Origin of the sequence: Methylobacterium soli (genome assembly GCF_008806385.1) — a bacterium.
Taxonomy (GTDB): Bacteria; Pseudomonadota; Alphaproteobacteria; order Rhizobiales; family Beijerinckiaceae; genus Methylobacterium; species Methylobacterium soli.
This window is the reverse complement of the sequence record NZ_VZZK01000002.1, coordinates 276,476-333,133: the sequence shown is the minus strand read 5'-3', so window position 1 is coordinate 333,133 and position 56,658 is coordinate 276,476. Positions and strand designations below refer to the sequence as shown.

The following is a 56,658-nucleotide window of genomic DNA, read 5'->3' as shown; positions in this document are numbered from 1 at the left end:
GGCCGCGTCCCTGGCCGCCGCGGGGGCGGTTCTGGCGCGCGTGGGGCTGGCGCTGATGGCGGTGGAGATGCCAGACCTCCACGGTCTCGACCGCGCCCGGCTCCGCCTCGGCGGCCTCGACCGCGCTGCCTTCCGCGGATGCGGTCTCCGGGCTGGCCTCGGCAGCGGCGTCGGAAGGCGCCTCCGACGATTCGTCCGGCGGCGTCTCGGCAGGCGTCTCGGCAGGCGTCTCGGCAGGCGTCTCGGCAAGCGTTTCGGGCTCGGCCGCGGCGTCGACGGTCTCGGGCGCGCGGAGCTCCGGTGCTTCGGGGGCAGGCTCGGCCGCGAGGACCGGCGCCTCAGAGGCGGCCGCGACGGGCTCGGCGGCAGGCTCCTCCGGCTCGGCGGCGCGGTCGCGCGTCTCGGTGCCCTCCGGTGCCGGTGGCTCGGCGGCCTCGGTCTGTGTCGAGGCCAACTCGTCCTCGGCGGCCGATGCCGCCATCGCCGGACCCTCGTCGGTCTGGGCGTCGGTCGCCTCGGCTTCGGGCGAGGCCGCCTCGTCGATCTCGGGCTTCGGCGCGCGCACCGGCTCGGTCGAGGCGGCGGGCAGCAGCGGCACCGTGATGGCGGGGCCCGGGCGGTTCTCGGAGACGTAGCCGAGGGATCTCAGGATCGAGGCGAAATCCTCGCCCGAGCAGCCGACCAGGGAGGTCATCCCCACCGTGGCGACGAAGCCGTCGGCATCCGCGCTGCCGACCGGCGGCTCGCCCGGCGTGGTGCCCGGGCGATACGCGATGGCGGGGCGGATCAGATCGGCCAGGCGCTCGAGGATGTCGACGCGCACGGCCCGCTCGCCGCAGACGCGGAAGCCCGCCGCGCGGTAGAGGCCCTTGGCGATCTCCGGATCGACCTTGATCGAGGTGCGGCCGGAGCCGGCCAGATGCGCGATCTCGTCGAGGCCGCGCTGGTCGAGGCCGCCGTTGCGCAGGGCCCAGAGCTGGGCCGCCAGGGTGCGGGGCGCGGGCTTCAGGAGAGCGGGCAGGAAGATGTGATAGGCGCCGAACCGGACCCCGTGGCGGCGCAGCGCCCCGCGGCCCTCCTGGTCGAGGCTGCGCATCTCGTGCGTCACCTTGGAGCGCTCGAGGACGCCGAGCGCCTCGACGACTTGGTAGCCGATGCCCTTGGCGAGCCCGGTGAGGTCGGCGGCGGTCTCGATCTCCATCAGCGGCCCGAGGAGGCGCACCACGTAGGCCTTGAGCCAGGCGTTGAGGCGCCCCTCGACCTTCTCGCGGGCCGGGCCGGTCAGGCCCTCGTCGGCGATCAGGCGCAGGCGCGGCTCGAACAGCTTGTCGCCGGATACGAGCTTGGCCACCGGATCACCCGTCCAGCGGATGATGCCCTCGTGGCTGAGGACGAGCGAGGCATCGGCGGCGGCGGCGAACCGGTCGGCGCGCGCCTCGATCTCCCCGGCCAGCGCCTTCTCGGCGGCACTGCGCAGCGTCTTGGCCTCGTGCCCCTCCGCGCCCGGGTCGGGCACGAACTGGAAACCGTGGAGGTGGCCGACATGCTGCCCCTCGACGGTCACGTCCCCGCCGGTGGTGATTTGGGCTTCCAACATCGTATTCTCTCTCAGGCGCCGCATCAGGACGCTGGTGCGCCTGTCGACGAAACGGCTCGCGAGGCGTTCGTGCAGGGCGTCGGACAGCCTGTCCTCTACCCGACGAGTCTCGCCCTGCCAATGTTCCGGGTCGAGAAGCCAGTCCGGACGATTCGCCACGAAGGTCCAGGTCCGTCCCTGCGCAATGCGCTGGGAAAGCGCGTCGATGTCACCATCCGTGCGGTCGATCATCGCCACGTGCTTGGCAAACCAGTCGTTCGGGATCCGCCCCGCCATGCCCCGCATCAGGAATCGATAGAGCTGCGCCACGAGGTCCGCGTGGGTCTGCGGGTGGACCTTGCGGTAATCCGGCACGCCGCAGACGTCCCAGAGGCGCTGCACCGCCTTCGGGTTCGTCGCCATGTCGCGGATGTCCTCCTCGCGCATCAGGATCTCGAGGGCCTGCTGGTCCTCGCCCATCGGCGCCCGGATGAGGCCGCTCTCGCGCGGGTGCTCGTCGAGGCTCTGCTGCAGGCGCGCCAGGTTGTGGAAGTCGAGATCGGGGTTGCGCCATTGCAGGACGCGCAAGGGTTCGAAGCTGTGGGTCTCCAGCGCCTCGACCATCTCGGGCTCGAAGGGCGGGCAGCGCCCGGTGGAGCCGAAGGTGCCGTCCGAGAGGTGGCGCCCGGCCCGGCCCGCGATCTGGCCCATCTCGGGCGGCGTCAGCTTGCGGAAGCGGGTGCCGTCGTATTTCCAGTTGGCCGCGAAGGCCACGTGGTCGACGTCGAGGTTCAGGCCCATGCCGACCGCGTCGGTGGCCACAAGGTAATCCACGTCCCCCGATTGGTAGAGCTCGACCTGGGCGTTTCGGGTGCGGGGCGAGAGCGCGCCCAGCACCACCGCGGCGCCCCCGCGCTGGCGCCGGATCAGTTCCGCGATGGCGTAGACCTCCTCGGCCGAGAACGCCACGATGGCGGTGCGGCGCGGCAGGCGCGAGAGCTTCTTCTCGCCCGCGAAGCTGAGCTGGGACAGGCGCGGCCGGGTCGTGGTGTGAACCCCCGGGATCAGCGACTGCACCAGCGGCAGCACCGTCGAGGAGCCGATCAGCAGGGTCTCCTCGCGGCCGCGCTGATAGAGCAGGCGGTCGGTGAAGACGTGGCCGCGGTCCATGTCGGCGGCGAGCTGGATCTCGTCGATGGCCACGAAGGCGACGTCGAGGTCGCGCGGCATCGCCTCGATCGTGGCGATCCAATAGCGCGGCCGGTCCGGCTTGATCTTCTCCTCGCCGGTGATCAGCGCCACCTTGTCGGCGCCGACCCGGGCGACGACGCGCAGGTAGACCTCCCGCGCGAGCAGCCGCAACGGCAGCCCGATCATCCCGGTCGGGTGGGCGAGCATGCGCTCGATGGCCAGGTGGGTCTTGCCGGTATTGGTCGGCCCGAGCACCGCCGTGACGCCGCGTGCGCGGGCCTGCGGTTGGAGGGAGCGGCGGGTCATCAGGTCGGGGCGATCCCTTCGGCGGGGCGGCCGGTGGTGCGCCGTGCGCGTCGGAGGCGGGTGATCGGGTCTCGCGCGGGGTGACGGACGGCCCCGGCTCCCTCAGTCGCGGGGGCGGTGCGTCGGCGCCCCGCGCCGGGGCAGACCCCCATATGGGGTGGGCTGGCCCACGCCGCCACTCCCATCGGCACCGATCCCGTCGCTCTCCTGCGTCCCGCCCGACAGGCCGGGCACGCCGTAGATCTCGATCCGCACCGGAGGGCGCGGGCTGTCGAGGTCGGCGCAGAGGGTATCGGGCACGCTGGTGATGGGGCCGCGCCGGGGCGGCCGGCCCTCGATCACCTGACCCGACGAGTAGGCGTTTCCGCCGCAGGCGCTGCCCGCTTTCAGAGGCTCCGCCTCCGGTCCCGCCGCCGGGGCGAGGCCGGCGACGAGGAGCAGGGCGAGGCCGGCCGGGCGCAGCATCCGGGCCTCAGTTCTGGCCGAGGCTCGCGACGGCGCCGGAGGCGCCGCCCGGGCCGGGTTGGGCGGCCGCACCGGTCGTGGCCGCCTCGGCGGTGGCGCCCGAGCGCGTCCAGCGCGTCGCCTCGATGATGTTGGTGCCGAGCGTGGTGCGCACCGCGATGCGCATCGGCAGCAGGACCCGCGTGCCGTCGACGGGCGCGAGCCAGACCGACATGTCGCGGTTCTCCTCCATGAAGCGCACGCCCGGACGGTCCGGCCGGTGGCCGGCCACAGCCTGGTAGCGGGCGTTGCAGACGAGGACGGGGCCGGAATAGCCGGGCTTCTCCACCGCCCGGGTCTCGGCGTAGCTGAGCACCACGTTGAAGCGCGTCGCGCCGTCGAAGACCGGCAGGGTCCGGTTGCAATTCTCGGGGTCGGTGAGCTCGCCGCGCGCCTGGGCGGGCATCAGCAGCGCGCTCGCAGGGTCCATCACCCCGCGCTTGTTGGCGGCAGTGACGGGCACCCGGTCGCCCATGTCGATCAGCGGCGGCGTCACCTCGGATTGCACCACGTTGCCGCGCGCCAGCGCCATCCGCACGGCGATGCCGGAACTGGCGGTGCGGGTCGCGATCGCGAAGGCGCTCGGCTGGGGGCCGGCCGCGAGGGTGCCGCTTGATCGCGCCGAGCCCATGCCGCCCGTGATCGCGCCGACGAGGCCGGTGAGCTGGGCCGAGACGTCCATGCGGTAGCGCGAACCCTCGAAGGCGCCGGCCAGATGCGCGGTGCCGATCGGGATCCCCGCGAGATTCACCCCGTAATCGACGCTGACGGCGGCCGGGGCAGCCCGGGGGGCATGGCGCGGCCGGGCCTCGGCGGAGGTCGCCCCGGCCAGGGTGAGGGCGGCCAAGCCCAAGGTGGCCGAGCCCAGGGTAGCTAGGCCCAGGCCGGCAGGGCCGGCCCGCAGGCCAAATTCGGTGCGCAGACGTTTGACGCCCATGATCCGGGATCGAATCCTCAACGCTCGCGCGGGGCTCGGGCGAGATCCGCGGGACTGCTGGAAGTTATCAGCCCGCATGGTTAACAGAGTGTTCGGGCGCTGCCAGTCCCGCCAAGGCACAGTCCGGGGCCGGTCGCGATGCGAGTTCCGCCTTGACGGAGCCGGGCCCCGTCCTCTATAGGCTCGCGCCTTCAACAGGACTCCGCTGGACCTGGAATCACGCTTGGGCAAGGCCCGCGGCGCTCGCCGTGCCGGCCGTGAGGGTCCAGGTTTTGACCGCCCACGGAACGATACGGGATTTTTTGCTATGTCGCGCCGCTGCGAACTCACGGGTAAGGCCGTGCAGGTCGGACACCTCGTGAGCCACTCGAACCGCAAGACCAAGTGCCGGTTCCTGCCCAACCTCTGCAACGTCACGCTGCAATCCGATGCGCTGAACCGCCGCGTTCGCCTGCGGGTCACCGCGCATGCGCTCCGCTCGGTCGAGCATCGCGGCGGCCTCGACGCCTTCCTGGTCAAGGCGCGCGAGATCGAGCTGTCCCAGACGGCGCGCCTGCTGAAGCGCGAGATCCAGAAGAAGCTCACCGAGGCCGAGACCCCGGTCGCCGCCTGAGGCCGGGTTCCCCGCCGCGCGCGGGGACCGGCCCATCGCGCCCCATGCAAAGACCGCCGCCCGGCCTGCCGGAGCGGCGGTCTTTGCATGGGCTCGGCCCCTCGGCGCCGCCTTCTGAACGCGGGCGGCGCCCCGGCCACTCGCGGACCGGGGCGCCGCGCCAGGAATCCTAGCGCCGTCCGCCGGCCGCCCGCAGGGGGGCGCGGGTCGTGACCGGGCCGCCATCCTCCTCGAACAATTCGGCGAGCTTCTCCGTCATGACGCCGCCGAGCTCCTCGGCGTCGATGATCGTGACGGCGCGCTTGTAGTAGCGCGTGACGTCGTGGCCGATGCCGATGGCGAGGAGCTCCACGGGCGAGCGCGTCTCGATATCCTCGATCATCCAGCGCAGGTGCCGTTCGAGGTAATTGCCGGCATTGACCGAGAGGGTCGAATCGTCGACCGGCGCGCCGTCGGAGATCACCATCAGGATCTTGCGCTGCTCGGGCCGGCCGAGGAGGCGCTTGTGCGCCCAGTCCAGGGCCTCGCCGTCGATATTCTCCTTGAGCAGACCCTCGCGCATCATCAGGCCGAGATTCTTGCGCGCCCGCCGCCAGGGCGCGTCGGCGCTCTTGTAGACGATGTGGCGCAGATCGTTCAGGCGGCCGGGGGAGGGGGGCTTGCCGGCGTTGAGCCAGGCCTCTCGCGATTGCCCGCCCTTCCAGGCGCGCGTGGTGAAGCCCAGGATCTCGACCTTGACGCCGCAGCGCTCCAGCGTGCGGGCGAGGATGTCGGCGCAGGTCGCCGCCACCGTGATCGGGCGCCCGCGCATGGAGCCCGAATTGTCGAGCAGCAAAGTCACGACCGTATCGCGGAAATTCGTGTCCTTCTCCTGCTTGAAGGAGAGGGGCTGGAACGGGTCGATCACGACGCGCACGAGGCGGGCCGGATCGAGCTGGCCTTCCTCGAGGTCGAAGTCCCAGGCCCGGTTCTGCTGCGCCAGGAGGCGCCGCTGCAGGCGATTGGCGAGGCGCCCGACGACCCCCTGAAGGTGGGCGAGCTGCTTGTCGAGATAGGTGCGCAGGCGCGCGAGCTCGTCCGCCTCGCAGAGCTCCTCGGCGTGGATCACCTCGTCGAAGCGCGGATTGAAGACCTTGTAATCGGGGCCGCGCAGCTCGTTGGCGCGCGGGCTCGGCGGCCGCGAGGCTTCCGAGGCCTCCTCGGATTCCGCGTCCTCGGATTCCTCCGGCATCTCTCCCGAGGGGGCGTCGGCCGCCTCGGTGGCGCCCTCCTCGATGTCGTCGGAGGCCTCCTCCGAGGCGTCGATCTCGGCGCGGTCGCCCTGAGACTGCTCCTCGGCCTCGCCCTCGCTCGGGGTCTGCTCGTCGTCCTGCGCCTCGTTCTCGTCCTCGCTGTCCTCGTCCTCCGGGTCGAAGGGCGTCTCGTCGGCCATGTCGAGGGAGGAGAGGAGGTCGCGCACGGAGCGGGCGAAGGCGCGCTGGTTCTCCAGGGAGCCGAGGAGCCCGTCGAGGTTCTGGCCGGCCCGCGCCTCGATATCTTCGCGCCAGAGCTCGACGATCTTGCGGGCGGCCGGCGGCGGGGCCTGCCCGGTCAGGCGCTCGCGCACCATCAGGGCGACGGCGTCCTCCATCGGGGCGTCGGCGCGGTCGGTGATGGATTCGTACTTGCCGCCGCGATGGTAGCGGTCCTCCAGCATCGCCGAGATGTTGCTCGCCACGCCCGCCATCCGGCGCGAGCCGATCGCCTCGACGCGCGCCTGCTCGACCGCGTCGTAGACGGCCCGGCCGGCCGCGTTCTCGGGGGCGAGCCGCCGATGGATCGCGGCGTCGTGGCAGCCGAGGCGAAGCGCCATCGAATCGGCGTTGCCGCGCAGGACCGCGACATCGGCCGCCGAGAGCTTGCGCGGGGGCTCGGGCAGGCGCGCCTTGTCGCCCGTCAGGGCCGGCCGGTCGCTCGCGTAGGTGACCTCCACCTCCTGGCGCCGCGCGATGGCGCGCAGGCACCCGGCGACGGAGCGCTTGAGGGGTTCGGCGACGGGCTCGCGGCGGTCGCCGGGCTTGCGGTTCGAGATGGACACGCGGCTACTGCCTCACCGAATCGAGGTCGAAGGGGCGGTCGAGTATGTCGTCCCAGGCATAGGGGCACTGAGCCGGAAACTCGTCGGGCGTGAGATGGCACTCGTCGGCCGCCCAGTCGCGGGCGACCGGGTAGATGTCATCGCGCATGGCATCCACTTGCGGCTTCAGGCCCGGGTTCTTGCCGAGGATCCGCGCGTAGCGGCGCCGTTGCTCGCGGATCGAGTAGATCCAGCTCGGCGTGCGCTTCTCCGGCTGTTGGTCCCATTTGAGCATGTGCATCAGGAGGACGCGCAGCGCGCTCTCGAGCTGGCTGTACTGCGCGTTGCCCACGTCGCTCAGCTCCTCGGCGATGTTGTCGAGGTCGAGCGCCTCCACGCGGCCGGCGCGGAGCAGGGCGACCTGCTCCTGCACCCAGGTGTAGAGGTCGTCCGCGTGGCGCGTGCGGATCTCGGCGGGCGGGGCCGCCGGGGCTTCCTCGCGCGTCGGGGCCGGATGCACCACGGGCTCCTCCCTACGGCCTCAGCTCAGGGCGACGTTGACGGCGCTCTCCGGCAATTCCTTGCCGAAGGCCCGCTGGTAGAACTCGGCCACGAGGGCGCGCTCCAGCTCGTCGCACTTGTTGAGGAAGGTCACCCGGAAGGCGAAGCCGATATCGTGGAAGATGTCGGCGTTCTCCGCCCAGGTGATCACCGTGCGCGGGCTCATGACGGTGGAGAGGTCGCCGTTCATGAAGGCGTTGCGGGTGAGATCGGCCACCCGCACCATCCGGTTGACGATGTCGCGGCCGGCATCGCCCCGGTAATGGGTCGCCTTCGACAGGATGATGTCGACCTCGCGGTCATGCGGCAGGTAGTTCAGGGTCGTGACGATCGACCAGCGGTCCATCTGGCCCTGGTTGATCTGCTGGGTGCCGTGATAGAGGCCCGAAGTGTCGCCGAGACCCACCGTGTTGGCGGTGGCGAACAGCCGGAAGGCCGGATGGGGGCGGATCACCCGCTTCTGGTCGAGGAGCGTCAGCCGGCCCGAGAGCTCGAGCACGCGCTGGATCACGAACATCACGTCGGGGCGGCCCGCATCGTACTCGTCGAACACGAGGGCGACGTTGTTTTGCAGCGCCCAGGGCAGGATGCCGTCCTGGAAGGCCGTGACCTGCTTGCCGTCCTGCAGCACGATCGCGTCCTTGCCGACGAGATCGATGCGCGAGACGTGGCTGTCGAGGTTGATCCGGACGCAGGGCCAGTTCAGCCGGGCGGCGACCTGCTCGATATGGGTCGACTTTCCGGTGCCGTGATAGCCGGTGATCATCACGCGGCGGTTGCGCGCGAAGCCGGCCAGGATCGCGAGGGTGGTCTCGCGGTCGAAGATGTAATCCTTGTCGAGATCCGGCACGTGCTCGTCGGTCTCGGAGAAGGCCGGCACCTTGAGGTCGAGATCGATACCGAAGACCTCGCGCACGGAAACGGTCCGGTCGGGCAGCGAGGCGGGCGTGTCGTCAGAAAGCATACGGGACCTCGTCGGGGCGGGCACCGCCGCGGGAGCGCGGGCCTCGCGGATGTCTCAAGGCTCTTGTCCGCGGGGCGTGCGGCCGCGGACATCGGCCTTCCTTAATCGTCGGCGCCGTCCGGCGCCACTGGGGAGCGAAACCCGGATATAGGGTGTCTCGCGGCGATTTCCGACCCTCAAGCCGGCGGAAGGCGAGAATCCTGCATCGATCGTGCCGCGTGCCCCGCGCGGCCCTCCCGGAGGCGCGCCCTCAGCACAGGCCCGCCGCCCGGAGCGCGTCATGCGCCCGGATGATGTCGCGCAGGCGCTCCTCGAAGGAGCGGTCGCCGCCATTGGCGTCCGGATGGAAGCGCTTCACCAGGGTCTTGTACTGGGCCTTGATGGCGGCCGTATCCGCGGTCTCGTCGAGGCCCAGCACGTCGAGCGCCCGGCGCACGACCGCGGAGTGGCGCGGGCGCTGCGGCTCGGGCTTGGTCCGGGCGCGGGTCTCGCCGACGCCCTCGGCGCGCAGGACGCCCAGCGGATCGACATAGGCCCAGTCCCGCGTCGGCTCGGGCTTGGCCTTGTCGGCGCCGGCCGGGCGGTTCACGCCCATCGCCCAGGTCGGCCGGTGCCCGATGATGGCGTCCTTCTGGTAGGCCTGCACGGCGGCGTCGTTCATGCCGTCGAAGTAATTGTAGGTCGCGTTGTAGGCCCGCACGTGGTCCATGCAGAAGCGCCAGTACTGCCCCTCCGCCTTGCGCCCCTTGGGTGCGCGGTAGAGGCCCGGGTTCTGGCAGCCCGGCGTCTCGCAGAGGCCGGATTCGGCCTTCTTCGGCTCGTCGCAGGACGGCTTGATACGGATGCTGTCGAACAGGCGCGAGTTGAGATCCATGATGGGGCGATTATGAGGGGGTGAACCGGAGACACAAGGCCGTTGGGCCTGATGACGCATGCGGAGAACGGGGCTTGACGCGAAGCGCTGAGCCCCCGCCTCCCGGAGGAACGCGGATGACCGAGCAGACGACCGAGCGGGGAACCGGAGACGGCCCCCTGAAGACCTGGATCGCCGAGACCCTCGGCGCCGCGCTCGCGCCGACCCGCCTCGACGTGATCGACGAATCCCATCTCCATGCCGGCCATATGGGCTGGCGCGAGTCGGGCGAGACGCATTTCCGCCTCGACGTGGTCTCGCCGGCCTTCGAGGGGAAGAGCCGCGTCGAGCGCCACAGGCTCGTCAACACCGTGCTGGACGAGGCGTTCAAGCGCGGCCTGCACGCGCTCGCCGTGCGGGCCCGCACCCCGTCCGAGGCGGCCTGACGACCCCTTCCTGAGATCCTTTCCTGAGATCCATTCCTGAGATCTTCGGCGGCCTTCCCGGAGATGGCGATCGTGGCCCTGCAATGCACCCCCCACATCGCCATCGACGAGGCGGAGCTGGCGGAAACCTTCATCCGCGCGTCCGGCCCCGGCGGGCAGAACGTCAACAAGCTCTCGACCGCGGTGCAGCTGCGCTTCGACGTGCGCCGCTCCGCTGCGCTGCCGGATGCGGTCGCGGTCCGGCTGATGCGCCTCGCCGGTCGGCGGCTCACGGCGGACGGCATCCTGGTCATCACGGCGCAGCGCTTCCGCACCCAGGAGCGCAACCGCGCCGATGCCCGCGAGCGCCTGGCCGAGCTGGTGGCCGAGGCGGCCGTGCCGCCGACGCCGCGGCGCGCCACCCGCCCGACCCTCGCCTCCAAGAAGCGGCGGCTCGAGTCCAAGGCGAAGCGCGGTGCCACGAAGCGCCTGCGCGGCGCCGGCCTCACCGATTGAGGGCCCGCCGCGGCAACCCTCAATGGATCGCATCGACCGGCATGGCGTGCGGCGCCGCGTCCGGGGCCGGCGAGGAGCCGGCGACGAGGGGGCTGCCGGGCCTGGCCAGCGTCATCACCACCGCCACGACGGCGAGCAAGGCCGCCAGGGCGGCCGGGAACAGGAAGGCGCTCTCGCCGTAGCGGATCTGCAGGAGGCCCCCGATCACGGCGCCGGAACTGAGGGCCGCCCAGAGCGGGGCCTGGAGCCAGAACGACGACGAGACCGTGCCGAGCAGGAGGTTCGCGACGCCGGTGCCGAAGCGCACCACGGCGCCCGTGACGTAGGTCAGCGCGAGGCTGCGCCCATCCTCGTCCTGCAGCGTGGCGTTCTGCAGGCCGAGCGCCAGCACGATCGGGTAGGCGTGGAGCGGAAACGAGAAGCTGCCCCAGGGCATGACCAGGCCGATGGCCATCAGGGCGGCCTGGATGGTCAGCAGGACCGCGAGCCGCCAGCGGCCGACCCAGGCCGCGATCAGGGTGCCCAGGAAGGCGCCGAAGCAGAACACCATGATGGTGGTGGTGACGCGCAGGGTGTTCTCCCAGTCGGCGCCCGCCACCGCGACGCCGAAGCGGGTGGTGTTGCCGGACATGAAGGACATGAAGAGCTGCGAATATTCGAGGAAGCCGATCGAATCCGCGCAGCCCGCCAGGGCCGACAGGGCGAGGGCGAAGGGAATGCGCGTGCCGGCGCTCGCCGGAAAGGATTTGTCCTGCTTCACCGCATCCGCCATGTCGTTCCCCGAGCGCCGATCCGTCCTGGCCGGCCAAGCGGAGTAAGTGCTCAGGCGCCCAGAGGTTCACCGAAAAAGCGCCTCGATCCCGGGCAGGTCTCGAAACCGTGATCGGTCTCGCGCGGGCTCAGGTTTCGCAGGCTCCGGGCTCGGGCCTGGCCAGGATTAAAAGGCGTCCGGGCACGTCGCGGCCGCGCTCGCGCCGGATCGCGGCCGGCGCCCGCATCGCCGTCCGCAGGCCCGCCGCCGCGCAGGCCGCGTCGAGATAGGCGTCCGCATGGGCGAAGCGGGCATCGGCCCCGAGGATGATGCCGGCGCCTTCATGCGACTGCACCGTGAAGGCTGCGAGGCCCCCGGGGCGCAGAACCCGCGCGATCGCGGCGAGCGCCGGCCCCAGCTCTCCCACGTAGATGAAGACGTCGGCCGCGACGCAGAGATCGGCCGAGGCCTCGGGCTCCGCTTCGAGGAAGGCCGTCAGGTCGCCGAGATGCAGGCGCTCATAGAGGCGCCGCCGCTCGGCCTGCGCCAGCATGGCGGGGGAGAGGTCGACGCCCGCGAGCCGGCCGAACCGCCCTGCGAGGGCGGCCCCCATCAGGCCGGTGCCGCAGCCGAGATCGAGCACGGTCTCGAACCGGGACGGCGCGCCCGGCAGCGCGTCGAGGGCGGCGCGGAGCATCTCGGGCCCGCGATAGGCCAGGCTGCCGACGAGATGGCGCTCGAACCGCGCCGCGTAGCCGTCGAACAGGGCGCGCAGGTAGGCCCGCGACATGGCCGCCGCCGGATCGCCGCCGCCGAGCTGGATCAGGCGCACCCGGCTCCCCAGTGTATCCTCAGGGTCGAGGTCGAGGGCCGCCGCGTAGGCCCGCAACGCCGCCTGGAAATCGCCCTCGGACCCGGACGCGGCGTGCAGCGCCTCGCGCGCCCGGCCGAGGAGGAGCCAGGCCGCGGCGTAGCGGGGGGCGAGTTCGAGGGCCTGCTCGGCCATCTCGGCGGCGGCCGCGGCATCCCCATCCCCGAGGCAGCCCTCCGCATAGGCGTAGCGACGATCGGCGCGGACGTCGCCGGAGGTGAACTGGAGGCTCATGCAGGTGCGGGTTCGTGCGGGTGCGGGTTCATGCAGGTGCGGGTGATGCCGCGCGGATCGGCGCCCTATATGCCCGGCCGATGCCGTTACGCGCCAGCGATCTCCTCACCCTGACCCGCGAAGGTCTGTACTGCCCCCTCGGGGGCTTCCACGTCGATCCGACCTGGCCGGTGGCGCGGGCGCTGATCACGCATGGGCATGCCGACCATGCCCGCGCCGGGCACGGCAGCGTCCTCGCCACGGGCGAGACCCTGCGGATCATGGCGGTGCGCTACGGCGAGGATTTCTGCCGCACGCGCCAGGAGGCCAAGCTCGGCGAGCCGATCCGCATCGGCGACGTCACGGTGCGCTTCGCCCCCGCCGGCCACGTGCTGGGCTCGGCCCAGATCGCCATCGAGGCCGAGGGCGTGCGCGTCGTGGTCTCGGGCGATTACAAGCGGGCGCGCGATCCCACCTGCCTGCCCTTCGAGGTCGTGCCCTGCGACGTCTTCATCACCGAGGCGACCTTCGGGCTGCCGGTGTTCCGGATGCCCGATACCAGCGAGGAGGTCGCCAAGCTCCTGGCCTCCGTGGCCCTGTTTCCCGAGCGCGCCCACATCGTCGGCGCCTACGCGCTCGGCAAGGCGCAGCGCGTCATGGCGCTGCTGCGGGAGGCCGGCTACGACCGGCCGATCTACCTGCACGGCGCCATGGAGAAGCTGACCGAGCTCTACAAGCGCGAGGGCATCCGGCTCGGCGAGACCCCGAAGGTGGTGGCGGCCGAGCGCGCCAAGCTCCACGGCGCCATCGTGCTGTGCCCGCCCTCCTCGATCCAGGACGTCTGGTCGCGCAAGTTCCCCGACCCCGTCACCGCCTTCGCGTCGGGGTGGATGCGGGTGCGGGCGCGGGCGCGCCAGAAGGGCGTCGAGCTGCCCCTTGTCATCTCGGACCATTCGGACTGGCCGGACCTCTGCCGCACCATACGGGAGACCGGCGCCGAGGAGGTCTGGGTGACGCATGGGCAGGAGGACGCCCTGGTGCATTGGTGCGGCACGCAAGGCATCCGGGCCAAGCCCCTGCACCTGCTCGGCTACGGCGACGAGGAGGTCGAGGGCGCCTCCGAATCCGCCTCCGAATCCACCGCCGGGCCCGCTCCCGGACCTGCGGGCGCGGCGGTGGATTTGGAGGCGAGCCCGTGAACGACTTCGCTCACCTCCTCGACCGTCTCGCCTACGAGCCCCGCCGCAACGCCAAGCTCCGGCTCCTGCAGGATTACTTCGCGCATGCGGGGGACCCTGAGCGCGGCTACGCGCTCGCCGCCATGACGGGCGGCCTGAGCTTCCGGGAGGCCAAGCCCGCCCTGATCCGCGGTCTCGTCGAGGCCCGGATCGACCCCGTCCTGTTCCGGCTCTCGCACAATTATGTCGGCGACCTCGCCGAGACGACGGCGCTGATCTGGCCTGCCCCCGGCGGCGAACCGGGCGCGGGTCCCCTCTCCCGTGCGGGAGAGGGACAGGGCGCGGGTCCCCTCTCCCGTGCGGGAGAGGGACAGGGTGAGGGGCTCGCCGAGTCCGGAGAAGGCGCAGCCCCCACCCGGTCCGCGTCCCGCGGACGCGACCTCTCCCGAACGGGAGAGGTGGAGCGGCCCGGCCTGAACGGTCCGGCGAGCCCGGGACCCGGGCACAACAACCCGCCGCCGCAGGTGCCGAGCCTCGCGGAGGTCGTCGAGACGCTGTCGACGACCCGCAAGGCCGACCTGCCGCGCCACCTCGCGGATTGGCTCGACGCGCTCGACGAGACCGGGCGCTGGGCGCTCCTGAAGCTCGTCACCGGCAATCTCCGCGTCGGCGTCTCGGCGCGGCTCGCCAAGACCGCGGTCGCGGCGCTCGGCGGCCACGAAGCGGATGCGGTGGAGGAGGTCTGGCACGGGCTCGCGCCGCCCTACGAGACGCTGTTCGCCTGGGTCTCGGGCGGGGGCGAGCGCCCCGAGACCCTGAACCCGGCCCCGTTCCGGCCCTCGATGCTGTCGCATCCGATCGAGGAGGACAGCGATTTCGCGAAGCTCGACCCGCAGGCCTTCTCGGGCGAGTGGAAATGGGACGGCATCCGGGTGCAGCTCGTCGGCGGGCGGGACCGGGAGGGCCAACAGGTCGCCCGGATCTACTCGCGCACCGGCGAGGACATCTCGGGCGCCTTCCCGGACCTCGCCGAGGCGATCACCTTCACGGGCGCGCTGGACGGCGAATTGTTGATCCTGCGCGAGGGCCGGGTGCAGAGCTTCAACGTCCTGCAGCAGCGCCTCAACCGCAAGGCCGTCACGGCCAAGCTCCTGGAGGAATTCCCGGCCCATATGCGGGCCTACGACATCCTGACGGCGGAGGGCGAGGACCTGCGCCCGCTGCCGTTCGGCGAGCGCCGCGCCCGGCTCGAAGCCTTCGTGGCCGGGCTCGACCACGCCCGCATCGACCTCTCGCCGCTCGTGCCCTTCGCGACCTGGGAGGAGCTGGCCGCGGCCCGGGCCGATCCGGCCTCGGTCGGGGCGGGCGAGGATGCCGACGCCATCGAGGGCGTGATGCTGAAGCGGGTCAACAGCGCCTACCTGCCGGGCCGCCCCAAGGGGCCCTGGTGGAAGTGGAAGCGCGAGCCCCACCTCGTCGACGCCGTGATGATGTATGCCCAGCGCGGCCACGGGAAGCGCTCGTCGTTCTATTCCGACTACACGTTCGGGGTCTGGCGCGAGGCCCCAGAGGGCGGCGCCGAGCTCGTGCCGGTGGGCAAGGCCTATCACGGCTTCACGGATGCGGAGCTGCAGAAGCTCGACCGCTACGTCCGCAACCACACCACCAAACGCTTCGGTCCGGTGCGCGAGGTCGCCTACGGCCCGGACACGGGGCTGGTGCTGGAGATCGCCTTCGAGGGGGTGCAGCGCTCGACGCGGCACAAATCCGGCGTCGCCATGCGGTTCCCCCGGGTGAGCCGCATCCGCTGGGACAAGCCCGCCGCCGAGGCGGACCGGATCGAGCTGCTGGAGCGCATCCTCGAACGCGGCGAGCGCGAGATCGCCCCGGGGGCCCGTCTGGCCGAGGAAGAGGCGTGAGACGGGACATGCGGCAGGGACGGATCGGCACGGTCGAGGACTTCGCCGAGGGCGAGATCCGGCGTCAGGCCAGCGCCACGCTCACCATCGCGACGCCCGGGCAGGGCTTCACGGATTTCACCGCGCCCGTCGCCGCCTTCGTGGCCCGGAGCGGCCTGCGGGACGGGCTCGTGAGCGTGTTCTGCCGCCACACCTCGGCCTCCCTGACGATCCAGGAGAACGCGGACCCGGACGTGCAGACCGACCTGATGACAGCGCTCGACGGCCTCGCCCCGCGTCACGCGGGCTATGTCCACGGCGCGGAGGGGCCCGACGACATGCCGGCGCATATCCGCACGATGCTGACCGCCGTGAGCCTGTCGATCCCGCTGGCCGGCGGGCGGCTCGCGCTCGGCACGTGGCAGGGGATCTACCTCATCGAGCACCGGGACCGTCCGCATCGCCGGGAGATCGTGCTGCACGTCATCGGGGCGTGAGCGCTCAGGCCTGGCCCCTGTCCGGTGGGGCGATCCGGGGCCCGGCATCGCCGGTGGAGGCCCTTGCCGCCTGAATGCCCCGGTGCCGGACCAGTCACGTCCTGGCCGAAGGACGCCCCGGGTTCGGCGGGATCCCGCGCCGAGATCTCAGGCCGCCGCGGCCGAGAAGGTGAGGCGCGTGCCCGTATAGGCGCGCACCAGCTTGGCCGGCATCTCCGCCTTGGCCATCTCGTAGAAGATTTCGCCCGAGCAATGCAGCGGCACGACGTGGTCGGGGCTGATCGCCTGCAACGCCGCGAGGGTCTCGCGCAGGTAATCCGGCTGATACGGCGCGAGGTGGAAGCCGCCGATCACCGCGTGCACCTTGTTGATGCCGGAGACGGCTTGCGCCTGCCGGATCGCGTTCACGACGCCCCGGTGGCTGCACGAGGTCAGGATGACGAGTCCGCGTCCCCTCACGTTGAAGGCCGTCGCGATCTCGTGCTGGAACTGGTCCGGGATTGGGCCCTGCTGGGGATCGGCCGTGGCCAAACTCTCGGGATTGCAGCCGACCCCGTCCCGTATCCCGAGCCGCATGGCGCTCGGCGACAGGATCTTCTCGAAGCTGCGCTGCCCAATCTGGCCCGAGGTGAAGCCGTGATCCGCCACGAGGGCAGGCCGCTCGGTCGAGGTCACCGCGAGATCGGCCTCCCCCAGGCCCTTGCGGTCGATGACCCCGAAATCACCCTTCACGGGCGGCGCGGTCCAGTCCCGGGCGCAGAAGCAATCCTCGCCGCCGACATGGAGGGGGAGCTTGGATTTCAGCCTGCCCTTGCTCGCCGCCAGGAAGCCGGCGAGCCCGCCGAAATGGTCGTAATGGCCGTGGCTGAGCACGAGCGCATCGAGATCGCCCGCCTGCATTCCCAGCAATCCGAGATTGTTGGTGAGCGCCTGCGGGGTGAAGCCGAAATCCACCAGCGTCCGCCGGGTTTCCTCGCCGCGCCGGGTCGTGGCGTGCAGGGACAGGCCGAACTCGCTGACCAGGGTCGGGCCGGGCGGATGATCCGGGCTGATCCCCCAGCCGAAATGCTCGATCAAGAGGTTGTCCGCCTTGCGGGTCTTCGGCCCGACGGCGAACTGGTAGCTGTCCGTGACGATCCGAACCGTGACCTCGTCGAGGTCCGGCACTGGGCCGGCGAGCGCCTGGGCGCGGGCTGGCCGCGAAGTGCCGAGAAGTCCCGCCAGAAGCAGGTTCATCGCCAGGGCGCCCCCGCCGCAGAGCAGGTCCCGGCGGTCCGGGTCGTCGCAGGTGATCGACCGGCGGCCGGCGTACCTCGATGACATCGCGGAGGGGGTGAGCGTGACAGCCATGGCAACCTCCTGCCGATGGCCCGAATGGCCATGGGAAACAGAGGCGCGAGACGGGGCGGCCGACGAGATCGCCGCATCGGGCGTCTTCACGGATCGAAGGTGTCACGGATCGATCAGGCCGGCAAGTTTCTGCGCTTTGGCCGTCGATGATCCCGGGTCCGATCGATTAGCCGGCCAGCACGTCACGTTCGGGGATGGTGGAGCGCACGGCGCAGATCGTCCAGGCGGCATCGCGAAAGCGGGAATTCTGTCGCGTCCACGCGGCGATCGGGCCGGACGACGGACCCGCCCGGATTCGCATCATGGCGGCGGCCACATTCCCGCGCGGAAGACTTCGCCCCGGCTTTCGCGCGGGCCTGAGCAGCGAAATAGAGCGGGTTCGGGATATTCTGTCATTCTCCCCACTATATTGGAATTTTTCTGAGATGTGCTCTATTGAGTTGACAATTTTAGGTTGAATTATCGCATAGGTTCGGTGTTTTAACCCACATTTAATCATCCGAGGCTGAATGATTTTCGGGAGATGACAAAAATTGCGAGAGGGCCACGATGCGAACCCTGAACAACACCCCGTTCATCATCAAGATCGCCTTGCCCTTCCTCCTGACCCTCGCGATGGGCGCGGGACTGATCGTCTATGCCCGCTCGGTGATGCACGGCCTCGCGCAGCGGACGGGCGCCATCGTGGATGTGCAGGCGGCACGGCAAACCTTCCTGGCGCGGGTCCAGGATGGGCTGACCGAGGCCACGTTGATGGATCGCAACCTCCTCCTCGAGACCCGACCGGAGATGCTGAGCGGCTACAAGACTCGCCAATTGGCCGCGATGACGGAGGCGCGCGAGAATGTCGACCGGCTCATCGCCATCTCGGATTCGCCGGAGCGGCGCGCGTTGAACGAGGACATGCGTCGAAACCTCGATGCCTTCTTCGCGCTCCTCAACCGGAGCGGTGCCTTCACGGCGGATCAGAAGGCCCAGGAGGCCTATCGCGCCGTGCGCGAGGAGACGGCGAGCGCCCGCGCCAAGCTCAACGCATGGCTGCGGGCCCGCAGCACCAACCTGGCTGGGGAGCTCGAGGCCGCGAAGGTGCACGCCACCGAGGAAGCCGAGATGGGCACCCGGATGCTGATCGGCCTCGGCTCCGCCGGCCTCCTCGTCGCCGCTTCCCTCGCGGGCGCGATCGTGATCCTCAGCATCACCCGGCCGCTCGCCGGCCTGGTTCACGTGCTGCAGCGGATGGAGGCGGGCGAGATCGAGGCCGAGATCCGCCAGGCCGAGCGCGGCGACGAGATCGGGGCGGTGGGGCGCGCGGTGGCGGGCATCAAGGCCATGGTCGCCCGCAAGGCGCTGACGGATGCGGAGGTCAAGCGGCAGGCCGAGATGGCCGCCTCTGCCGCACGCCGCCGCGCCATGATGGAGCTCGCCGACGGGTTCGAGCGCGCCGTCGGGGGCATCGTCGGCCAGGTCTCGTCCTCCGCCACCGAACTCCAGGCCACCGCCCAGCAGATGACCGCGACCGCCGCCGAGACCGCGAGCCAGTCCACCACCGTGGCGGCGGCCGCCGAGGAAGCCGGGGCCAATGTCCAGACCGTGGCGGCGGCGGCCGAGGAACTCGGCTCGTCGGTGGGGGAGATCGGGCGCCAGGTGACGGGCTCGGCGAGCCTCGCGCAGCGCGCCGTCTCGGAGGCCGACCAGACCGCCGGCCTCGTCAACGCCCTCAGCCAGACCTCCGCCCGGATCGGCGACATGGTGGGGCTGATCTCGAACATCGCGAACCAGACGAACCTGCTGGCGCTCAACGCCACCATCGAGGCGGCGCGCGCCGGCGAGGCGGGACGGGGCTTTGCCGTGGTGGCGGCCGAGGTCAAGGAACTGGCGAGCCAGACGGCGCGGGCGACCGACGAGATCTCCGGCCAGATCACCCAGATCCAGGGTGCGACCGGTCAGGCGGTCACGGCGATCGGGACGATCTCGGGCCGGATCCGCGAGATCAACGCGGTGGCGACCACGATCGCGGCGGCGGTGGAGGAGCAGGGTGCGGCGACCCAGGAGATCGTCCGCAACGTCTCCCAGGCCTCGGCCGGCACCAGCGAGGTCACCCGCAACATCGCGGGCGTCGCGCGCGCCTCCGAGGAGACGGGGGCTGCCGCCGCCCAGGTCCTGGCCTCGGCCTCCGAATTGTCGCGCCAGTCCGAGCATCTCGGCGCCGAGGTGCAGCGCTTCCTCGCCACGGTCCGGGCGGCCTGAGCGCCGCGACGCCCCCGAGGCCGGCTTCGGGGGCAGGAACCTGTTGTGCCAAAATTTGGCCTGCGGGACCTCGGCCTTACAGGAATTTGGCCGGGTCCGTCTCCGGCGGGTTGGGGGCGACGTCCATGCGGTTCCACCAGCCGCCGCCCAGCGCCTGGAACAGGGCCGCGGTGTCAGAATATTGGTTGGCCCGGGCCTGGGCCTGGGTCACGAGGGCCTGCAGGTAGCCCTGCTGGGCGAGCAGCACCACCGCGCCGTTGACCGAGCCGGCGGTGTATTGCTTGCGGATCAGCTCGACGCTTTGCGCCGTCGCCTTCTCGGCGGCCGAGGCGGCCGCCACCGCCCGCGCGTCGGATTGGAGGGCGCGCAGCGCGTCGGCGACGTTCTGGAAGGCGCCGATGACGGTGGCGCGGTACTGCGCCTGGACGCCCACGAGGTTCTCCTCGCTGGCGCGCTGGCGGCGATAGAGCGTGCCGGCGTCGAAGAGGGGCTGCGTCGCCTGGCCGATGATCGAGAAGAAGGCGGCGCCCGGATTGGCGAGCTGCGCCAGCCGCACGGCGCTCGCGCCCCCGGTGGCCGTGATGTTGAACTGCGGCAGGCGGTTCGCCACCGCGACCCCCACATCCGCGCTCGCCTGATGCACCTGGGCCTCGGCGGCCTTCACGTCCGGGCGCTGCTGCACGAGGCGCGAGGGCAGGCTCACGGGCAGCTTCGTCGGCAGGTGGAGCTGCGCCAGCGTGAAGGTCTCGGCGACCTCCTCGCTCGGCAGGCGCCCGGCCAGAGCCGTCAGGAGGTTGCGCTGCTGCGCGAGCTGGCGCTCCAGCGGCGGCAGCAATTGCTGCGACAGCGACAGGGCCGCCTGCTGCTGCACCACGTCGGCGCCCGCGATCTGACCCAGCGAGAGCTGCTTGTTGTAGAGCTGCAGCACCTCGGTCTGGGCCTGGATCACCCGCTTCGTGGCGTCGATCTGGGCGCGCAGGCTCGCCTCCTGGATCGCCGCCGCCACCACGTTGGCGGTGAGCGACAGGTAGGCGGCCTCGAGCTGGAAGCGCTGGTTCTCGGCCTGGGCCTCCAACGACGCGATCTGGCGCCGGTTGCCCCCGAACACGTCCGGGTTGAACGAGATCGCGAGCTGCGGCGTGTAGAGGCTGTAGAAAAAGCGGTTCTGGTTCTGCAGGGGCGATTGCAGGTCGAGGCCCGGCGCCTTGGCGCCCTGGGCCTGCGGGTTCGCCGTGACCGTCGGGAACAGGGTTCCCTTCTGGGCCTCGACGTTCTGGCGCGCCACCTGCAGGGTGGCCTGGGCGGCCTCCAGGGTCGGGTTGTTGGCCAGCGCCTCCTCGACGAGGCGGTTGAGCGCCTTCGAGCGGAACAGGGTCCACCACTGGCCCGGGATGTCGGCGCCCGACACGAAGCTCTGGTCGGCCGAGCCTCCCTGCGTCGTGCGGATCGCGTCCGCCGCGCTCGGGTTCTTCAGGCGCTCCTTGGTGTAGCGCGTCACCGGCGGGTCGAGCGGGGCGACGTAATCCGGCCCCACCGCGCAGGCGTTCAGGCCGAGCGCGAGCGCCAGTCCGGACAGGCACGCGGCCGCGGCGCGCGGGCGGCCGCCGGGCGGCCGCCCGTGCCGATTGCCTGAGGCTGCCCCTGCCATGCCGCCCCCGGACCCGCGCGAAATCGCGCCCGAGTACAGGGCGGTCGGCCGGTTTCCTGTCAACGCCGCAGGTCGCGCCCGCGCGATGCCGGGGCGCGGCTGTGGCTCCGGGAACACGGGCATCAGGCCGCCGCCCGGTGCTGGACCGGCCTCGCTTCGGGGTTCGGCCGGCGCCGGGAGAACAGCGAGATCAGGATCGGCACCACCACGAGGATCAGGTTGGGGGCGAGCAGGATGCCGCCCACCACCACCAGCGCCAGGGGCTTCTGCACCTGCGAGCCGATGCCGGTGGAGACCGCGGCCGGCAGCAGGCCGACGCAGGCGGCGACGCAGGTCATCATCACGGGCCGCATCCGCACGTTGGCGGCATGCCACACCGCCTCGCCCCGGTTCCAGCCCTCGTCGATGAGCTGGTTGTAATAGGCGAGCAGGATCACGCCTTCCATGGTGGAGATGCCGAACAGCGCGATGAAGCCGATCGCGGCCGAGATCGAGAACGGCGTCCCCGTGAGGGCGAGCGCGAAGATCCCGCCGATCATCGCCATCGGAATCACCGAGAGCCCGAGCAGCATGTCGGTGACGGAGGAGAAGTTGATGAACAGCAGGAGGGCGATCAGCGCCAGCGTGATCGGGACCACGATGGTCAGGCGCTGCACCGCGTCCTGCAGGTTCGTGAACTGGCCGACCCATTCGAAGTGATAGCCCGCCGGCATCTGCACCGAGTCGGCGACGCGGCGTTGCGCCTCCAGGACGGTGCTGCCGAGGTCGCGCCCGCGCACCGAGAACTTCACCGGAATGTAGCGCTCCTGGTCCTCCCGGTAGATGAAGGCCGCGCCGGAGACGAGCTCGACGGTCGCGATCTCGGAGAGCGGCACCTGCACGACGCCGCCATTCGGGTTCGTCGCCCCGACCGTGATGTTGCGGATGGTCTCCAGGGAGCGGCGGAACTCGCGGGCGAGGCGCACCCGCATGGGGAAGTGCCGGTCCGAGCCGTACTCGTAGAGGTCGCCCGCGATCTGGCCGCCGATGGCCGCCTGCAGGGTGGTGTTGACGTCCCCGATGGAGAGGCCGAACCGGGCGGCCTTGCGCCGGTCGACGTCGATCCGCACCGTCGGCTGCCCGAGGGAGGTGAAGACCGACAGGTCGGTGATGCCCGGCACGGTGGCCAGGACCGCCTTCACCGCCTCGGCGGTTTTCGTGATGGTGTTCAGGTCGTTGCCGTAGATCTTGACCGAGTTCTCGCCCTTCACCCCCGAGGCCGCCTCCTGCACGTTGTCCTCGATATACTGGGAGAAGTTGAACTCGATGCCGGGGAACTCGGCGTCGAGGCGCTTCGACAGGTTGCGGATCAGGGTTTCCTTGTCGAGGCCCTTCGTCCAGGTGTCGAAGGGCTTGAGCGGCGCCAGGATCTCGACGTTGAAGAATCCCGTCGCGTCGGTGCCGTCGCTCGGCCGGCCCTGGTGCGAGATCACGGTCACGACCTCCGGGATCTCGCCGACGATCCGGCGCAGGCGCTCCACGTAGCTGTTGCCGGCCTCCAGCGAGATCGAGGCCGGCATGGTGCCGCGGATGTAGAGGTTGCCCTCCTCGAGCTTGGGCAGGAATTCGAGGCCGAGGCCGCGGGCCGCCAGGCCGGCGACCAGCAGGATCGCCAGGGTGACGCCGAGGGAGAGCAGCTTGTTGCGCAGGCCGAAGCGCAGGATCAGCACGTGCCCGAAGCGCAGGAGCTTGACGATGAGGGTGTCGCGCTCCTCCACGCGCTTGGGCAGGATCAGGGCCGAGAGGGCCGGCGAGACCGTGAAGGTGGCGAGCAGGCCGCCGAGCAGCGCGTACGCGTAGGTCTTCGCCATCGGCCCGAAGATGTGCCCCTCGACGCCCGTCATGGTGAAGAGCGGCAGGAAGCCCACGATGATGATCGTGGCCGAGAAGAAGATCGCCCGGTTCACCTCGGCGCCCGCGATCGCGATGGTGCCGAGGCGGCCGGTCAATCCGCCCGGCGCCGGCTCGCCCTCCGCTTGCTCGGGCTCGGCGAGGTGGCGGAACACGTTCTCGACCATGATCACGGTGGCGTCGACGATGAGCCCGAAATCGATGGCGCCGAGGGACAGGAGGTTCGCGGAATCGCCGCGCATCACCAGGATCAGGATGGCGAAGCCGAGGGCGAACGGGATCGTGGCCGCCACGATGATGGCGCTGCGCAGGCTCCCCAGGAACAGCCACTGCACCACGAAGACCAGCACCACGCCGAAGACGAGGTTGTGCATCACCGTGTGGGTGGTGGTGTGGATCAGGTTCGAGCGGTCGTAGATGCGCTCGATCCGGACGTCGGGCGGCAGGATGTTCGAGCTGTTGATCTTCTCGATCTCGGCCTCGACCCGGCGCAAGGTCGGCAGGCTCTGGCCGCCGCGGCTCATCAGCACGATGCCCTCGACGATGTCGTTCTGATCGTCGTGCCCGACGATGCCCAGGCGCGGCGCGTTCGAGACGCGGACATCGGCGACGTCCCGCACCAGCACCGGGGTGCCGTTCACCTGCGTGAGCAGCGTGTCCTTGATGTCGTCGATGTCGCGGATCAGGCCGACGCCGCGCACCACCGCCGATTGCTCGCCGACATTGAGCGTCTGGCCGCCGACATTGATGCTCGAATTGTTGAGGGCGTTGACGAGCTGGACCAGGGTCAGCCCCTGCGCCTGGAGCCGGTTCAGGTCGACCGCGATCTCGTATTCCTTGGCCTTGCCGCCGAAGGCCGTGACGTCGACGACGCCGGGGATCGCCTTGAAGCGGCGCTGCAGCACCCAATCCTGCAGGGTCTTCATGTCGGCGGACGAGAAGCCCTTCGGGCCGACGAGCTTGTAGCGCATGATCTCGCCCACCGGGCTCGTCGGCGAGATCTGCGGCGTGGCGCCGTTCGGCAGGGGCGGCAGCTGCGAGAGCCGGTTCAGCACCCGCTGCAGCGCCTCCTGGTACGTGTAGACGTAGTTGAATTGCACCTTCACGTCGGAGAGGCCGAACAGCGAGATGGTGCGCACCACCGTGGCGTTCGGGATGCCGGCAAGCGCCACCTCCAGCGGGATCGTGATGTAGCGCTCGATCTCCTCGGCCGATTGCCCCGGATTCTGCGTGATCACGTCGACCAGCGGCGGGACGGGATCGGGATAGGCCTCGATGTTGAGCTGCGTGTAGCTGGCATAGCCGAGCGCCAGCATCACCACGAACATCAGGAACACCAGCACGCGCTGGCGCAGCGAGAAGACGATCAGGGCGTTCATCGCGGGCGTCCCGTCACGAGGCCTTGTCGCCGCTCGCGGCACGGTCGATGAAGAGCGCGCCGCGGGTGACGACCTCGTCCTGGGGGCTCAGGCCCGTGACCACCTGGGCGTTGTCGCCGTTGATCAGACCGAGCTTGACCGTGCGGGCCGCGACGGCGCCGTCGGGGCGCGACACCCAGACATGGGCGTTGCTTCCCTCGTAGACGACGGCGGCCAGCGGCACGCTGGGCGAGGGCTGGTCCTGCCCGGTGATGATCGTGAAATTCGCGAACATCTCGGGCTTGAGGGCCCGGTCCGGGTTCTCGACCTCGCTGCGCACCGCGAGGCGGCGCGTCGCCGGATCGAGGCTCGCGGCCATGTAATTGACCTTGGCGCGAAACACCCGGCTGCCGAAGCCCGCGACCCTGGCCTCGACTTCCTGGCCGAGGCGGATCTTCGGGATCTCGCTCTCGCGCACGTTGGCGATGAGCCAGACGGTGGAGAGATCGCCGATGACGAAGGCCGGGTCGCTCGACGTGGTGAGATACTGGCCGAGGCCGACCTTGCGCTGGACGATGGTGCCGGCGATGGGCGCGCGGATCTCCGTCTCGGGGCTCAGCGTGCCGCTCTTCTCGAAGGCCGCGATCTCCGCATCGGTCTTGCCGAGGAGGCGCAGGCGGTTCCTCACCGCCTGGAGGTTGGCCTCGGCGGTCCGCAGGTCGCTCTGCGCCGCGATGACGTCGTTCTGGGCGGATTGGTAATCCTTCAGCGCCACGGCCTTGGCGGCGAACAGCTCCTGCTGGCGGGCCGCGATGGTCTGGTCGAGCTTCAGCAGGGCGGTGGCCTTGGCGATGGTGTTGAGGGCGCTCTGGTAGTCGCTCTGGGCCTGGACCATGTCGCTTGCCTCCAGCGTCAGCAGCACGTCGCCGGCCTTCACGTCGTCGCCCGCCCGCGCCAACACCTTGGTGACGCGCCCGGAATAGGGCGAGACCACCGGCACGTTGTCGTCGTCGTTGAGGGCGATGCGCCCCTCGGCCGAGCCCTCGGGGCGGAACACCATCGTGGCGACGGGGCGGATCGCGAAGGCGGCGCGCTGCTCCTTCGTCGGGCGGAACACCCGCTCGCGGGTTTCGCCGCGGGCGGTCTCCGCCACCGCGTCGTCCGCGCCGTCGCCCGGCACCAGCCCGCGCCCATACGCGATGGCCTGCTCGGCGAACCGGCGCACCGGCTCGGGATAGACCGCGACCGCCGCGACCCCGGCGATCACCAGAAAGAGCGTGAGGGCGACCGGCAGCAGGCCGGCGCGGCGCCCGCGCCGGCGGCTCGCCTCGGGGGCGCTCAACGTGGGGTCGAGGGGATTGCGAGCGTCCATCGGGGCTTTGATCTTCGGCCGGCGCCGGGCGCCGGGCAGGGGTCACGAATCGAGCGGGTGGGCCTGATCGTCGGGCAGCACCGAACCGGTGCATGGTGCTTTTTGATGGCGGCCGATCCGACCTCGCTCGACCGTGATGTCGGCGGCGTCCGCGGGGGCGATCCAGCCTGCATGGTCCCGCCCCCGGCCCATCGTCAAGCCGAGGCTGGGCCCGGCCGGATTTCGCGGTCCCGCGTTGCCGCGCCGCAGCACCAACCGACGATGGCCGACCTGTCTAAGTGCAATCAAAGATTGATCAACTCGGAACCGGCCGGCCATGGCGGACCCATAAGCGGCCCATGTGCCAGTTGTGTGAAGGCGCGCCGGCGGCACAAAGCCGGCGGCATAGGGCAGTCCCGTCGCGGTCGGCCGGCCGGCGTTGCGCCTTTCATCCCGGCCGGATGACACAATATAACAACCCGACCTATATGGTCCGCCTGCCGCACCCGTACCGAAGGGCCGCCATGTCCGAAGCTGCCATGTCCGAAGCTGCCATGTCCGAAGCTGCCACGTCCGAAGGCGCCATGTCCGACGCCAAGATCCCCGTCACCGTCCTGACCGGCTATCTCGGGGCCGGCAAGACGACGCTCCTCAACCGGATCCTCACCGAGAACCACGGCAAGCGATACGCGGTGATCGTCAACGAGTTCGGCGAGATCGGCATCGACAACGACCTCGTGGTGGGCGCCGACGAGGAAGTGTTCGAGATGAACAACGGCTGCGTCTGCTGCACCGTGCGCGGCGACCTGATCCGCATCATGGACGGCCTCGTGAAGCGGCGCGGCAAGTTCGACGCGATCATCGTCGAGACCACGGGCCTCGCCGACCCGGCCCCCGTCGCCCAGACCTTCTTCGTCGACCAGGACGTGGGCGATGCCGCCCGCCTCGACGCGGTGGTGACGGTGGCGGACGCCAAGTGGCTCTCCGACCGGCTCAAGGACGCCCCCGAGGCCAAGAACCAGATCGCCTTCGCGGACGTGATCCTGCTCAACAAGTCCGACCTCGTGGCGCCTGCCGACCTCGACCGGGTCGAGGCCGAGATCCGGGGCATCAACCCCTACGCCAAGTTGCATCGCACCCAGAACTGCGCCGTCCCGCTCGAGGCGGTGCTGGAGCGCAACGCCTTCGACCTCGGCCGCATCCTCGACGTGGAGCCCGATTTTCTGGAGGAGGGCCACCACCATCACCACGACCCCGACATGCAATCGGTCTCGGCGAGCCTCGACGGGCCGGTCGACCCAGAGGCCTTCATGCCCTGGATCTCGAACCTGACCCAGGTCCAGGGTCCCGACATCCTGCGCTGCAAGGGCATCGTGGCCTTCCCGGACGAGCCCAAGCGCTTCGTCTTCCAGGGCGTCCACATGATCCTCGACGGCGATCTCCAGGGCGAATGGGGCGCCGATGAGAAGCGCGTCTCCCGCGTCGTCTTCATCGGCCGCAACCTCGACGCGGAGGCGATCCGCAGCGCGTTCCTGGCCTGCAAGGCCTGAAGCGCGACCGTGCCCCCCGCCCGCACGGGCCGAGGGGGCGCGGTCGCCCGACGCGGGCCCTGAGCGCCCGCAGCGAAATCTCAATCAATCCGAGGCAATCTCACGCGCATCGAGCGGGCCGGCGTACCGGGCTCGTGGAGTTGCGTGACCATGGCGTCCACCACCGCCCCGTCCGGCGCGCCCGCCCCGGAGATAGCCCTCGCGGGTGCCTCTCTCGCGGGGGCCTCTCTCGCGGGGGCCTCTCTCGCGGGGGCCTCTCTCGCGGGTGCCTCTCTCGCGGGTGCCTCTCTCGCGGGTGCTTGGGCCGCGATCCCGGTCCTGCGCGTCGTGCGGGGCCTCGCGCGCGGGATGCTGGCGGCCTTCATCTTCTTCGCCTGCTTCGCCTTCTCGGACACTTCCCCCTACGACCTCATCGCGCTGCCCACGATGGCGTTGTGGGCCGCCCTCGGCATCCGCCTGCATCGGGGCGTGCTGCCACTGATGGGGCTCCTCATCCTCTATCTCGCCGCCATCGTGATGGCGCTGATCCCCTATCTCGACGAGGCCTTCCCGCTCACCTGGACGATCCAGCTGATCTACCTGGCGTTGACATGCCTGTTCTTCGCCATGCTGTTCTCGGACGAGACGCAGGGCCGGATGGAGCTGGCGCTACGGGCCTACACGGCGAGCTGCGTCTTCTCGGCCGGGCTCGGCATCGTCGGCTATCTCGACCTGATCGGCATCGAGGACCTGTTCTACAAGTACGGCCGGGCGTCCGGCACCTTCCAGGACCCGAACGTGTTCGGCTCGTTCCTGACGCTGGGCGCCCTCTACCTGATGCACGGTCTCCTGAGCGGCACGGCGCGCCGGCCGCTCCTGGCCCTCGCGGGCCTCCTGGTGATCCTGGCCGGCATCTTCCTGTCCTTCTCCCGCGGCTCCTGGGGCGGGACCGTGGTGGCGGTGCTCGTCATGGTGGTGTCGGTCTATGCGGCGACGCCCTCAGCGCGCCTGCGCCGCCGCATCGTGCTCCTCACCCTCGTCACCCTCGGTCTCGGGGTGGTCGCCATCGTGGGGCTGCTCTCGGTCGATCACGTCGCCAAGATGTTCGAGACCCGCGCGGCGGTCACGCAGGATTACGACGAGGGCGAGACCGGCCGCTTCGGCAACCAGATCCGGGGCATCGGCATGCTGCCGTCGCTGCCCTTCGGCATGGGCCCGATGCATTGGCGCCTGATCTTCGGGCTCGAGCCGCACAATTCCTACATCGGCAGCTTCGCCAATGGCGGCTGGCTCGGCGGGGCGGTCTTCATCGGAATCGTGCTGGCCACGGGCTTCGTCGGCTTCCGGCTCCTCGCGCGTCCCTCGCCCTACCGGGCGCATGCCCAGATCGTCTGGCCGGCGCTGCTGATGTTCTTCCTCCAGGCCCTGCAGATCGACATCGAGAAGTGGCGCCACGTCTACATGATGCTCGGCATGGTCTGGGCGCTCGAGGCCGCGCGCCTGCGCTGGTGCGCGGCGGGAGGCCGTCCCGTCTCCGAGGCGTGATGCCGCACCGCAGCGATTTGATGTTAAGGAGAGCTTAGCCGCTTCGCCGCAAGAAGCGCTGAAACCGGTCCGCGGCGCCGGCGCGGCCGGCGGTCTGAAGAGCGGAGATCGAGCACGGTGACCAGCCTGTCGCGGAGCGAGGCCGAGCGCGTCGCCGCCCTGCACGATCTCGAGATCCTGGACACGCCGCCGGAGCGCCATTTCGAGGCGGTCTGCCGCACGGCCCGGCGCCTGTTCGGCGTCGCCGACGCCTTCGTGTCCCTGGTCGATGCCGACCGGCAATGGCTGAAGACCGTCAGCGGCGTCATCCCGCCCGCGATGCCGCGCGAGACCTCCTTCTGCACCCACACGATCCGGGACGACGCCGTCATGGTCGTGCCCGACGCCCGCCGCGATCCGCGCTTTTCAGGCGCGGACCTGGTCACCAGCCAGGTCGTGGTCTTCTACGCGGGCGCCCCGCTCATCCTCGCGCCGGGTCTGCGGGTCGGGGCGCTCTGCCTCGTGGACGCGACCCCGCGCGACTTCTCCGAGGACGATGTCCAGGCCCTGCGCGACCTCGCCGAGATCGTGGTGGCGCATCTGCGCCTGCACCGGGCCAACCGGGAGCAGGGCCGCGCGGTCGCGATGCGCAAGGCCCGCGAGGCGGTGATCGAGGCGCAGGCCGCCGAGATCGACCGGCGCGCCGAGGCGCAGGCGAGCGCCAACCACCTGCTCTCCATGGCCGAGCAGATGGCCCATATCGGCCATTGGCGGGTCGATCTCGGCGATGGCCAGCCGGTCTGGTCGGCGGGCCTCTACCGGATCGCGGGACGCAACCCGGCCGAGCCGCCGCCCCATCTCTCGGTCTTCGCCGAGCTCTACCACGCGGAGGACCGGGAGCGCCTGAAGGGCGTCGTCGGGGACGCGATCGTGGAGGGGCGCAATTTCGCGTTCGAGGCGCGGGTGCTGCGCCCGAACGGGACGATCCGCGACGTCGAGGTGCTGGGCACCTGCCAGAAGGACGCGCTCGGGGCGACGACCGCCCTGTTCGGCATCCTGATCGACGTCACCGAGCGGCGCGCGACCGAGGCCGAGATCCGCCTCAGCGAGGTCCGCTACCGCAGCCTCTCCGACACCCTGCCGCTCCTCGTCTGGACCATGCGGACCTCGGACGGCGAGGCGACCTACCTCAATGCCTGCTTCCGGGCCTATTACGGCCCGATCGGCACGAACCGGACCGGGCGGCTCACCCGCAATCACCCCGAGGATGCGCAGATGGTGGAGGCGGCCTGGGAGCGGGCGCTCGCCACCGGCGAGGGCTTCGCGCTGGAATGCCGCCTGCTGCGCCACGACGGCACCTACCACTGGCACAAGCTCGCGATGACGCCGGTGCGCCACCGCGACGGGACCCAGGTGGTCGAGTGGCTCGGCACCGCCCTCGACATCGACGCGATCATCTCGGCCCATCGCGCGGTCGAGGAGGCGCAGGAATTGCTGCATATCGGCCTCGAGGCCGCGGATGCGGGAACCTGGGACTGGGACATGCGGCGCGGCGTCACCGTCCTGTCGCCCGAGAGCGCCCGGATCTACGGTCTGCCCGCGAGCGAGGATCCGCAGGCGCTGACCACCGCGGAATGGACCGCGATGGTGCATCCCGAGGACGTGGCCCAGGCCTGGGACGCGATCCGGGTCGCGATCGAGACGCGCACCACCTACGCCACCGAGTTCCGGATCGGCGAGCGCTGGGTCCATGCCCGCGGCCGTACCCTGTTCGGCCCCGATGACCGGCCCTACCGCATGGTCGGGCTCCACATCGACATCACCGAGCGAAAGTCCTTCGAGGCGACCCTGCAGGCGCTGACCGCCGAGGCGCAGGCCGCCCGCGCCGAGGCCGAGCGGGCGAGCGAGGCCAAGAGCGACTTCCTGGCGGCGATGAGCCACGAGATCCGCACGCCGCTCAACGGCGTCCTCGGCTATGCCGATCTCCTCCTCGAACAATCCCACCTGACGGAGGAGAACCGGCGGCGCCTCGAACTGATCCAGAGTTCGGGCGCGGCGCTCCTCACCATCGTCAACGACATCCTCGACTTCTCCAAGATCGAGGCGGGCCAGCTCGCCCTCGATCCGCTGGCCTTCCCGCTGCTCACGGTCATCGACAGCACCGTCTCGATCGTGCGGGGCGGCGCCCTCAAGAGCGGCCTGCGCATCGATGCCCGCATCGATCCGGCCCTGCCGGACTTCGTGGTCGGCGATCCGAACCGCCTGAGCCAGGTCCTCCTGAACCTCCTCAACAACGCCGTGAAATTCACCCCCGCGGGCGCCGTCACCCTGAATGTCCGCCACGAGGGACGCCGCCCGGATGGCGAGGCGATGCGCTTCGAGGTGACGGATACGGGGATCGGCATCCCGGCCGCGCGGCTGGAACGGCTGTTCAAGCGCTTCAGCCAGGTCGACGGCTCGATCAGCCGCCGCTTCGGCGGCACCGGCCTCGGCCTCGCGATCAGTCGCCACCTCGTCACCCTGATGGGGGGCGAGATCGGCGTCGAGAGCCGCGAGGGCGTCGGCTCGACCTTCTGGTTCACCCTCACCCTGCCGCGCAGCGAGCAGGCGGCCGCGCCGGACGCGGCCCCGGCCGAGCGCCCGGCGCCGCGGACCGTGCCGGCCGCGCCCGGCATGGCCCCGCACCTGCTCCTCGTCGAGGACGTGGCGATCAACCAGGAGCTCGCCCGGGCGGTGCTGGAGACGGCGGGATTCCGCGTCGACGTCGCGGGCGACGGGGCGGAGGCGATCGCCGCCGTCGAGGCCCGGATGGCGGCGGGTGAGGCCTACGCCCTCGTCCTCATGGACGTGCAGATGCCCGGCATGGACGGGCTCACCGCCACCCGCCGCATCCGCGCCCTGCCGGCGCCGGCCGGGACCGTGCCGATCGTCGCGATGACGGCCAACGTCCTGCCGAAGCAGGTCGAGGCCCTGCGCGAGGCCGGCATGGACGACCATGTCGGCAAGCCCTTCCGCCGGGCCGACCTGTTCGCCACCATCGCCCGCTGGATCGGGCCGCCCAAGATGGAGGCCGCGCCCGAGGCCCCGCCCGCAGCGGCGCCACTCCTCGACCGGGACGCCCTCTCGGCCGTCCGCGACAGCATCGGCGCGCCCCGGGTCCTGTCGCTGCTGGCGCTCCTGGAGATGGAATTGCGCGACCGCTTCCGGCCCGGCGAGACCGACCGGATGCAGATCGCCTACGACGCCCACGCGATGGTCTCGGCCGCCGGCATGCTCGGCTTCGTCGGCCTGTCCGACCTCTGCCGGGAGATCGAGGCCGCCGCCCATGCGGGCAGCGACCTCAAGCCCCTGATCCTGCGCCTCGAGGCCCTGCGCGATGGCGCCCTCGGCACCATCCGGGAACTGCGCGCGGCCTGAAGCCGGGGCGGGGGCACGGGAGGCCTATCCGCCTCGCCTCAGGCGCGGCGCCGCCCGCTCAGGCGGGTTCCTCGTCCGGCTCCGGGTCGGCCGTCCAGGCGGTGGCGAAGGCGGCGAGGTGCTGCGCCTCCGTGAAGGCCAGGACCGTCACGGTCCGCTCGGTCGGCGGCGCGCCCGGATAGGGGGCGAGCAGCACCGTCTCGCGGGAGAGCCGGGCCCCCGGCGTGCGCAGGCCCATCCAGGTCTCGGCCTCCAGCGTCAGCCGGTCGGGCTCGGCGAGCGCCCGGGAATCCGGGCGCAGCACGAGGATGTAGGTGCCGAGCGCGGGGTTGCGCGCCTGCAGGGCCTTGATGATGTCGATCATGGATGGGCGTCTATTCCGGGAACTCGTTGATCTGCACGATCGGCTGCACGTCCGTGAATTTCGGGATGTCGCCGAAGATCTCCTGGCCGTGGGTCGCGGCGGCGTTCTGGAAGGCCTCGGCGGATTCGAAGCGCAGGAGCGCCATCACCTGGAAGGGTGCCGGGCCGCCATCCGGCGTGCCGACGCCGCGCACGACCTTCGCCTCGTGCAGGCCGATCGGCGTCCAGCGCTCGCGCACCAGCGGCATGTGGTGGCCGAGATAGTAGCCCATGTCGAACTTCGTGCCGGCCCCGCCCGGATACATCACGCTGACCAGGATCATTCGCTTGTCCTCCCGAGGGGCCCGTCTGCCGGGGCCCTCGGGGGGGACAGGAGCAAAGTTCGGCCGCGAGCGCAACGCTCGCGCGGCCCGGGCCCGCCCCGCGATCCCCGGCGGAACTTTCGGCGCGGGCGAGGCGCCTCAGTGCAGCTTCACCCGCGGCTCGGTGCGGCGCGTGAGGCTGCGGGCCAGCGCGTCGAGGGCGGTCTTCCAGGTGCCGTGCAGGGCCTGCTGGTGCATCTTGTAGAGCGAGCGGTACATCATCCGGGCGAAGAGCCCGGCGATGAACATGTTCCGCCCCTGGATGAAGCCCATCAGGTTGCCGACCGTCGAGTACTCGCCGAGCGACACGAGGGAGCCGAAATCCCGGTACTTGAACGGCTTCAAGGGCTTGCCGGCGATCTTGGCGGGGATCGCCTTGATCAGGTAGCTCGCCTGCTGGTGGGCCGCCTGGGCGCGGGGCGGGATCGGCGTGTCCGAGCCCGGCTCGACGAGATAGGCGCAATCGCCGAGCGCGAAGATGTCGGGGTCCCGCGTCGCCTGGAGCGTCGGCGTCACCACCAGCTGGTTGGTGCGCGTGGTCTCGAGGCCGCCGATATCCTTGAGGAAGCCCGGCGCCTTGACGCCCGCCGCCCAGACCACGAGCTCGGACGGGATGAAGCCCCCATCCGCGAGCGCGACGCCGTCGGGGCGCACCTCCGTCACCCGCGCCCGGGTGCGGACCTCGACGCCGATCTTGTTGAGGAGCGCCATCACCTCGACGGAGAGGCGCTGGGGCACCGCCGGCAGGATCCGGTCGGCCGCCTCCACCAGGGTGATCTTGAGGTCCTTGGCCGGGTCGATCCGGTCGAGGCCGGTGGAGACCACCTGCCGGGTGGTCCGGTGCAGCTCGGCCGCGAGCTCGGTGCCGGTGGCGCCCGCGCCGATCACCGTGACGTGGAGCTGGCCCGGCCGCACCGGGCCCGGCTGCGTGTGGGCCCGCAGCATCCCGTTGATCAGCCGCTGCTGGAAGCGCACCGCCTGCTCCTGGGTGTCGAGCGCGATGGCGTGCGCCTGCACGCCCGGCGTGCCGAAATCGTTGGTGGTCGAGCCCACCGCCATCACGAGGGTGTCGTACGGGACCGAGCGCACCGGCGTGACCTCGCGGCCCTCCGGGTCGTGGCTCGCGGCGAGCTGGATCGTCTTGGCGGCCCGGTCGAGGCCCGTCATCTCGCCGATCCGGTAGCGGAAATGGTGCTCGTGGGCGTGGTGCAGGTAATCGACCGCGTGGTGGCCGACATCGAGGCTGCCCGCCGCCACCTCGTGCAGCAGCGGCTTCCAGATATGGGTGCGCGCCCGGTCGACCAGCGTCACGTGCGCGGTCCCGCCCCGCCCGTGCTTGTCGCCGAGCTTCGTCGCGAGCTGAAGCCCGGCGGCGCCGCCGCCGACCACCACGATGCGGTGCAGGCCGTTCTGGTTCTCGCCCGGTACCATGCTGTGCCGTCTCCCTCGGGCCGGTTCTGGCCGGCCGTCCTCGCCCTGTCCGTCGCGCGGGCCCGGTGCGAGCCTCCGCACGAGCAAGCCTGCGCACGCACAAGCCTACGCACGAACCGGGAGAAAATTCCAAGTCCGTTTCCGGTTGCTCCCCTCGCGAAAAATACACGCGAGGGTTCGCAAATCAGCGCGGCGCGCCGGGCTGGCGCAGCGGATGGGCCTTGGCGAAGGCCTCCTCGGCGAGGCAGGTCTCGGCGATGCGCCGCACGGTCGGGAAGGGCGCGGTGTCGACCCCGAAGATGCCGGTGCCGACCCAGAGGCTGACGAGGCAGAGATCGGCGTGGCTCACCGCGTCGCCCTGGCAGAAGCGGCCGGTGCCGTCCTCGGCGGAGAGCCGGGTCTCCAGCGTCGTCAGCCCGGTCGTGAAGGCGTTGCGCACGAAGTCCATCAAGCGCTCCCGGGGCAGGGCGTAGGCTTCCATCAGGTAGGTGCGCACCCGCGGCACGTAGAGGGGATGGGTGTCGCAGGCGACCACCTGCGCGAGCGAGCGGGCCCGCGCCCGGGCCCGGGGCTCGGCCGGCAGCAGGGCCACGCCCGGATGCGTCTCCTCCAGGTAGTCGAGGATGGCAAGCGACTGGGTCAGCGGCGGGCCGTCCCCGTCGAACAGGGCCGGCACCGCCCCTTGCGGGTTGATCGCCCGGAACTCCGGCTTGTGCTGGTCCCCCGCATCGAGGTCGATGAAGGTCTCCTCGTAGGGGATGCCCTTGAGGTTGAGCGCGATGCGAACCCGGAAGGCGGCGGCCGAGCGCCAATTGCCGTACATCGTGATGGCCATGATCCGCGCCTCTCCGGTTGATCCGGCCGGACCAGATCCCATCGCGCGCCGGCTCGCAAGCCTTGATGCTGGCAAGCCCCGATCCTCTCAAATCCCGCCCACGCGCGGATCCGTGTGCCGGCATGGCTCCGGCCGCGTTCCTGCATTGGTGTTTCCCGTCGCTCTGCCGCTATAGACTGCCCGAGCGCGCGCGCCCCGAGCCCCGGAAGGTCGACCCGAACATGCAGATCGCCACCCCCTACCTGATGTTCCTCGGCGACGTGCCCGACCGCCTCGCCGCCAAGACCGCCTACGGCATCGTCGACTGGCGCCCCGAATGGTGCATCGGCCAGATGCGCCTGCCGGGCTGCGCCGCCGATCTCGGCATTCCCGACCTCACGCTCCCCGAGGCGCTGGCCAAGGGCTGCCGCACCCTGGTGATTGGCGTCGTCAACGCGGGCGGCGTCCTGCCCGACCATTGGGTCTCGGAGATCGTCGCGGCGATCAAGGCCGGGCTTGACGTGGCGAGCGGCCTGCACGTGCGCCTCGGCGCGATCCCGGCCATCGCGGAGGCCGCGCAGGCCAACGGCCGCACCCTCCACGACGTGCGCCACACCCGCGAGAGCTTCGCCACCGGCAAGGGCACGCGCCGCCCCGGCAAGCGCCTCCTCACGGTCGGGACCGATTGCTCGGTGGGGAAGAAGTACACGGTGCTGGCGCTGGAGAAGGGGATGCGCGCGCGCGGCCTCGACGCGGATTTCCGCGCCACGGGCCAGACCGGCGTGTTCATCTCCGGCCGCGGCGCCGCGATCGACGCCGTGGTGGCGGATTTCATCTCGGGCGCGGTGGAGTGGATCTCGCCCGCCGCCGACCCGAACCACTGGGACCTGATCGAGGGCCAGGGCTCGCTCTACCATCCCTCCTTCGCGGGCGTCAGCCTCGGCCTGCTGCACGGGGCCCAGCCCGACGCCGTGATCGTCTGCCACGAGCCGACCCGCACCACGATGCGGGGGGTTGAGCACGCGCTGCCGACGATCCGGGAGGTCATCGACCTCACGCTTCAGCTCGGGCGCCTGACGAACCCGGACATCCGCGCGACCGGCATTGCGGTCAACTCCCAGGCGCTGGACGAGGCGGAGGCGCGCGCGCTCCTGGCCGCGCTCGAGGCCGAGCACGGCCTGCCGGCGACGGATCCGGTGCGCTTCGGCGTCGACGGGCTCGTCGACCGCCTCGTCGCGGAGTTCCCGGAAACCGCCAAAAGCTGATTGCCAAGAATCGATCGCACAGGATTCGAGACGCCCATGAGCCGCCGCCTCACCGTCGCCGTCGAGCGCTTCCCGATCGCCGGGGCCTTCACCATCGCGCGGGGCAGCCGCACCGAGGCCGTGGTGGTGGTGGCGCGCATCACCGACGCGGAAACCGGCGCGGCGGGGCAGGGCGAGTGCGTGCCCTATGCCCGCTACGGCGAGAGCCCCGAGAGCGTGCTGGCGCTGATCCGGGCGCAGGAGGAGGCGATCGGCGCCGGCCTGACCCGGGCCGAGCTCCTGGAGCGGGTCGGGGCCGGAGCCGCGCGCAACGCCCTCGACTGCGCCCTGTTCGACCTCGAGGCGAAGCTCGGCGGCCGCCCGGCCTGGGGGATCGCGGGCCTGCCCCCGCCGGAGCCCGCCCTGACGGCCTACACCCTCAGCCTCGGCACCCCGGAGAGCATGGAGGCGGCGGCGCGGGGCGCCGCGCAGCGGCCGCTCCTGAAGGTGAAGCTCGGCGGCGAGGGCGACCCGGCCCGGATCGCGGCGGTGCGCCGGGGCGCGCCGGAATCCCGCCTGATCGTCGATGCCAACGAGGCCTGGCGGGCCGAGACCCTGGAGGCCAACCTCGCGGCCTGCCTCGAGGCCGGCGTCGGGCTGATCGAGCAGCCGCTCCCGGCCGGCGACGACGCGGCGCTCGCCGGGATCAGCCGACCGATCCCGATCTGCGCCGACGAGAGCCTGCATGACCGCGCCGGGCTCGACGCGCTCGCCGACCGCTACGACGCCATCAACATCAAGCTCGACAAGACCGGCGGCCTCACCGAGGCGGTGATGCTCGCCCACGAGGCGCGGGCGCGCGGCCTCTCGCTGATGATCGGCTGCATGGTCGGCACCTCGCTCGCCATGGCGCCCGCGATGCTGCTCGCCCACCACGCCGATTACGTCGACCTCGACGGCCCGCTGCTGCTGGCCCGCGACCGCGCGCCCGGCCTGCGCTTCGAGGGCAGCCTCATCCACCCGCCCGAACCGGAGCTGTGGGGCTAGATCCGTCCCCGATCGCGTTCACGATGCGGTGCGCGGGCGGCGTCCGGGGGCACACGCCCCCTCCGCTCACTCCGCCAGATCCAGAAGATGGCGCCCGGCGCGGTCGTCGATCTCGATGATCCAGAGGTCGTCGTCGAAGCGCGTCTCGCGGCCGATGCGCGCCTCGACGTCGAGGGGCGTCGCGGCAATCAGGAGCGGGCTGAAGCGGCGCTCCCCCGAATCATCGGCCTCGAACAGGGCCTGGGGGGCCGGGCCGTAGAGGTCGGCGGCGCCGTCGAGGCGGTCGATCTTCACGAAGATCGCGCCGGCCTCGGGCGAGCCCCGCCGGCGCATCACCGCCGGGATGCCCTCGACGCCGAGGCGGCGCAGATGGGCCGAGACCCAGAAATCGGAGCGCAGGCGCGGCATCGTCTCTCCCTCCGGCAGGAATCCGAGGATGGCCGGGGGCGCGTCCTAGCACCGAAACCATCGCCGGGCGGAATCCGTCGCGGGACGAGCCCAGGCCGGGCGCGGTCCGGGGGAGGGAGGCGTTACTTCAGGGTCTTGAGATAGGCGATCAGGTCGGTGACCTTCTTGTCGTCGGGATAGCCCGCGAAGATCATCTTCGTGCCCGGCACCTTGGCTTTGGGGTTCTTCAGCCACTCGTGCAGGTTGGCGTCGTCCCAGGTGATCCCTGAGTTCTTCAGCGCGGCGGAGTAGTTGTAGCCCTCGTAGGTGGCGGCCTTGCGGCCGACGACGCCGACGAGGTTCGGCCCGACGCCGTTCTTGCCGACCTGGTGACAGGCCTTGCAGGGCGCGAAGGCCTTCTCGCCCGCAGCCGCATCGCCGGCATCCTGCGCGAGCGCCGCGACCGGCAGCGCAAGGGGAGCGAGCAGCGCGAGCGCGGCGCCGAGCAGTCGATTGTTCATTCTGTTTTCCTCCCGATATTCTTTCCGGCTCGACTACCTATGGCCGTGCGGTCCCTGACCCAGGGGCAAAGCCCGGGGTGCGACGTTTTGGCTAAGTTGAGCCCGGATTAAACCTGACCAACTCACGTGCTCCCAATCGCCGCGCGGAACGATCCCCGAGGCGCGGTCCTGCAGCAGTCGGAGGAAGACCGTGCCGGTCGAGCCCCACGAAGTTCAGGCCTTCCTTCAGCGCAACGGCTGGAGCCAGGCGCGGCTGGCCTGGGAGATCGGCGTCAACCAGCCCCGGATCTCGCGCTTCATCCAGGGGCTGAAGCGCCCCAATCCCGAGCTGGAGCAGGCGCTCGACGGTCTGGTCCGGGGGCAGCCGGGCGGGTCGGTCGGGCGCGGGGCCGACCGGGCGCGCCGTCGCGGAGCAAGGACCGGTCGTGGGCCGTCGGGACAGCCCGATTGATCATCCTGCCGGCCCGCGCGTACCGTCCCGGAAGGCCCGACCCTTGCCCCTCATCAGCATCACGCGGCTGCGGATCCGCTCGATCCGCTTCCTGCCGGGCTTCGCGCTGCTCGCCCTGCGGACCCGCAACCAGGTGCTGCGCGCGCCGGGCTTCACCGGGGGCTCGATCCTGAACGATCGGAGCTGGGTGTTCTGGACCATGACGGCCTGGGACGAGGAGGCCAGCATGCGCCGCTACGTGACGGGCGGCGCGCATCGCGTCGCCATGCCCCGATTGGTCGAATGGTGCGACGAGGCCTCGATCGTGCATTGGACGCAGCCGGACGCCGCGCTGCCCAGCTGGGCGGAGGCGGACCGGCGCATGCGCGCGAACGGGCGCCCGTCCAGGCTGCGCCACCCGAGCCCCGACCACGCGACGCTCGGCTACCGGCCCCCGCGCCTCACCGGGGCGGGGCCGCTGAGGCCTTCGGTCTCGCCGGGCTGAGCCGTCCTCAGCCCGGCGGCAGGCCGGCCCGGGCCGCGAGTTCACGCAGGGTCCGGCCGGCGGCCTCGCCCTTCACCGGGAGCTTGCGGTCACGCTCGAACTTCTCGATCGCCGCCCGGGTGTTGGTGCCCATCATGCCGTCGGCCTTGAGCGGGCCGTAGCCGAGCTTCGACAGGGCGCGCTGCGCCTGCATCACGGCCTTGTCGGCCTTGGGCGTCACCGAGGCGGTGGTGTCCTCGGAGCGGATCAGGGCCGCGATCGGATCGCGGGGGGCGGGTTCGGCCGCCTTGGCCTCCAAGGGCCTGGTCTCGGGCCTGGTCTCGGGCTTGGCCCCGGGCTTCTCCATCGTGGCCGCCTGCGCGGTGCCCTGCACTGGGCCTTGCGCCTGCGGCGCGGGCCTGTCGGGCGCGGGCTTTCGTCCGGGCGGCTCCTGGCGGGTCGCGATCTTGGGCAGGATCGGGGCGGGATGGCGCCCGACCTGGAAGCCGAGGGCGTTGAGCGCCACGAAGGCCGCGGCCGCGACGGCCACGAGAGAGCCCGCCACCTCGCCGGGATGCTGGCGGCAGAGCGTCACGAGGCCGCCCCCGAAGGCGCCGATCGCCGCCCGCATCTCGCCGGCCGCCGCGCCGGTGCGCGGCAGCGGCCGGCGGCGGGAGGCGGTTGCGGGGCGCGTCGGGCGCGCCTCGCCCGCCACGGTGATCTCGCGCTGGTCCCGGACCTTGAGCGGCTCGCGCATCATCCCTCTCTCTTGCATGGCATGCCTCACCCTGCGCGGCGCAGCGGGGCGTCGTCGGCCGCGCCGGCCAGAGCCGCCGGAACGGCGCGGGCGACGGGGCCGGGCTCGAACAGGCCGAGCGGCAGGCGTGCGGGCACGAGGCCGGCCTGGCCCGGGCCGCGGCCCGGAAGACGCACCGCCGTGGTGATGGGGGCAGGCGGCGCGGAGGCGCTGCCGCGCCAGCAATCGAAGGGCAGCGACACCACCACGGTGGTGCCGTCATCGACCGCGCTCTCGATCGCGATGGTGCCGCCATGCAGGCCGACGAGGCCCTGCACCACCGAGAGGCCGAGGCCGGTGCCCTCGTGCGTGCGCTTGTAGCCGCCGGTGCCGGCCTGGAAGAACGGCGTGCCGAGGCGTGGCAGGTCCGCTTCCCGGATGCCGAGGCCGGAATCGGCGACCACCACCTCGAGCCGGCTTCCCGCCCGCCGCAGCGAGACCTCGACCCGGCCGCCGGCCGGCGTGCATTTCACCGCGTTCGAGATCAGGTTGATCAGCATCTGGCGGCAGGCCCGGGGGTCGGCCGTGATCTCGAGGGCCGGCAGGGCGCCGCGCACCAGCGCCACGCCGGCGGCGTCGGCGCGCAGCTGCATCAGGTCGCAGCAGGTCCGCACCAGTGCGGCGGCCTCGATCGTCTCCGGCGCGTAGTCGAAATTGCCGCTCTGGATGCGGGTCATGTCGAGGAGCGTGTTCACCACCCCGAGGAGGTGATGGCCCGAGGCCCCGATGATGCCGGCATATTCGCGCGCGCGCTCGGGGCCGAGCGCCACCGCGCCTTCGCCCGCCAGCACCTCGGAGAAGCCGATGATGGCGTTGAGGGGCGTGCGCAGCTCGTGGCTGACATTGGCGAGGAAGCGGCCCTTGACCTCGTCGGCGCGTTCCGCCTCGGCGCGGGCCCGCTCCAGCTCCTCCGCGTGGCGGCGGTGCTCGCTGACGTCGCGGGTCACCGCCACCACCGTGGAGGGGGCGGATTCCGCGAGATCGCCCTCGATCCGGTGGGCGCGCATCTCGGCATGGATCACCCGGGCGCCGTCGGGTTCGCCGGCAGCCGCATCGCGGTGGAGGCGGAACCGCACGGTCTGGGGCTTGCCGCGGGCGGCCACGTCGCTGATCGCCTGCAGGAAGGCGGGCCGGTCGGCCACGTGCACCCGGTCGAGCAGGCCGTGGCCGCGCAGGCGCGCGGCCTCCGCGCCGACGAACTTGGCCGCGGAGGCGCTCGCCTCCAGCACGCGGCCATTGCAATCGTGCCAGGTCACGAGGTCGTCGATGGCCGAGAGCAGCATCCGGTCGCGGGCCTCGTTGTCGCGCATCCGCTCGCGCCAGCGGCCCTCGATGCGCATGTGCTCCAGGGCCTGCGCGGCGACGTGGCCGATCGCCGTGATGGCGAAGACCGGCATGGCGATCTGCGCGGGCCAGCCGAGGAGGGGCGCGTCGGCCATCCAGGCGCCGCTGAGCGCCACCGCGACGGCGCCCGCCATCGCCAGCAGCGAGGCCGCGAGGGTCGCCCGGCGCGAGCCCGAGATCACGGCTTCGAGCGGGATCGCGGCGAGCCAGATCGCGGCGGCCGAGCTCGCCCCGCCGGTGAGGCCCGAGAGGCAGACGATCAGACCCGTCAGCCCCGCCGAGGACAGGGCATGCGCGAGCCAGAGCGAGCCCGTGCGCGACAGGAGCACCGCCGCGAAGACGGGGAGGAACAGGCTGGCGACGGCCAGCGCCTCGATCACCGAGGGCACGCCGCGCCAGAGCAGGAAAGGCGGCAGCGCCGCCATCATCACGCCGCCGGTGGCGAGGCGCGAGACCAGGAAACGCTCATGGCGGAAGCGCACGCCCGGATCATCGATGACGGACTCGTGGACCAATCCCGCGAGACGCGCGTCGATGAGCGAGGTCAGGGCAGTGTGGATACGCAATACAGACACGCGCAACGCGTAATAGCCTCATCGGCCTTTCCGCGTCCCTCGGCTCGACTTCTTACGACTGAACCTGACCCTCGCAGAGGCGGCTTAAGCGAGTGTTGCGCAAGCCCTGTCGTTTTTCCCCGGATGCTTTCCGCAACGTAACCGTTGCGGGAGGCCGCTCGGCCCGAAACCGGGCAACGATTCCGGGCGATTCACCATGCCGCGCGAAATCCGCGCGTTCTTACGCGGGCTTCATCCTCGGGCGCGAAGCTCGCGGCCTTGCTGCAGACCGACGCCGCCAGGGTAAGATCGCCCATGTCGTTCCTCCTGCGCGCCGCCCTCGTGATCGGCGCCCTTTCGTACCTCGCGGCCCAGCGCGGGAGCCGGGGCGTCGCGACGCCGCCGAGCCCGGCCGCGCTGGCGGCGAGTCTTCCGGCGGGTCTTCCCGCGAGTCTCCCGGCCGCTCTCCCGGCCGCCTCGGAGATGCTCGAAATCCTGCCCTCCGCCCTCGCCGGGCTGCCGGCCGAGACCCGCGAGCGCCTCGCCCGCGAGGGGCTGGCCGCGCTGTCGCGCCGGGTCGGGCCTGCGGTCCGCGACGCGCCGGCGGGCTCGCGCGACACCCTGGCGGCGGCCGACCGGCATCCCCCGTGGCGCGGCGTCGAGCCCCGCTGAGGCGGGCCGCCCGCCGCGTCGGCCTCCTCTTCCACCGCCTTGGCCGGAACGCCCTTGTATGCTTAGTCCTTGTCCCGAGGGGCGAGGTCCGCGGGAGGCGTTCGGCATGTTCGGGTTCGGCATGGAGTACGAGGGCGCCGCCTTCTGGCTGCCCCTCGTCTGGTCGGCGCTCCTGGCGCTGGCGGTTGCCATGTACGTCGTCATCGACGGGTTCGACCTCGGCGTCGGCATCCTGTTCACGGCGGCGCGGCGGGGCAATTGGCGCGACCGGATGATGCTCTCGGTGGCGCCGATCTGGGACGGCAACGAGACCTGGCTGGTGCTCGGCGGCGGCGGCCTGTTCGCGGTCTTCAGCGTCGCCTACGCGATCCTGCTGCCGGCCCTCTACCTGCCCATCATCCTGATGCTGATCGCCCTGATCTTCCGCGGCGTCGCCTTCGAGTTCCGCTTCAAGGCCGACCGCTCGCAGGCGATCTGGGACTATGCCTTCCATTACGGCTCGCTCATCGCGACCTTCGCGCAGGGCATGGTGCTCGGCGCCTTCGTGCAGGGCTTCCAGATCGAGGGCCGCGGCTTCACGGGCGGCACCCTCGACTGGCTCACCCCCTTCAGCGTGATGACGGGGATCGGCCTCGTCTGCGGCTACGGGCTCCTCGGCGCCACCTGGTGCGTGATGAAGACGTCGGGCGAACTGGAGATCTGGGCCCGCCGCAAGAGCAAGCAGTTCCTGGCCGCCACCATCCTGTCGATGGCCCTCGTCAGCGCCTGGGTGCCGTTCCTCGGGCTCGAGATCCAGTGGCGCTGGTTCTCCTGGCCGAACCTCCTCTACGTCGCCCCCGTCCCGGTCGTCACCGCCTTCGTCTGCTGGCGCATCTTCAGGACCCTCGACGAGGGCCGCGAGGCGACGCCCTTCCTCCTCAGCATCGGGCTGTTCCTGCTCGGCTTCCTCGGCCTCGCGATCAGCCTGTTCCCGTTCATCGTTCCGCCCAGGCTCACGATCTGGCAGGCGGCCAACGCCGTCAGCGCGCTGCAATTCGCACTCGTGGGCTACGCGGTGGTGATGCCCCTGACGCTCGCCTACACGGCCTATGCCTACTGGGTCTTCCGCGGCAAGGTCGCGGAGGACATCCAGGCCGGGGGCTACGGGCATTGAGCGCGGGCGGCTCGGCGAAGGACCCGCCGGCCTCCCGGCGCGGCGGGCGCCGCCTCCTCTGGTTCGTGGCCTTCTACGCCCTCAGCCTCGGGGCCTTCACGGCCCTCGTCTACCTGCTGCGCGTCATCGTGCGCGGGTAGGGCCCGGCTCAGGAGGCCTTGTCGGCGGCGCTTCGGCGCGCCCGGCCGGGCAGAGCGGGGCGGCTCGGCGCCCGCTCGGCGCCCTGGCGGACCTTCGGGGCCTCGGGCGCGTGGTAGGGCTGGTGCGCCTCGGCGGTCCCGGTGCGCGCGCGCAGGGGCTGGTCGAGGATCGCCGAGAGCAGGTCGCGCGCGGCCGGCCGCGGCACGGTGCGGAACAGGCGCACCAGCTCGAACACCCGCTCGGCCGAGCGCGCCACGCTCTCGTTGAGGGTCAGGAAGACGTAGACCGCCTCCTCCTCGTGCAGGCCCGCGGCGCGCAGCGCCAGCGTCAGCAGGTCGTAGCGCGCGGACGGGTCCGGGGCGGCGCCGAGGAAGCCTTGGTCGAGGTCGAGGAGATCGGCGAGCGCCGCGATGAAGCCGGGCACGTCCTGGGCCGCCGACAGCCCGGTCAGGATCGCGCCGGCCTCGCGCGGGGCGGGCGGGCAGGGCCTGAGCGCCGCCGTGGCGGCGACCGCCGCCGCCAGGGCCTCGCGGCGCTCGGGCGTCGCGTGGAGATAGAGCGGCACCACCTCGTCCGGCTCGAGGTCCGGCCGGGCCAGCAGCGCCTGTGCGAGGTCCGGTGCCTTGCGGGCGCGGGCCACGAGCTGCGCCAGGCTCTCGCCGCGAAGCGGCGCCTGCTCGTTGCCCGCCAGCGCGCGGTCGATCTCGGCGTCGTTGCGCGCCGTCAGGTCCGCCAGGGTGGAGCGGCTGAGATCGCTGCGGGCCGCGAGCGCCGCGCCGATCTCGGTCCCGTCGCTGCGGGCCGCCGCGATCACCGGCGGGGTCAGGCGCGGGGCCTGCGCCACCACGATGTCGCGCACGGCCCCGCCGCGGGCGGCGAGCCGCACCAGGACGGATTCCGGCGTGCCCGCGAACGGGCTCAGCTTGCGCGCCACGATGGCGGCGGTCTCGTCGTCGACGGTCGGGATCAGCCCGCAGGCCAGGGCCTCGAACGCGCCCGCCGCGGCCCGGTCGCGCAGGGCCGCCTGGATGAACAGATCGGTCTGGACCCGCAGGATCACGGGTTTCAGGTCGAGATGCTCGATGCGCGACAATTCGATGAGCCCGGACAGGTCCGGCGCATCGTCGACGGATGCTGACATGGGCACTTCGGTTACGCAGAACTTGAGTAACCGAAGGCTAAACGCCTTTGCGTGAATCGACCTTTAAGCCCACCCCCGCCGCCGCGTCCCGCCCTGCGCCATCGGGGGACGCCGCGACGCGCCCCCTCTCCCGTTCGGGAGAGCTTACCCGCGAAGCGGGCGGGGGTGAGAGGTGCGCGCTGTCCGGAAAGGTCGCACCCCTCACCCGGTCGGCTGGCGCCGACTCGACCTCTCCCGGACGGGAGAGGTGGGGCGCTCGGCCGTCCGCTTCACGTCGTCATGCCAGGGCGCCGGAGCCGAGCCCGGATGCGTGGCGGCTGTCAGAACCAGCCCTGATGACGCGACCGACCCCCTCTCCCGTGCGGGAGAGGGTTGGGGTGAGGGGACAGGCTTCTCCGGAAAAGTCGCATCCCTGACCGCTCCGCTATCGCGGAATCGACCTCTCCCGGACGGGAGAGGTGACACGCAAAGCCGTCCGCTCCACCGGAGCGTGAAGGCCCCGTGCCGCCGGATCAGCCGAAGCGGCGCGCCTTGGCTTCGGCTTCCTCCGGGGTGGCGGCCGGATCGTCGGGGCGGGGGGCCGGCAGCACCACCGGGGTGGCGGTGCCGGCGGCCAGCGGGCCGGAGCCGGGCTTGCCCGGGACCCAGCCGGCCTCGGCGGGGGAGGGCTTCACCTCGGCGGGCTTCACCTCGGCCGACTTGGCCGCCGCGTCGCTGGCCTTGGCCTCGGCACCCGGCAGCGGGCCCTGCGGCATCGAGGTCGGGATCGGCATCGGCTCGGGGGCCGGCATCACCGCGGGGGCGGGCTCGGGCGCCGGCATCGGGGCCGGCGCGATCGCGACGGGGTCGCGCCGGGGGGCGCCGTCCGCCTCGTCCGCGTGCGGCGTCGCGCCGGCGAGCAGATCGGTCGGCGCCTTCCAGACGAAGGCGTCGAGACGGCCGCTGATCGGCGAGACCGGGGCCCAGCTCTCCGAGGCGATCCCGTCGGCGATCCAGAGCGGGTCGCGCGGGGCATGCGCCGCGCGGGCGAGCCACTCCCGGGCGCGGCCGGACCCGGCCCCGTGCTCGGCCTCCTCGATCCGGGCCATCATCAGGCAGGCGCGCACGGTCGGGCGGTCGTCGAGGAGCGGCTGCAGCGCCTCGCGGGCCTGCCCGAAGCTGCGGGCCTCGTAGGCGGTCTGCGCCAAGGCGAGGCGGGCCTCCGGGTGCCAGGCGGAGAGCTTCGCCAGGGTCTCGGCGCGGGCGAGGCGGTCCCGCACGGAATCGCCCGTGCGCAGCGACAGGTAGACCTTGGCGAGGTCGGGATGCGGGTTCGCCTTCCAGGCGCCCTCCACGACCTTGGCGCCCTTGCGCAGGTCGCCCCGCCGGGTCAGGAGCCGGCCCGCGATGGCGGCGGCCGGCACGAGGTCGGGGGCGAGCTTGACGGCCTTGAGGGCCCGCTCGGTCGCGGCCTCGGGCTCGCCGGCCTCGAGGATCTGGGCCGAGGCGGTCAGCAGCACCGCGCGCTGGCGCCGGGCGGTCGCCTTCTCGATCAGCCCCAGCGAGGCGCGCCGCTCCACGGTCTCGAGCGCGCCGCTCCAGTCGCCGTCGGCGCATTGCGCCTCCAGCACCGCCTCGTTCGCCCAGGTGACGCTCGGGGCGAGGCGCGCGGCCTCGGTCGCGTAGGCTCGGGCCGAGGTCTCGTCCTCGCGGCGGCGCGCCTCGACGAAGAGGCCGCGCAGCCCGAGCACGCGGGTCTCGGGGTCGTTGGCCATGCGCTGGAAGGCGCGCTCGGCGGCCTCCCGGTCGCCGGAGATCTGCGCGGCCTGCGCCTTCAGGAGCAGCGCCAGGGGCTCGGAGCCGAGCAGGCGCTCGGCATCGCCCGCGTGGCGGCGCGCGGCCAGGGGATCGCCCGATCCCACCGCCACCATGCCGCGGGAAAGGGCCGTGAAGCCCTTGGCCCGGCGCCGCTCGCGCGCGCCGCGCACCAGGGCCTCGGGCAGGGTGATGATCCCGCGCACGATGGCCCAGATGAAGCCGACGACGATGGCCGCCACGAGGACGCCCACGAGGGCGATGGCCAGGCTGGTGGCCACCTCGTAGCCGTTCCAGACGATGGTGACCGTGCCGGGCCTGTCGGCGATCCAGACCGCCCCGAAGGCGGCGATGGCTAGCAGGGCCAGGAAGGCGAGGGCGCGCCACATGGGATCAGCAACTCCTGTTCGGCGCCCGCACGGGGCTGTCGGCGAGAACGCGGGACGAAGGCCGGGCGGTTAGCGCCGCCCGGAGACCGGGATGGACCTTGCGGGCAATCGGCGCTGCCCGCAGGCCCGGATCGGGCGCGAAGGCGGCCGAGGCCGCCCCGCAGGGTGAGCCGCCTCGGCGGCCGGAACGGAGTCTCATCGGCTCAACGACCGGCCTCGGGGGCGCTGGCCGGGAGGCCCTTGAACGCATCCGACAGGAGGGCCTGCGCCGCCTGGGTGGCCGCCGCCCGCGCCTTCAGCCTGGCGCCGAAATCCCCGGCTTCCGCCTTGGCCTCCGCCGGCATGGCTTCGAAGGCCTGGGCGGCGTCCTGGATCGCGCCGCGATCGAGGGCCGCCTGAACCTTGGCGGTCGGATCGCCCGCGGCCTCCGCCGCCTCGCCCGCCGGCCCGTCGACCTTGCGCACCTGCACGATCGATTCCGCCATGCTGAGGAGGCGCCGCTTCAGGTCGCCGGTCTCGGCCACGTCCCGGGCCTCGGCGGATCGGCGGCTCGCCGCGATTTTCTGGGCGATCGGCCGGAACTCGGCGGCGAGCTGCGCGGCGCCCGGCGCGCCCTTCTCGGCGAAGGGCGCGAGGGCGTCGGTCCGGCTCGCATCCCCGGTCTCCAGCTTGCGCAGGACGGAGAGCGGCTCGGCATAGGGCGTGCCGGCGCCGAGCGCGTTCGCGATCCGGTCGGCGGTGACGACCCGCAGGGCCGCCTGCACGGTGCTGGCCTCGGCGCGCTGGCCGAGCGCCTTGTCGAGGGCGGCGACCCGGGTCTGCTGCTCCTGAATCTGGCGCTCGAACGCCTTCTGGGTCTCCTGCGCCTGGGTCTTGCCCGCGTCGACGGCCTGCTGGCTCGCCTGCGTGGCGGCCTGGACCGCCTCGGTGGCGGATTTCACCCGGGCGTCGAGGCTCTGCTGCAGGCCGTCGAGGCGCTGGACAACCGCCTGGTCGGCCTCCGCATTGGCCTTGGTGCGGCTCTCCACCTCGCCCTGAAGCGCGGCGAGCTTGGCGCCGAGATCCTGACCCGACGCGGCTTTGGTCTGATCCTTGACCTTGCCCTCCAGCGCCTTCAGGCGCTCGTCGAGGGCGGCGACCCGCTGCCCGCCATCGCCGGACTGGGCCGCGGTGAGCTTCGAATCCGAGGGCTGATCGCGGCCCGGCTCCTCCTGCAGCGCCGAGACGCGCTGGTCCAGGCTGTCGAGGCGCGCCGCGAGATCGGCCGGCAGCGCGGCCACCGGGGCGCCGTTCGGGGACGCGGCCTCCGGCGCGGCGGTGCCGGCGCCCGTGCCGGCCTTGTCGAGGGCCTGCCTGGCCGCGGCCTCTGCACTCCGCACCGCCTCCGGCAGGGGCTTGAGCGCCGCCTCGTTGGCGGCGACGCGCTTCTCCAGCCCGCTCACCGCATCGCGCGGGGCGAGGGCGGCGATGCGCTGGTCGAGGGCGGCGAGGCGCTGGTCCTCGGCCCGGTTCGGCAGCACGCCCGCCTGCTCGACGGCAAAGAGCAGGCCCGCCCCGATGACGCCGCCGAGCAGGCCCGCCGCCGCGACCGAGCCGAAGCCCGGCCCGCGCCGGGCCGCCGCCGCATCGGGCGCGATCCGGGGCGCCGCGCCGGCGCCGGATGTCGCGCTGGCGCCGGGCGCCACAGAAGGTCCGGTTGCGGAAGAGGCTGCGGCGGAGGACGGCGCTGTCGCGGGCCCGCCGCCCGGCTTGGTGGCCCCCGCCATGCCGGCCGCCACCGTTCCGGCGGCCGCCGCCTTGCCGGCTTCGCGCGCCGGGTCCTTGCCGGGACCTTGGCCGGGAGTCTGGCCGGCATTCTGGCCCGCCGCCGGTCCCGCGTTCCTGGCCGCCTCGGCCGCGTCGGGAATCCGCTTGGCCTTGAGATCGATGATCGGCCCGTCCGTGACGCCGCCGCCGGGCTTGGTGGCGCCCGGGGTCTGACTGCCGGCAAAGCCGCTCTTGGCGGCCTCGGGCTTGGGCGGCTCGGACTTGAGCGGCTCAGGCTTGGGCGGCTCGGACTTGCTGGGTTCAGTCTTGCTCGGTTCGACCTTCGGCGCGTCGGCCTTCACGCCGGGCCCGGTCGGACCGGAGGCGGTAGTCGGACCGGATGGCCCGCCGGTGGCGGCTGCCGGCTTCGCGGGCTCGGTCTTGCTGGGCTCGGTCTTGCTGGGCTCGCTTTTGCCTGGCTCCGGCGTGCCCGGCTTCGGCGCGGCACCGGGCGCACCGGTGCGGATCGGGTCAGTCACCGTGGCCGCGGGCTTCGCCGCCTCGCCGGGCTTCGGGGCCTCGGGCTTGCCTACCTCGGGCTTGGCGCCGCCGGTGCCGGGCGTCGTGCTCCTGGCGGGCTCGAACCGGCTCGGCTCGATCCGGCCGGCATCCCCCTTGCCGGGCTCCACCTTCGGCGCATCGGCCCGCACGCCCAGGGTGGCACCACCCTTGTTGATCTCGGCGGGGCCGCCTTTGCCAGCCTCGGCGGGGCCGCCTTTGCCAGCCTCGGCAGGGCCGCCCTTGCCAACCTCGGCGGGGCCGCCTTTGCCCGGCTCGGTGGGGCCGCCCTTGCCGGGCGCGTTCGGGTTCGGACGGTTGGCGTCGCTCGGGGGTGGTTTCACTGCCCGTTTTCTCCCTTCATCGCCTGTTTCGGCCGCCGCCCCGTCCCGGCCGGCGCGCGACGCGCCCGTGGCCAAGCCGGGAGCGGCGGTGCCGGTGAGGCACGCCGCGGCGGCCCTGCACGCGAGCCGCTTCCTCGGTTTCCTCCTAGCACCGCGAGCGCCGCCGGGGCGAGACCCGGTGCGGAGGTTGTCAGAACACCGTCGCGAGGCCGGCCAGGAGGTCCTCCTCCCGCGGCCGCGCCGGCACGAAATGGGCCGCGATCCCCGCCGCTTCCAGTGCTACGGCCACGTCAGCCGACAGGCAGTAATGCTTGAGCGCCCCGAAGGCTCCCCCGAGACCCGCCGCGTCGGCCCGTTCCGCCGCCACCGCGGCACTTCGTCTGGAATAGTGCAGGGCCGCATCGAGCCCGCCGGCCCGCAGGGCATCCGCCACCGGGCCGGGCAGCGCCGCCACCGGCTCGGCCGCGTAGGCGACCACGATTGCGAGATCGTAGCCGGCGGCCCGCAGGGAGGCGGCCGGCTCGGCCTTGCGCTCGGCGCCCGCCACGTGGAGCAGGCGCCGGCCCGGCGCGAGCCGCGCCCGGACGACGCGCACCAGGTCCGCCGCATCGCCGCCCGCATCCGTGACCGGGCCGAGCCCCGCCGCCTGCGCCAGCGCCGCCGTCCGCGCCCCCACGGCGAAGACGGGCCGGCCCCGCAGGCGCCCGGCCGCGCCGCGCAGGGCCGCGACCGCGTTGGCGCTCGTCAGCAGGATGGCGTCCGGCGCCTCCGCCGGGAGCGCCGCGCCGGTCGGCCGGACCATGAGGACGGGCGCAACCAGGGGTTGGTGGCCGAGCGCGCGCAGGCGCTCGCCGGTCCGCCCGGCGCCGGGCTCGGGCCGGGCCACCCAGATCCGCACGGGCCTCAGGCCTCGACGCTCAGCCGGACCCCGTGCCGCGCCGTCGCGCCCGGGGCCAGGCTGCGCTGGGAATCGCGCGCGGCGAACTCGCCCGCAAATCCCGCCCAATCCGCATGGCCGGTCCAGCATTCGAGCGACAGGAACGGCGCCGTGGGTTTCGTCCACACCGCGAGATGGGGAAAATCGTCGGTGCCCATATGAATTGTTCCGTGTCCCGGGCGGGTGAAGCGCAGGCTGCGGCTCCGCGCTTCGCGGAACACCAGCGCCTCCTGAAAAAGCGCCGGGTCGAGCCGCAGGGTGTCCCCCTCGAGCGGAATCGCCCGCTCCGTCCGCACCAGCAGCCCGCCCGCGCCGACCTCCGGCACCATCGCCCGCTCGGGCATCTCGAAGACCACCGCGTAATCCCCGCCCGCCCGCGCCCCCCCGGCGAAGGGCCAGGGAAAAGCCGGATGGAATCCAATGGCATAGGGCAGGGGGACGTCGCCCGGATTGGTGATCGCGATCGCGAAATCGAGGCCCCTCGGCCGCACCCGCGCGGTGATGTCGAGGCGGAACGCGAAGGGATAATGCGCCCGCGTCTCCGGCCCGTCCGCGAGCCGCAGGGTCGCGGATTCGGCCTCCTGCGCCACGACCGTGAACGGGAGATCGCGCGCAAACCCATGCTGCGCCATCGGAAATTCCTTCCCGCCGACCCGCACCACGCCCCCCGCCGAGGCGCCGACCACCGGGAAGAGCCAGGGCGCATGCCGGTTCCAGTGCTCCGGGTCGCCGTCCCAGAGATACTGGCGACCCTCGACCTGCCAGGAGATCGGCTCGGCGCCCGTCAGCGCCAGGGCGGCCTCGGTGCCGTCCTGGGCCCGCAACGTGATGATTTCACGCATCGTTTCCTCCTCAGCCTTGCCTCAGGCGCTCTGGTGCAGGCGCCACGCCTCGAAGCTCAGGAGCGGCCACAGCCCCACCGCATGGTTGTGCGTTCCTGCTAGATGCTCGTCGAGCATGTGCCGCACCCGACCCCTGTCGAGGAAGCCCCCGCCGGCCTGCGGGCTCAGCAGCAGGTCGCGCGCGTAATCGCGCAGGGGGCCACGCAACCAAGCCGCGAGTGGGGGCGCGAAGCCCTGCTTGCGCCGCTCGAACAGGGCCGGCGGCACGTGCCGGGCCAGCACGGCGCGCAGCGGCCATTTGGATTTCCCTTGTCGGACCAGAATGTTGTCCGGAAGGCGCCAGGCGAATTCCACGATTGTCCGGTCGAGGAGCGGCACCCGCGCCTCCAGCCCGACCGCCATGCTGGCGCGGTCGACCTTGGCCAGAACGTCGTCGGGCAGGTAGGCGAGGCTGTCGAGGCGGCGCATTCGTGCAAGCAGAGGTAGCGCTCCGGGTGCGTCCATCGGGCTCTGCAACGCGGGCCTTCCGCAGGCCAGCGCCTCAGCCGCCGGATTGAGCGTGAGGAGACGCCGGTAAAGGTCGAAGCCGCTCCCGGGAAGCTGCCCCGCCGCCTTGCGCAGCCGGTCGACGCCTTCGGGCCCGCCCCAGGGCGGGGGCAGGGCGCGGGCCAGGATGGCGGCCGCGCCCCGCGGCAGCCCACCGAGCGCCGCCGCCCCGAGGCTGCGGAGCGGGCGCGGCACCGGCTCGACGCGCCGCGCGAAGCGCCGCGCCAGGGCGTAGCGGTCATAGCCGGCAAACAGCTCGTCGCCGCCATCGCCCGACAGCGCCACGGTGATCCCGGCGGCCCGCGTCGCGGCGCAGAGCAAGTGAGTCGGAAGGCCGGAGGGGTCGGCGAGCGGCTCGTCGAAGATCGCGGGCAGGCGCGCCACGAGGTCGAGCGCCTCCCGCTCCCCGATCGGGATCGTGGTGTGGTCGGTGCCGAGATACCGCGCGACCGCGGCCGCATGCGGGCTCTCGTCGAGACGCGGATCCTCCGGGAACCCCGCCGCGAAGGTACGCGGCCGCGCGCCGCCTTCCGCCATCAGGGCGGTCACGGCCGACGAATCGATGCCGCCGGAGAGGAAGGCCCCGAGCGGGACGTCGCTCATCAGCTGGCGGCGGACGGCACCCCGCAGGAGCGTCTCGAGGGCGTCTGCGGCCTCCTCGGGCGTCCCCCGGAAGGGATCGTCCCGGCCCGCGGCGATTACCCCGTCGAGGCTCCAATAGGGTTCGCTCCGCGCGGGCTCGCCGGCGCGCCACGCGAGGACATGGCCTGGCGCAAGCTTGGCGACGCCGCGGTAGATCGCGCCGGGCGCCGGCACATAGCCGTGGCGGAGCAGGCTCGCGACCGCACCCGGGTCGATCTCCGGTCGGAAACCCGAGCAAGCGGTGAGCGCCGAGAGCTGCGAGCCGAACAGCAGACGGCGTTCCGTGGCCGCGTAGAACAGGGGCTTCACGCCCATTCGGTCCCGGGCGAGCCAGAGCCTGTCCTGCGCCCGGTCATAGGCCGCGAAGGCGAAGATGCCATCGACCCGCGCGAGCGCGCCCACCACCCCGTGCCGGGCGATCAGCTCGATCAGGATCTCGGTATCGGAGCTGCCCCGGAAGACGTGTCCGTCGGTCTCCAAGGCCGGGCGATGCGCGATGGCGTCGTAGAGCTCGCCGTTGTAGCTGAGCGCCCAGCGGCCATCGGCGGACAGGAAGGGCTGCGCGCCTGCCTCGCTCAGTTCCACGATCGCGAGGCGCCGATGCCCGAGGGCGACGCCCCGATCGGCCCGGCACCAGATGCCGCGCCCGTCCGGACCGCGATGGGCGAGGGCATCCGCCATGGCCTCGGCGCTCGCCCGAAGGATGTCGGCGGAGAGACTGGGGTCGATCAGGCCCGCGATGCCGCACATGTCAGGCCGGCTCGGTCTGGCCGAGATAGGGCATCACGGCCGCGAGCGGCCCCGAGGCCACGAGGCGTCCGGCCTCCAGGACGTGCACGACATCCGCGCGGGCGAGGCTCGTCAGGCGGTGCGCGATCAGGATCAGCGTTCGGTTGCCGGCTAAGTCCGCGAGCGCCCCCATCACGGCAGCCTCGGTCTCGCCGTCGAGGGCCGACGTCGCCTCGTCGAACACGATGACGTCCGGATCGTGGTAGAGCGCCCTGGCGATGCCGAGGCGCTGGCGCTGACCACCGCTGAGCCGCGCCCCGCGCTCGCCCACACCGGCCTGATAGCCGCCGGGCAGCGCAGCGATGAAGTCATGCGCCCCGGCGAGCCGCGCCGCGCGCTCGACCGCCCCCGGATCGATCTCGGCGAGCCCGAGGGCGATGTTCTCCGCGACCGTCCCGTCGATCAGGAAGATGTCCTGCGGCACGTAACCGATCCGGTTCTGCCAGGCCGGCAGGGTCGCCGCATCGAGGGGGACGCCGTCGACCGTGAGGCTGCCCGAACACGGCGTCAGGATGCCGAGGAGAAGCCCCACGAGGGTCGATTTGCCGGAGCCCGTGCGGCCGACAAGCCCGATCGTGCTTCGGGCTTCGATGTCGAGGGTGATGCCGGTGAGCGTCGGCCGACCCGGCTCATAGTCGAAGCTCAGAGCCCGCAGACGAATGGCGTCCCGGAAGGCAAGCCGCTCGCGGGTGCGCGGCAGGGCGGCACGCTCCCCCGCGAGCTCGTCCATCACCACCCGCACGGCCGGGAGATAGAAGCGCAGCAGCGCCAGGGACGTGAAGATGTTCTGGAAGGCGGGCAGCATCCGGTAGCCCGCGAAGGCGAAAAGCCCCAGCAGCGGCAGCAGCCCGGCCGTGTCCAGGCCCTGCGAGAGGGCGAACAGCACCACGACGACGACCCCGCCGAAGGCGAGGCTCTCGATCACGAAGCGGGGCATCTGGCCGGTCAGCAGGCTCGCGGCGGTCGCCCGCGCATAGGCGCGGGCGGGGGCGTCGAACTGAGCCGCGAAGGCCTCCGCCCGGCCGTAGAGCTTGAGCTCCGTCAGCGCCCCGAAGGTCTCCTGCACCACCCGGTAGCGGCGCTCGTTGTCGGCCACGGCCCGGGCCCCGAGGCGGGCGAGGCGGGCGCGCATGATGAGGTAGAGCGCGACGTAGAGCCCTCCGAAGCCGCCGCCGAGGATCAGCGCGAGGCGGGGCGCGTAGGCGATCAGGAAGGCCACCACGGCGAGGGCCGAGACGGCTCGAGACGCGATGACGGTGATCGGCGTCAGGACGCCGACGACAAGGCGATCCGTCTCGCTGAGCACGTTCTTTGCGAGTTCGGCGCTGTTGGCGCGCGCGAAGAACAGCCGCTCCCGGTCGACATAGCGCAGCAGGAGACGCCGCGCGATGTCGTAGCCCACGAGGTTCGTGAACAGGAGCTGCGCGAAGGTGAGCGCGGCATTCACCACACTCGTGGTCAGGATCGCGATCAGCGCGGCCGCGCCTGTGGCGATCAGGAAGCTCCGGTCGTCGGAGAGCCCGAGGGCGTCGCGGGCATTGGCGAGGTACGGCACGCGGGCCGCGGCGGACGGATCCCCCACGAGGGTGAGGAAGGGCACGACGGAGGCCACCCCGACCACCTCGAAGAGGGCCGCCATCGCGAGGCCGAGGGCGATCAGGACGAGGCGCCGCCGATCGCGAGGCCGCAACGCGCGGAGAAGATCGATCAGCGCGCGCATCGGGCGGCATGTGGCGTCACGGGGGGCATGCAGGCCCAGCGCATAGAGCGCCGGGCCGCTGGTGTCCACGAAGCCCGGACGTCAGGCCGGCGGGATGCCCGGCGCCATCACCCGAGCTTGTTCAGCGCGCTGATCGCGACCGGGCCGTCCTGGCTGACGAAGTCCAGCGATTTCGAAGCGCCATCCTGCTGCGAGACGCCGCTGATCCGGTGGTCTCCGCTATCGTAGGTCGCGATCTCGCCGTTCTCCTCGAGGAGGAGCCGGCGCGCGTCGGGAAAGAAGGCGTAGCGCATGCCGTTCTGGGCGCCGCTCGTCGCCGGCTGGCCGAGATCCTCCGGCCACCACGCCTCGCCTCCCGACATCGGCTTCATCGCCTTCATGGGCTCCATCGGCTTCATCGGTTCCATCGCGCGGTCTCCCTGGCTGGCGTCTTCGACGACGCTTCGGGCACCGCAAAGGTTGCCCGGCGGCTCGGAGCGCGGCGGCCGTGCGCTCAGACACCGCGGATGCCGGAGCCACTTCCGGACACGCCCCGGATCAGGCTAAGGAAATGTCCGCACAGTGAGGTGCCCAGGACCTCGTCGCCCGGTGACGCGCCGAACCATCAGAATGCGACTCGATGCGATCCGCCGCGATGCGGGTCTCGGCTGGCGCTCGGCCGTCCGGCTCGTCGCATTGCTGATGGTGCTCGCTCTGGGCATCCCGGCCTCGGAAGGGCGCGCCGACCTGCAGGCGGCTCATCCAGGTGCCGCGCATCTCAGCCTCGACATGGATCGCACCGGCCCAGGCGACCATGCCGATGGCGGCCTCGCCCATCATTGCGCGCATTGCGCCTGCCATCAGGCGATTGCCACGACACCCCAGATCTCCCTGGCGCCGCGCTCCGCCGCTGCGATCCGCTTCGCCGAGCGCACGGATCCGGACGCGCCCGGCGCCACGATCCCACCCCGCAAGCCTCCCCGCGCCTGATCGACCGGCGGCTCGTCCGCCGGCTCGGCCGCGCCGACCTCGAGCGGTCGCGGCCGTCGATGCGCGTCCGGACTCCGCCCCAGGTCGGTGCCCGGCACAGGAGCCGTCGTCGACGGCGTGATGGGGATGATGTGTCATGTTGCGATTCCTTGCCCTGCCGGCGGCCCTCGCGGTGGGCGTCATGTCCGGTGCCTTCCTGCTGGATTTGTCCTCTGGCCTTCGCTCGGCCGCCGGATCGATCCTGGCGCATGTCCGGCCGTCCTCGACGGTCGAA

49 protein-coding genes (2 of these 49 only partly in view) are annotated in these 56,658 nt (G+C 71.9%); 19 read left to right on the top strand and 30 right to left on the bottom strand.

Going from position 1 to position 56,658, the window contains the following annotated elements:
- From F6X53_RS03690 to F6X53_RS03680, 3 genes are all read right to left on the bottom strand, one after another.
- Positions 1–3,073: the 5' portion of a helicase-related protein gene (locus F6X53_RS03690; RefSeq protein WP_150997338.1), read on the bottom strand. The gene continues 365 nt to the left of window position 1, outside the view; the window shows 3,073 of its 3,438 coding nt (coding positions 1–3,073); the start codon lies at positions 3,071–3,073; the stop codon falls past the left edge of the window.
- Between the two features lie 102 nt (positions 3,074–3,175).
- Complete coding sequence (locus F6X53_RS03685; protein WP_150997336.1) at positions 3,176–3,538, bottom strand: tautomerase family protein; 363 nt, start codon at positions 3,536–3,538, stop codon at positions 3,176–3,178.
- A 7-nt stretch (positions 3,539–3,545) separates the two neighbouring features.
- Positions 3,546–4,514: a DUF3108 domain-containing protein gene (locus tag F6X53_RS03680; RefSeq protein WP_150997335.1), complete on the bottom strand. Its 969-nt coding sequence runs from the start codon at positions 4,512–4,514 to the stop codon at positions 3,546–3,548.
- Between the two features lie 307 nt (positions 4,515–4,821).
- Here F6X53_RS03680 and rpmB point away from each other — a divergent pair, with 307 nt between their 5' ends.
- Positions 4,822–5,127, top strand: a complete 306-nt coding sequence (gene rpmB, locus F6X53_RS03675) for a 50S ribosomal protein L28 (RefSeq protein WP_150997333.1) — start codon at positions 4,822–4,824, stop codon at positions 5,125–5,127.
- Positions 5,128–5,296: 169 nt separating this feature from the next.
- Here rpmB and cobT read toward each other — a convergent pair whose 3' ends face one another.
- From cobT to F6X53_RS03655, 4 genes are all read right to left on the bottom strand, one after another.
- Entirely contained in the window at positions 5,297–7,204 is a 1,908-nt protein-coding gene (gene cobT / locus F6X53_RS03670; protein ID WP_150997330.1) for a cobaltochelatase subunit CobT, read from the bottom strand.
- A 4-nt stretch (positions 7,205–7,208) separates the two neighbouring features.
- Complete coding sequence (locus F6X53_RS03665; RefSeq protein WP_150997328.1) at positions 7,209–7,706, bottom strand: DUF29 domain-containing protein; 498 nt, start codon at positions 7,704–7,706, stop codon at positions 7,209–7,211.
- Between the two features lie 18 nt (positions 7,707–7,724).
- Positions 7,725–8,708: a cobaltochelatase subunit CobS gene (gene cobS, locus F6X53_RS03660; RefSeq protein WP_150997326.1), complete on the bottom strand. Its 984-nt coding sequence runs from the start codon at positions 8,706–8,708 to the stop codon at positions 7,725–7,727.
- A 250-nt stretch (positions 8,709–8,958) separates the two neighbouring features.
- Complete coding sequence (locus F6X53_RS03655) at positions 8,959–9,582, bottom strand: J domain-containing protein (RefSeq protein ID WP_150997324.1); 624 nt, start codon at positions 9,580–9,582, stop codon at positions 8,959–8,961.
- Between the two features lie 116 nt (positions 9,583–9,698).
- Between F6X53_RS03655 and F6X53_RS03650 the strand changes: the two genes are divergently transcribed.
- Together F6X53_RS03650 and arfB are read left to right on the top strand one after the other, a co-directional pair.
- Complete coding sequence (locus tag F6X53_RS03650) at positions 9,699–10,007, top strand: BolA family protein (protein WP_150997323.1); 309 nt, start codon at positions 9,699–9,701, stop codon at positions 10,005–10,007.
- A 72-nt stretch (positions 10,008–10,079) separates the two neighbouring features.
- Positions 10,080–10,502 carry an alternative ribosome rescue aminoacyl-tRNA hydrolase ArfB gene (gene arfB / locus F6X53_RS03645; protein ID WP_238296027.1) on the top strand — a complete coding sequence of 141 codons (423 nt, stop codon included), beginning with the start codon at positions 10,080–10,082 and terminating at the stop codon, positions 10,500–10,502.
- Positions 10,503–10,521: 19 nt separating this feature from the next.
- Here arfB and F6X53_RS03640 read toward each other — a convergent pair whose 3' ends face one another.
- Together F6X53_RS03640 and F6X53_RS03635 are read right to left on the bottom strand one after the other, a co-directional pair.
- Positions 10,522–11,274, bottom strand: coding sequence for a YoaK family protein (locus F6X53_RS03640; protein ID WP_150997318.1), 753 nt, complete (start codon positions 11,272–11,274; stop codon positions 10,522–10,524).
- 127 nt (positions 11,275–11,401) lie between these two features.
- A complete protein-coding gene (locus tag F6X53_RS03635; protein WP_150997316.1) occupies positions 11,402–12,358 on the bottom strand; it encodes a class I SAM-dependent DNA methyltransferase in 957 nt (318 codons plus the stop codon).
- 80 nt (positions 12,359–12,438) lie between these two features.
- Between F6X53_RS03635 and F6X53_RS03630 the strand changes: the two genes are divergently transcribed.
- From F6X53_RS03630 to F6X53_RS03620, 3 genes are read left to right on the top strand one after another with little or no spacing between them, the layout of a single operon-like run.
- A complete protein-coding gene (locus F6X53_RS03630) occupies positions 12,439–13,536 on the top strand; it encodes a ligase-associated DNA damage response exonuclease (RefSeq protein ID WP_150997315.1) in 1,098 nt (365 codons plus the stop codon).
- Positions 13,533–15,434: a cisplatin damage response ATP-dependent DNA ligase gene (locus tag F6X53_RS03625; protein WP_150997313.1), complete on the top strand. Its 1,902-nt coding sequence runs from the start codon at positions 13,533–13,535 to the stop codon at positions 15,432–15,434. Before F6X53_RS03630 ends, F6X53_RS03625 begins: the two co-directional genes overlap by 4 nt.
- Positions 15,435–15,442: 8 nt before the next feature.
- Complete coding sequence (locus F6X53_RS03620) at positions 15,443–15,910, top strand: secondary thiamine-phosphate synthase enzyme YjbQ (RefSeq protein ID WP_150997311.1); 468 nt, start codon at positions 15,443–15,445, stop codon at positions 15,908–15,910.
- 147 nt (positions 15,911–16,057) lie between these two features.
- On the opposite strand, the gene F6X53_RS03615 is transcribed toward F6X53_RS03620, so the two are convergent.
- The gene (locus F6X53_RS03615) at positions 16,058–17,260 is read right to left on the bottom strand and encodes an MBL fold metallo-hydrolase (protein WP_150997309.1); all 1,203 of its coding nucleotides are present in this window, start codon (positions 17,258–17,260) and stop codon (positions 16,058–16,060) included.
- 549 nt (positions 17,261–17,809) lie between these two features.
- Here F6X53_RS03615 and F6X53_RS03610 point away from each other — a divergent pair.
- Positions 17,810–19,507, top strand: coding sequence for a methyl-accepting chemotaxis protein (locus F6X53_RS03610; protein WP_150997307.1), 1,698 nt, complete (start codon positions 17,810–17,812; stop codon positions 19,505–19,507).
- Positions 19,508–19,583: 76 nt separating this feature from the next.
- Here the strand turns inward: F6X53_RS03610 and F6X53_RS03605 are convergent, their stop codons facing one another.
- The 4 genes from F6X53_RS03605 to F6X53_RS03590 all read right to left on the bottom strand — a co-directional run bounded on the left by F6X53_RS03605 (position 19,584) and on the right by F6X53_RS03590 (position 26,093).
- On the bottom strand, positions 19,584–21,155 hold the full coding sequence (locus F6X53_RS03605) for an efflux transporter outer membrane subunit (protein WP_150997305.1): 1,572 nt from the start codon (positions 21,153–21,155) through the stop codon (positions 19,584–19,586).
- A 122-nt stretch (positions 21,156–21,277) separates the two neighbouring features.
- A complete protein-coding gene (locus F6X53_RS03600) occupies positions 21,278–24,424 on the bottom strand; it encodes an efflux RND transporter permease subunit (protein WP_150997303.1) in 3,147 nt (1,048 codons plus the stop codon).
- Positions 24,425–24,437: 13 nt separating this feature from the next.
- Positions 24,438–25,775, bottom strand: coding sequence for an efflux RND transporter periplasmic adaptor subunit (locus tag F6X53_RS03595; protein WP_150997301.1), 1,338 nt, complete (start codon positions 25,773–25,775; stop codon positions 24,438–24,440).
- A gap of 42 nt (positions 25,776–25,817) precedes the next feature.
- Positions 25,818–26,093, bottom strand: a complete 276-nt coding sequence (locus F6X53_RS03590; protein WP_150997299.1) for a hypothetical protein — start codon at positions 26,091–26,093, stop codon at positions 25,818–25,820.
- Between the two features lie 245 nt (positions 26,094–26,338).
- Here F6X53_RS03590 and F6X53_RS03585 point away from each other — a divergent pair, with 245 nt between their 5' ends.
- From F6X53_RS03585 to F6X53_RS03575, 3 genes are all read left to right on the top strand, one after another.
- Entirely contained in the window at positions 26,339–27,304 is a 966-nt protein-coding gene (locus F6X53_RS03585) for a CobW family GTP-binding protein (RefSeq protein ID WP_150997401.1), read from the top strand.
- A gap of 150 nt (positions 27,305–27,454) precedes the next feature.
- Positions 27,455–28,828, top strand: coding sequence for an O-antigen ligase family protein (locus F6X53_RS03580; protein WP_150997297.1), 1,374 nt, complete (start codon positions 27,455–27,457; stop codon positions 28,826–28,828).
- Between the two features lie 117 nt (positions 28,829–28,945).
- Complete coding sequence (locus F6X53_RS03575; protein WP_150997295.1) at positions 28,946–32,224, top strand: PAS domain-containing protein; 3,279 nt, start codon at positions 28,946–28,948, stop codon at positions 32,222–32,224.
- 58 nt (positions 32,225–32,282) lie between these two features.
- On the opposite strand, the gene F6X53_RS03570 is transcribed toward F6X53_RS03575, so the two are convergent.
- The 4 genes from F6X53_RS03570 to maiA all read right to left on the bottom strand — a co-directional run bounded on the left by F6X53_RS03570 (position 32,283) and on the right by maiA (position 35,209).
- Complete coding sequence (locus tag F6X53_RS03570) at positions 32,283–32,588, bottom strand: hypothetical protein (protein WP_150997293.1); 306 nt, start codon at positions 32,586–32,588, stop codon at positions 32,283–32,285.
- 10 nt (positions 32,589–32,598) lie between these two features.
- Positions 32,599–32,910 (bottom strand): EthD family reductase, encoded by a 312-nt coding sequence (locus F6X53_RS03565; protein WP_150997292.1) that lies wholly within the window; start codon positions 32,908–32,910, stop codon positions 32,599–32,601.
- A 138-nt stretch (positions 32,911–33,048) separates the two neighbouring features.
- Positions 33,049–34,380: an NAD(P)/FAD-dependent oxidoreductase gene (locus F6X53_RS03560; protein WP_150997290.1), complete on the bottom strand. Its 1,332-nt coding sequence runs from the start codon at positions 34,378–34,380 to the stop codon at positions 33,049–33,051.
- 184 nt (positions 34,381–34,564) lie between these two features.
- Complete coding sequence (gene maiA / locus F6X53_RS03555) at positions 34,565–35,209, bottom strand: maleylacetoacetate isomerase (protein ID WP_150997399.1); 645 nt, start codon at positions 35,207–35,209, stop codon at positions 34,565–34,567.
- 227 nt (positions 35,210–35,436) lie between these two features.
- On the opposite strand from maiA, the gene dgcN reads away from it, so the two are divergent.
- Positions 35,437–36,459 (top strand): N-acetyltransferase DgcN, encoded by a 1,023-nt coding sequence (gene dgcN / locus F6X53_RS03550; RefSeq protein WP_150997397.1) that lies wholly within the window; start codon positions 35,437–35,439, stop codon positions 36,457–36,459.
- 36 nt (positions 36,460–36,495) lie between these two features.
- Complete coding sequence (gene dgcA / locus F6X53_RS03545) at positions 36,496–37,485, top strand: N-acetyl-D-Glu racemase DgcA (protein WP_150997288.1); 990 nt, start codon at positions 36,496–36,498, stop codon at positions 37,483–37,485.
- Between the two features lie 66 nt (positions 37,486–37,551).
- Here the strand turns inward: dgcA and F6X53_RS03540 are convergent, their stop codons facing one another.
- The gene (locus tag F6X53_RS03540; RefSeq protein ID WP_150997286.1) at positions 37,552–37,893 is read right to left on the bottom strand and encodes a DUF1491 family protein; all 342 of its coding nucleotides are present in this window, start codon (positions 37,891–37,893) and stop codon (positions 37,552–37,554) included.
- 122 nt (positions 37,894–38,015) lie between these two features.
- Positions 38,016–38,393: a c-type cytochrome gene (locus F6X53_RS03535; protein ID WP_150997284.1), complete on the bottom strand. Its 378-nt coding sequence runs from the start codon at positions 38,391–38,393 to the stop codon at positions 38,016–38,018.
- 190 nt (positions 38,394–38,583) lie between these two features.
- Here F6X53_RS03535 and F6X53_RS03530 point away from each other — a divergent pair, with 190 nt between their 5' ends.
- On the top strand, positions 38,584–38,844 hold the full coding sequence (locus F6X53_RS03530) for a helix-turn-helix domain-containing protein (protein WP_150997282.1): 261 nt from the start codon (positions 38,584–38,586) through the stop codon (positions 38,842–38,844).
- A 43-nt stretch (positions 38,845–38,887) separates the two neighbouring features.
- Positions 38,888–39,328, top strand: coding sequence for a DUF3291 domain-containing protein (locus tag F6X53_RS03525; RefSeq protein ID WP_150997280.1), 441 nt, complete (start codon positions 38,888–38,890; stop codon positions 39,326–39,328).
- Between the two features lie 7 nt (positions 39,329–39,335).
- Here F6X53_RS03525 and F6X53_RS03520 read toward each other — a convergent pair whose 3' ends face one another.
- The gene (locus F6X53_RS03520; protein ID WP_342353988.1) at positions 39,336–40,067 is read right to left on the bottom strand and encodes a peptidoglycan-binding domain-containing protein; all 732 of its coding nucleotides are present in this window, start codon (positions 40,065–40,067) and stop codon (positions 39,336–39,338) included.
- A 23-nt stretch (positions 40,068–40,090) separates the two neighbouring features.
- The gene (locus tag F6X53_RS03515; RefSeq protein ID WP_425324676.1) at positions 40,091–42,022 is read right to left on the bottom strand and encodes a sensor histidine kinase; all 1,932 of its coding nucleotides are present in this window, start codon (positions 42,020–42,022) and stop codon (positions 40,091–40,093) included.
- A gap of 294 nt (positions 42,023–42,316) precedes the next feature.
- Between F6X53_RS03515 and F6X53_RS03510 the strand changes: the two genes are divergently transcribed.
- The 3 genes from F6X53_RS03510 to F6X53_RS03500 all read left to right on the top strand — a co-directional run bounded on the left by F6X53_RS03510 (position 42,317) and on the right by F6X53_RS03500 (position 43,966).
- Complete coding sequence (locus F6X53_RS03510) at positions 42,317–42,673, top strand: hypothetical protein (protein ID WP_150997277.1); 357 nt, start codon at positions 42,317–42,319, stop codon at positions 42,671–42,673.
- 106 nt (positions 42,674–42,779) lie between these two features.
- A complete protein-coding gene (gene cydB / locus F6X53_RS03505; RefSeq protein WP_150997275.1) occupies positions 42,780–43,826 on the top strand; it encodes a cytochrome d ubiquinol oxidase subunit II in 1,047 nt (348 codons plus the stop codon).
- On the top strand, positions 43,823–43,966 hold the full coding sequence (locus tag F6X53_RS03500; protein WP_150997273.1) for a DUF2474 domain-containing protein: 144 nt from the start codon (positions 43,823–43,825) through the stop codon (positions 43,964–43,966). Before cydB ends, F6X53_RS03500 begins: the two co-directional genes overlap by 4 nt.
- A gap of 8 nt (positions 43,967–43,974) precedes the next feature.
- On the opposite strand, the gene F6X53_RS03495 is transcribed toward F6X53_RS03500, so the two are convergent.
- The 8 genes from F6X53_RS03495 to F6X53_RS03460 all read right to left on the bottom strand — a co-directional run bounded on the left by F6X53_RS03495 (position 43,975) and on the right by F6X53_RS03460 (position 55,822).
- Positions 43,975–45,108, bottom strand: a complete 1,134-nt coding sequence (locus tag F6X53_RS03495; protein WP_150997271.1) for a DUF2336 domain-containing protein — start codon at positions 45,106–45,108, stop codon at positions 43,975–43,977.
- A gap of 512 nt (positions 45,109–45,620) precedes the next feature.
- Positions 45,621–47,291: a heme biosynthesis protein HemY gene (locus F6X53_RS03490; protein WP_150997269.1), complete on the bottom strand. Its 1,671-nt coding sequence runs from the start codon at positions 47,289–47,291 to the stop codon at positions 45,621–45,623.
- A 203-nt stretch (positions 47,292–47,494) separates the two neighbouring features.
- Positions 47,495–49,939 (bottom strand): COG4223 family protein, encoded by a 2,445-nt coding sequence (locus F6X53_RS03485; RefSeq protein ID WP_244965515.1) that lies wholly within the window; start codon positions 49,937–49,939, stop codon positions 47,495–47,497.
- A 190-nt stretch (positions 49,940–50,129) separates the two neighbouring features.
- Complete coding sequence (locus tag F6X53_RS03480; protein WP_150997267.1) at positions 50,130–50,837, bottom strand: uroporphyrinogen-III synthase; 708 nt, start codon at positions 50,835–50,837, stop codon at positions 50,130–50,132.
- 5 nt (positions 50,838–50,842) lie between these two features.
- The gene (locus F6X53_RS03475) at positions 50,843–51,718 is read right to left on the bottom strand and encodes an aldose 1-epimerase family protein (protein ID WP_150997265.1); all 876 of its coding nucleotides are present in this window, start codon (positions 51,716–51,718) and stop codon (positions 50,843–50,845) included.
- A gap of 21 nt (positions 51,719–51,739) precedes the next feature.
- Positions 51,740–53,656 (bottom strand): asparagine synthase (glutamine-hydrolyzing), encoded by a 1,917-nt coding sequence (asnB, locus tag F6X53_RS03470; protein WP_150997263.1) that lies wholly within the window; start codon positions 53,654–53,656, stop codon positions 51,740–51,742.
- 1 nt (position 53,657) lies between these two features.
- Positions 53,658–55,415 carry an ABC transporter ATP-binding protein gene (locus F6X53_RS03465; RefSeq protein WP_150997261.1) on the bottom strand — a complete coding sequence of 586 codons (1,758 nt, stop codon included), beginning with the start codon at positions 55,413–55,415 and terminating at the stop codon, positions 53,658–53,660.
- Between the two features lie 107 nt (positions 55,416–55,522).
- Entirely contained in the window at positions 55,523–55,822 is a 300-nt protein-coding gene (locus F6X53_RS03460; protein WP_150997260.1) for a hypothetical protein, read from the bottom strand.
- 202 nt (positions 55,823–56,024) lie between these two features.
- On the opposite strand from F6X53_RS03460, the gene F6X53_RS03455 reads away from it, so the two are divergent.
- Complete coding sequence (locus F6X53_RS03455) at positions 56,025–56,384, top strand: hypothetical protein (protein ID WP_150997258.1); 360 nt, start codon at positions 56,025–56,027, stop codon at positions 56,382–56,384.
- Positions 56,385–56,520: 136 nt separating this feature from the next.
- A protein-coding gene (locus tag F6X53_RS03450; protein WP_150997256.1) for an efflux RND transporter periplasmic adaptor subunit crosses the window boundary here: on the top strand, positions 56,521–56,658 show its beginning. 1,314 nt of this gene lie beyond the right edge of the window; 138 of the gene's 1,452 nt are visible here — the first part of the coding sequence; it begins with the start codon at positions 56,521–56,523; the stop codon falls past the right edge of the window.

Bases quoted from the DNA above. Each gene is read 5' to 3' on its own strand.
- F6X53_RS03685 (WP_150997336.1), bottom strand. From the start codon at position 3,538: ATGCTGCGCCCGGCCGGCCTCGCCCTGCTCCTCGTCGCCGGCCTCGCC.
- F6X53_RS03680 (WP_150997335.1), bottom strand. From the start codon at position 4,514: ATGGGCGTCAAACGTCTGCGCACCGAATTTGGCCTGCGGGCCGGCCCT.
- rpmB (WP_150997333.1), top strand. From the start codon at position 4,822: ATGTCGCGCCGCTGCGAACTCACGGGTAAGGCCGTGCAGGTCGGACAC.
- cobS (WP_150997326.1), bottom strand. From the start codon at position 8,708: ATGCTTTCTGACGACACGCCCGCCTCGCTGCCCGACCGGACCGTTTCC.
- F6X53_RS03655 (WP_150997324.1), bottom strand. From the start codon at position 9,582: ATGGATCTCAACTCGCGCCTGTTCGACAGCATCCGTATCAAGCCGTCC.
- F6X53_RS03650 (WP_150997323.1), top strand. From the start codon at position 9,699: ATGACCGAGCAGACGACCGAGCGGGGAACCGGAGACGGCCCCCTGAAG.
- F6X53_RS03640 (WP_150997318.1), bottom strand. From the start codon at position 11,274: ATGGCGGATGCGGTGAAGCAGGACAAATCCTTTCCGGCGAGCGCCGGC.
- F6X53_RS03635 (WP_150997316.1), bottom strand. From the start codon at position 12,358: ATGAGCCTCCAGTTCACCTCCGGCGACGTCCGCGCCGATCGTCGCTAC.
- F6X53_RS03630 (WP_150997315.1), top strand. From the start codon at position 12,439: ATGCCGTTACGCGCCAGCGATCTCCTCACCCTGACCCGCGAAGGTCTG.
- F6X53_RS03620 (WP_150997311.1), top strand. From the start codon at position 15,443: ATGCGGCAGGGACGGATCGGCACGGTCGAGGACTTCGCCGAGGGCGAG.
- F6X53_RS03615 (WP_150997309.1), bottom strand. From the start codon at position 17,260: ATGGCTGTCACGCTCACCCCCTCCGCGATGTCATCGAGGTACGCCGGC.
- F6X53_RS03610 (WP_150997307.1), top strand. From the start codon at position 17,810: ATGCGAACCCTGAACAACACCCCGTTCATCATCAAGATCGCCTTGCCC.
- F6X53_RS03605 (WP_150997305.1), bottom strand. From the start codon at position 21,155: ATGGCAGGGGCAGCCTCAGGCAATCGGCACGGGCGGCCGCCCGGCGGC.
- F6X53_RS03600 (WP_150997303.1), bottom strand. From the start codon at position 24,424: ATGAACGCCCTGATCGTCTTCTCGCTGCGCCAGCGCGTGCTGGTGTTC.
- F6X53_RS03595 (WP_150997301.1), bottom strand. From the start codon at position 25,775: ATGGACGCTCGCAATCCCCTCGACCCCACGTTGAGCGCCCCCGAGGCG.
- F6X53_RS03590 (WP_150997299.1), bottom strand. From the start codon at position 26,093: ATGGCCGGCCGGTTCCGAGTTGATCAATCTTTGATTGCACTTAGACAG.
- F6X53_RS03585 (WP_150997401.1), top strand. From the start codon at position 26,339: ATGTCCGACGCCAAGATCCCCGTCACCGTCCTGACCGGCTATCTCGGG.
- F6X53_RS03580 (WP_150997297.1), top strand. From the start codon at position 27,455: ATGGCGTCCACCACCGCCCCGTCCGGCGCGCCCGCCCCGGAGATAGCC.
- F6X53_RS03570 (WP_150997293.1), bottom strand. From the start codon at position 32,588: ATGATCGACATCATCAAGGCCCTGCAGGCGCGCAACCCCGCGCTCGGC.
- F6X53_RS03565 (WP_150997292.1), bottom strand. From the start codon at position 32,910: ATGATCCTGGTCAGCGTGATGTATCCGGGCGGGGCCGGCACGAAGTTC.
- F6X53_RS03560 (WP_150997290.1), bottom strand. From the start codon at position 34,380: ATGGTACCGGGCGAGAACCAGAACGGCCTGCACCGCATCGTGGTGGTC.
- dgcN (WP_150997397.1), top strand. From the start codon at position 35,437: ATGCAGATCGCCACCCCCTACCTGATGTTCCTCGGCGACGTGCCCGAC.
- dgcA (WP_150997288.1), top strand. From the start codon at position 36,496: ATGAGCCGCCGCCTCACCGTCGCCGTCGAGCGCTTCCCGATCGCCGGG.
- F6X53_RS03540 (WP_150997286.1), bottom strand. From the start codon at position 37,893: ATGCCGCGCCTGCGCTCCGATTTCTGGGTCTCGGCCCATCTGCGCCGC.
- F6X53_RS03535 (WP_150997284.1), bottom strand. From the start codon at position 38,393: ATGAACAATCGACTGCTCGGCGCCGCGCTCGCGCTGCTCGCTCCCCTT.
- F6X53_RS03520 (WP_342353988.1), bottom strand. From the start codon at position 40,067: ATGATGCGCGAGCCGCTCAAGGTCCGGGACCAGCGCGAGATCACCGTG.
- F6X53_RS03510 (WP_150997277.1), top strand. From the start codon at position 42,317: ATGTCGTTCCTCCTGCGCGCCGCCCTCGTGATCGGCGCCCTTTCGTAC.
- cydB (WP_150997275.1), top strand. From the start codon at position 42,780: ATGTTCGGGTTCGGCATGGAGTACGAGGGCGCCGCCTTCTGGCTGCCC.
- F6X53_RS03495 (WP_150997271.1), bottom strand. From the start codon at position 45,108: ATGTCAGCATCCGTCGACGATGCGCCGGACCTGTCCGGGCTCATCGAA.
- F6X53_RS03490 (WP_150997269.1), bottom strand. From the start codon at position 47,291: ATGTGGCGCGCCCTCGCCTTCCTGGCCCTGCTAGCCATCGCCGCCTTC.
- F6X53_RS03475 (WP_150997265.1), bottom strand. From the start codon at position 51,718: ATGCGTGAAATCATCACGTTGCGGGCCCAGGACGGCACCGAGGCCGCC.
- asnB (WP_150997263.1), bottom strand. From the start codon at position 53,656: ATGTGCGGCATCGCGGGCCTGATCGACCCCAGTCTCTCCGCCGACATC.
- F6X53_RS03465 (WP_150997261.1), bottom strand. From the start codon at position 55,415: ATGCGCGCGCTGATCGATCTTCTCCGCGCGTTGCGGCCTCGCGATCGG.
- F6X53_RS03460 (WP_150997260.1), bottom strand. From the start codon at position 55,822: ATGGAACCGATGAAGCCGATGGAGCCCATGAAGGCGATGAAGCCGATG.
- F6X53_RS03455 (WP_150997258.1), top strand. From the start codon at position 56,025: ATGCGACTCGATGCGATCCGCCGCGATGCGGGTCTCGGCTGGCGCTCG.